This window comes from Azospirillum endophyticum, assembly GCF_016595245.1.
Lineage (GTDB): Bacteria > Pseudomonadota > Alphaproteobacteria > Azospirillales > Azospirillaceae > Azospirillum > Azospirillum endophyticum.
In genome coordinates this window covers 1-55,557 of the sequence record NZ_JAENHM010000058.1, presented here as the reverse complement: position 1 = coordinate 55,557, position 55,557 = coordinate 1, and the positions used below count along the sequence as shown (strand labels likewise).

Below are 55,557 nucleotides of genomic sequence, written 5' to 3'. Positions count from 1 at the left end.
GCGCTCGCCGTCGTCCGCGCCCTCTATTCCGGGACGATGGGAGGCCTGCAAATCCCGGCCGACCGGGCACTGCGCGGCCTGTCGCCGCGGACGGCGCTGATCCTGTCGACCGTCCTCGCGGCGGCGGGCCTGCTGATCATGGCGGCGCCATTCGGCTTTGCCGGTCTTTGCGTCGGCCTCGTCGTGGCCGGCATCGGATCGAGCATCCAGCACCCTTGCGGCTCGCTGCTCGTCACCGCCAGCTACGGCGCGGCATCCCGGCATCCGCTCGGCATCTACAATTTCTCGGGCGATCTCGGCAAAGCCGCCCTGCCGGCCCTCGTCGCCGTGCTGTTGCCGACCCTCGGCTGGCAGCCGGTGCTGGGGCTGCTGGCGGTGCTGGGGCTGGCATTGTCGGCCGCCCTGGTGCCGCTGGCGCCGGCGGCTCCCGTCGGCAGGACCGCCAAGACCGGGGCGGCTTCCGGCCAAGGCCGCGGCGGCTTCGGCATCCTGACGGCGATCGGCGGGCTCGATACGGCGACTCGCATGGGCTATCTGCTCTTCCTGCCCTTCCTCATCCATGGACAGGGCGGGGACACCGGCACGGTCGGCCTCGCCCTCGCCCTGCTGTTCATCGGCGGCGCGTTCGGCAAGGCAACCTGCAGCCGGCTCGGGGAACGGATCGGCGTCGTCGGCAGCGTCATGGTGACCGAAGCCGCCACGGCGCTGCTGATCGTGGCGACGCTGGTCACGCCGCTGACGCCGACGCTCATCCTGCTGCCGCTGCTCGGCATCGTGCTCAACGGCACCTCTTCGGTGCTGTACGGCACCGTGCCGGAGCTTTCCGACGGCGATACCGGCCGGGCCTTCGCGGTCTTCTACACCAGCGTGATCGGCTCCGGAGGCGTCGCGCCGATCCTCTACGGCGCGATCGCCGACCACAGCAGCCAGACGGTCGGCGTCCTGGCCTCGGCGGCGACCGCCGCCCTGATCGTTCCGCTCGTCCTGACGCTGAGGCCGCATCTGAGCGACTCCGGCGCGGGATCTCTCGCCACCACAAGAAGGGTCTCCCAATGAACACCGTCTCTCAGGCACCGCTGATTCTGATAACCGGTGGAGGGCGCGGCGTCGGCGCGGCGACCGCAAAGCTTGCCGCCGCGCAGGGCTACGATGTCGCGATCAGCTTCGTCGCCAACGAGTCCGCCGCCCTCGCGGTGGCGGCGGATGTGGAAGCCCTGGGGCGCCGGGCCCTGGCCGTGCGCGCCGACAGCGCGGATCCAGCGCAGGTCGCCCAGCTGTTCGCCGCGATCGACCGGGAGTTCGGCCGGATCGACGTCCTGGTCAACAACGCCGCGATGCTCGCGCGGCAGTGCCGGACCGAGGATCTCGACTTCGAGCGGATGCAGCGCGTCTTCGCGGTCAATGCGATCGGCCCGATCCTCTGCACCCAGCAGGCGGCGAAGCGCATGTCCCATCGCCATGGCGGGCCGGGCGGCGTGGTGATCAACGTCTCGTCGGCCTCGGCCCGGCTCGGCAGTCCGAACGAATATGTCGACTATGCCGCCTCCAAGGGCGCGCTCGAGACCTTCACGACCGGCTTCGCCAAGGAGGTCGCGCGGGACGGCATCCGCGTCAACTGCATCCGTCCCGGCCACATCTACACGGAGATGCATGCGAGCGGCGGGGAGCCGGGACGGGTGGATCGCGTCAAGGACTCGATCCCGATGGGACGGGGCGGCCAGCCCGAGGAGGTCGCGCGGGCGATCCTGTGGCTGGCGAGCGCCGAGGCGTCCTTCATCACCGGCACCTTCCTCGACGTCACCGGCGGCAAGTGATTGGCGGGAGCGGGAGCGGATCCTCGCTTCGGCGTCACGGCCACATGTCGGCAGGGCTGCTTGAGCAGCCAGAAAAGAAGCACATTCGCCAATAGCGAATAGGCGTTTGACAGCGTATTCGCCATCAGCGATCATGGGTGTATGAAGCTCGTGATCGAGGCAACCGCATTGAAGGTCCTGCTCCGCATGCCGAAAGGCGATGCGGATGGACTGCGGACGAAGCTGAAGACGTTCGCCGCCTCCCCCTACGATCCGCATCCCTGGGCAAAGGCGTTCGGTGGCGGGCGCGGGCGCATCCGCCATGGCGACTGGCGCGCCGTCTATCACATCGACGGGGACGCGCTGGTGATCACCGTGCTGAATGTTGGGAACCGCAAGGAGGTCTACCGATGAACGCCCTGCCCATCACGCCGATCGCGGAGACGGCGGACACCGTGACGCTGAGCCGGACCGATTACGAGGCCCTGGCCGATCTGGTCGCCGACGCGCAAGACCTTGCCGACGCCGACGCGGTGAAAGCCCGCCTCACCGCCGGCGAGACGGAGGCGTTTCCCTTCGAACTGGCCGAACGAATCCTCGACGGCGAACACCCGGTCATCGTCTTCCGCGAGCATCGCGGCTTCACGGCGCGTGGGCTTGCGGAGGCCGCGGGTGTTGCACCCTCTTATCTTTCGGAGATCGAGAACGCCCGCAAGCCCGGTAGCCTCGACGCGATGGCGAAGATCGCCGCCGCACTGCATGTCCCGCTGGACCTGCTGGTGCGCCAGTAACCAACCGTCCAGCAAAGGAGCCGTTTCCGGAGGAAGCGCCTGCATATTCGGATCGAGAGCGCGGCAGAGGCCTTGGAGAACCGCCTCGTCTTCGTCATCGGAGGTCTTCCCGCTCCGATCGGATCCAAGCCGGGATGTCCACCGGACCTGGGACGAAGCTCACTCACCCCACCGACCGTGCATTCATTCGCAGCCTTCCGCCTTCCCGGGCACGCCCCCTCGACAATTCAAGGCCGAGGAGACGCGAAGCCCCGGCGGTTCAGCGGGATGCGACGAAGCGGTCCAGCTTTCCCAGCGTCTGCTGCCCCAGTTTCTCGGCACCGAACCCCTTCGCCTCCTGGAACTCGGAAACCGTGGTGAAGACCATGCCCAGCGTCACCTTCGTCGCGCCGTCCCGGTCCTCGAACGCGGCCCAGGCGTCGGCATGTTTCGGCCCGTTCTCGCCCCAAAGAAGCGTGTAGCCTAGTCTTTCCTCGGGCAGGACCTCTCCGTACCGATGGTGGTTCGGAAAGACCGTCCCGTCCGGCGCGATCATGTCGAAGACCCAGTCGCCGCCCGCCCGCAGGTCGATCCGCGTCGTCCGGCAAGAGAACCCGTCCGGCCCCCACCATTGCGGCAGGGTCTCGGGATTCATCCACGCCCCCCAGACCAGGCTCCTGGGCGCCTGTATCACGCGCTCGAGCACCATGGTCCGCTGCGCCACGCCGGCGAGATTGTCCAGTCCGGCCCCGAAGCCCTGCCGGTAGCCGGCTTCCATGGCCTTGGCCAGCGAGGAAAGCTGCACCGTGACGACCAGCCGGCTGCGCGCGTCCGTGCCCGAGAAATCCGCCGTCACCAGCGCGGCCGATTGCGTCATGCCCTCGGACGAAACCACCTCGTAGTTCACGCTGCGCAGCGCCGGCTGCAACTCCAGCCAGCCGACCTCGCAACGGATGTCCGGCTGCCCCTCCACTTTGCAGAGCGAGACCTCGCGTCCCCCCACCCTGCTGTCGGCCTCCAGGAACTCCACCGTGACCGAGGGCGCAGGCGCGGCCCAGACCATCCGGGCGGCGGGGGCCGTCCACGCCTGCCACAGCACCGACAACGGGGCGGCCACCTCCCGCTCGAAAGTCAGCGTCGCAAAGCGGTCCTTCCTGTCGTCCGGCGCCGTGCCGGTCGAATCCGGGGTCGATGTCATTCCTTGCGCTCCTTCATGACGGTCATCACAAATGCATCCAGCCGGTCGAGCCGGGCTTCCCATAGCGCCCGCTGTTCATCCAGCCATGTCCGCACCGGCTCCAGAGCCTCCGGCACGATGGCGCAGGTCCGTGTCCGCCCCTCCTTGGAGGTGGAGATCAAGCCAGCCTCCTCCAGCACCGAAAGGTGGCGCATCACCGTGGGCAGACGCAGTCCGGTGGGACCGGCCAGGTCCGTTACCCGCGTGGGTTCCCCGGCAAGCCGGGCCAGGATCGACCGGCGGGTCGGATCGGCGAGCGCGTGGAAGAGCAGCGAGAGATCGGGATCATGCTTAGCCATATCGCTAAGTATCGCGGGGGCATCGTTCGTGCAAGCGAATACTTCGCCGGATGGCTAAGTTTCCCCGCCTGAGGCCGGTTGGTTGGAGCAGCCGCCAGGAAGTCGCTCCAAGACGTTGACGGGTGATCCGGAACAATGCCGACCATCGGGCTTGTATTCTGCCCGGCCCTCGCCCGTCCACGCCGACGAACCCGCCCTTCGATAACAAAAGACGGCAAGGAATTTCCGGCAGGCGCCCCCCTACTCTCTTCGGGTTAGGCTCTCAGAGGGATCGCCCTTGGGTTGACTGGATCTGTACGACACCATAAAGTTTCGACGCTATCCGAATATTGATGATGAACTCTGAACCGATCAAAGCCATCCATCGAGTCTTTCGTACAGCGCAAGTCATTCCGCCTACCGCCCACCAGATGAAGGATCCGACATGCGACGCCTATCCGTTGTCCTGGTCTGTCTCGCCCTTCAAGGATGCGCGGGTTCGCCCTTGTCGAATCTGGTCTCGGGCCAGCGTTATCAAACCACGTCCGACATCACCGCATCCTGGGTGGGATCGCCCGAAGACGATCTGGTTCTCTCCTGGGGCCCGCCGCAGAACAGCCACATGATGAACAACGGGTCGAAGATGATCGGCTATCAATATTCGTGGCTGACGAACGGGAGCCGCTCGGAAGAGTGGGGGTACGTTCCCGATTACGCGCTTTGCGAACAGCGCTTCCTAGTCGAAGGCGGCGTCATCACGCGCTGGTATTCTTCCGGCGATTGCCCCAAGAGGCCCAAGGGAGCCAAGCTGATCCCGGCCAGCACGCCGGTCCCCCGGCCGACCCTGTGACGTCGCAGCCCGAGGGTCCAGGCATGGGCCATGCTTTCCCGCGCTTTCGACGAAGCGCCGGAAAGGATGGCTTCATTTCCCCCGGGCCTTCCGCAGTCCGATCTGTCCGCTTCCGATCTACTCGCTTACGAAGGACCTGACGGCGTCGGCGATCAGGCCGCTCAGGGACAGGGCGTTGGACGGATGCGGCACGCCGTCGCAGGACAGCGGGCGGCCGAGCCCTTCCGCCACGAAGCGGTCGGCGACGATCTCGCCGAACAGGGCATGGACGCCGTAGACCTGCAGCGTGCCGGCCCCCAGCACCCGCGCCGCCCGGGCGCAGGAGAAGATCGTCTCGCCCGAGCTGATGACGTCGTCGACGATCACCACCGGACGGCCGTGGAGCGGTGCGTCGGGCGGCAGCGCCACCGTCACGTCGCGGTCGCCGCGCCGCTCCTTGCGGCCGACGATCCCGGTCAGCCCCAGCGGTCCGGCCACCGCCTCGACCAGCGGGGTGGATTCCTCGTCCGGCCCGACGATGACGGTGCCGGGCGCCACGCCGGCCGCCCGCAGATGCTCGACGATGGGCGCCGCCCCGCTCAGCGCGACGGAGGGGCGGCCGACGAACACCTCGTCCAGCGTGTGGGTGCGGTGCAGGTGCGGCTCGACGCAGACGAAACAGTCGAAGCAGCGGCCGAGCCAGTCGCCGACCACCGTCTGGCTGACCGGTTCGCCCGGCTTGAAGATGGCGTCCTGGCGCATGTAGGCCATGTAGGGCGCCACCAGGCAGAGGTGGGTCGCCCCCTGCCGCCGCAGGACCGAGGCGGCGAGCGTCAGTTCCACCAGCTTGTCGTTCGGCCGGTCGAGCGAGCGGTAGACGATGGCACGCTCCACCGGCTCCGGCAGGCGGACCAGGCTCTCGCCGTCCGGGAACCGGTGCAATTCGGCGATGTGGCAGGGAAGGTCCAGCGCCTGGGCCAGACGGCGCGCGGCATCGGCCGATTCCGGAAAGCCGTAGACGGCCGTGTAATTGCCCGTATCGCGGGCCATGCCCCATCTCCCTCTACCACCTTGGACGGCGGAGAGCTTGGCGCAGGCGGCATGGGCGGGTCAATGATGGCAAAAGGCCGGTGGTGATAGGCGGACAGGCCGGGGCGGCCGCCCCGCCGTATCGGCTTCACGCCTCCGGCCGCTTGTCGGCCTCCGCCTCGTCCGCTTCGGAGGCACCGGGATCGACATGGATGCTCTCGGCCTTGCGCGCCAGCCACTGGAAGGCGCCCAGCCCGACCACCAGCAGCGTGACCACGCCCAGCAGCATCACCGGATAGATGATGGCGGAAATCTCGCTGGTGCGCGCCTCGAAGACCAGGACCAGCCCTTCCAGACTGGCGGCGATGATGATCGTGGTCAGGAACTTGGTCAGGGTGCGGCGGGCCTCGTCGGCGCGGCGCAGCTCGCGTTCGCGGACGATCTCCTCCTCGTAGAGGTATTTGGCGATCTCGAACACCGCGATGGCCAGCACGATCATCCCCACCCCGTCCAGCATGGCCGCGGTCAGGACGGCGCTGTCCAGCGCCACCACCCCTTCCACCACCGTCAGGGCGGACAGCCCGATGAACAGCAGGGCGAACAGGCCGAGCGTCACCGCCGCCAGAAAATACATGCCGCGCGCCGCCGACTGGAACATCGCCCTCTCCCCTTGCCACCGAAGCTGGTCCTTGGCAGCGACAACGCGCGAGACGGCCGGTCCGCCCGGATGGCGGCACCGGATCCGTCGACGCTGCCGGGGAACCTCTTTAGAGTGGCGCCGACCTGCCGCCCTCCCCCCGGTTTCCTCTTCCATGATGCTGCCGCCAGACCCCGCCCCCTCTCCCGACGCCGGACGCAACGCCGTGGTGGCGAGCGCCGCCTATTGCGACGGCCGGCGCGTCGCCGACATGCCGATCGCCGAGGCCGGCGCCTGGGCGACGAAGGAGAACCATTTCGTCTGGATCGGCCTGTGGGAGCCGGACGAATCGCTGCTGATGGAGGTGAAGCGCCAGTTCGGCCTGCATGAGCTGGCGGTGGAGGACGCGCTGCACGCCCATCAGCGCCCGAAACTGGACGTCTATGGCGACAGCCTGTTCATGGTGCTGCGCACGGCGAAGCTCGAGAAGGGCGAGCTGATTCTCGGCGAGACCCATGTCTTCGCCGGGCGCGGCTATGTCGTCACCGTGCGGCACGGCGCATCGACCAGCTATGCGTCGGTGCGGGCGCGGGCGGAAAGCGCGCCGCATCTGCTCAAGCATGGCGAGGACTTTATCGTCTACACCATCATGGACTATGTGGTGGACTGCTACTTCCCGGTGCTGGACCAGCTGGCGACCGCGGTGGACGATTTGGACGCCCTGCTGATCGCCCGGCCGCCCAGCATGGCGGAGATCGAGTGCATCCACCAGCTGCGCCGCGACCTGGAGCGGCTGCGCCGCAACGCCTCGCCCCTGCTGGAGGTCTGCTCGCGGCTGGAGCGCTTCGACCTGCCGATGATCGACCCAGCGATCCGGCCCTATTATCGCGACGTGCAGGACCATGTGATCCGCGTCAACGAACAGATCGGATCGCTGCGCGAGGTGCTGTCCTTCGCCTTCGAAACCAGTATGATCCTGGCCTCCGCCCGGCAGAACGACGTGACGCGCAAGCTGGCCGCCTGGGCCGCCATCCTCGCCGTGCCGACGGCCGTCGCCGGCCTCTACGGCATGAACTTCGAGCATATGCCGGAGCTTCACTGGCGCTACGGCTACCCGGCGGTGCTGGCGCTGATCGCCGTGGTCTGCGCCGGGCTGTATGTCCGCTTCCGGCGGATGGGATGGCTGTGACACGATGCCCGGGCCGGACTCCCACCGGGGAGGTCGTGCTTGAACTTTGGTGACGGACATGACCGACGCGACGAACACGCTGCACGCCCTGCTGGATGCCTATCTGCGCTGCCCGGTGGAGGCGGCGCGCACGGAGCTGGAGCAGGCGCTCCGCGGCTACCAGACCGATTGGATCCGGGCCCGTGCCGGGGTCGACGCCCCTGCGCTGCCCGCGACGAAGCCCGCCCCGGCGGCGAAGCCGGCGGTCCCCAAGCCGCGCTTCCCCATCGCGTCGGCCGACCTGGGGGTCCTGAAGCGCCTGGCCGACGGCTGGCCGGGCACCACCGCCGAGGTGACGCGCTGGGCGTGGTTCGAGAATCGCGAACTGGTGGTTCTGGACCCGAACCCGGCCGGCGCGGGACCGGAAGTGCTGCGCCTCGCCCCGCTCGGCTGGGCCGCCATCGGCCGCCTGCCGCCGGACTGAGGACTCGTCAGTCCTGTCGAGAGACGCTTGAAGCCTGAACCGCTTCGCATCGGCGCTCGCCATGAGCTTCTCTCGAACGTCATTCCCGCGCAGGAGCCTGTGAAGAAATCGAACTTATATGAGAAAGCCCTGATCTGGCAGGCGTACACATCTCCCACTGGTCATCCCCGCGGAGGCGGGGAACCAGGATTTCCAACACAAGTGCTTGTAAAGGCTGGATTCCCGCCTCCGCGGGAATGACGGCCGAGAGAAGCGCACGATGCGATCCAACGCGATGTGGTTCGAACTTGGGGCTTCTCTCAGCGAGTCACCGATTTCTTCACAAACTCCTCCGCGGGGATGACGTCCGATACGGTCCTCCGAAGACCCACACCCCCTGATTGCAACAGGATCAGGTGCAGCCGCCGTCAAATCAACTGCCTTCAGTTCATCTGCGGCAGCGCGAAGATCTGGCCGGGATAGATCATGTCCGGGTTGCGGATCTGCTCGCGGTTGGCGGTGTAGATGGTGGTGTAGAGCATGCCGTCACCATAGGTGCGCCGTGCCAGCCGCCACAGGCTGTTGCCGGGCTGGACGACGATGTTGCGTCCGTCGGTCGTCGACGCCGGCATGGCGGAGACCTGGACCGGCAGTTCGGCCCGCGCCACCACCTTGCCGGCCAGCGTGACCTGGTCGGCGCGCAGGGTGTAGATCCCGGGATCGATCAATTTTTCCGGCGTCAGGCGCCAGTTGCCCTTCGGATCGCTGTGGGCGCTGCCGACCAGGATGTTGTCGAGATAGAGCTGCACCGCGCTGTTGGGCGCCGCCCGGCCGCCGAGCGCCACCCGCCCGGCGGGATCATAATCCATCGTCTCGACCGACACGCCGCCCGGCGGGGCCGGCGCGCCGTTGTCCGGGACCGGCGGAGCCTGCAGCACAGAACTGCCGCCCATGGCCGGCGACGCCCCGGCCAACCCGTCGCGCGGCATCGCCACCACGACCGGCGCGGCAGGGGACGCAGACGGGGCGGCCGCTTGGGCGGCGGTCTTCGCCGCCGGCTCCGGCACCATCACCACCACCACCTTGTCGGCGGGAACCGGAGAGTTGGCGCCCGGGCGCGTCTCGGTCAGGTTCAGCTCGCGGTTTCCGGGCGCCAGCGGCTTGTCGGGCAGCATCACCCATTCGCCGCGCTGGTCGGCCTTGGCAGACGCCACCGGGCTGCCGCCGTCGGTGACCGTCACCTCGGACCCGGGCGCGGCGCGGCCGGCCATCACCGTCGCCCCGTCCGGCGCCACCCGCACCACGTCGAAGCTGGGAGCCGCCGGCTTCGCCGGGGCCGGGGCAGATTGGGAAGCCGTGGCCTGGAATGCAGCCGGGGCGGCCGCAGGGACGGAAGCGGAGGCAGGCGCCGGAGCGGAGGCCGTTTTCGCCGGCTCCTGCGCCGGTTTGCCCGCCGGCCACAGGGCGACCGCCGCCGCTCCCCCCACCAGAGCCACGCCCAAAGCTGCGAACAACGCGTTTCGTTTCACCTGAGCACCCATCCGGCGGCCCGCCACCACGGCAGGATGGCTGACTATAGCAGAAGGATAGGTTCCAAAAGAATGGCGCCGTTGGTGCGGAGCCATCCGCCAAACGGGCTCGGTTGCCCCATCGGATCAGAATTCCGCACCAAAATCGGCGCCTGTTGCCTTGAAGGCTCACTGCTTCGCCGGCACCGTCTTCAGATAGGCGGCGATGGCGGCGCGGTCCTCGGCCGTCAGCTTGGAGGTGGTGTTGCGTACGACCTCGCCCATGGCGCCGCCGGCGACGTCGCCGTCCGGGGTCAGGCCGGCTTCCAGGAACAGCGTCAGGTCGCCGTCCGACCAGCCGCCGATCCCCTTGGGCTCGGCGCTGGTGATGCCGGGCACCTTGTCGCCGTCGGGGCCGTCGGGGTTGCCGGCGAGATAGCGGTCGGGGTCGATGCCGCCCAGCAGGCTGCGCGGGCTGTGGCATTCCGCACAATGGCCGAGCGCGTCGACCAGATAGCGCCCGCGGTTCCAGGACGCCGGCTTGGCCTGATCGTCGGGCACCGGGCCGGGGGTCAGGTACAGCCATTGCCAGGCCGGCACCAGGAAGCGCCAGGAGAAGGGCGGCGTCAGGTCGTGCGGCCTGTTCGGCGCCGCGACCGCCGGGCGGCTGAGCAGATAGGCCTTGAGATCCAGCAGGTCGCGGTCGGTCATCCGCGTATAGCTGGCATAGGGAAAGGCCGGGAACAGGTTGGCGCCGTCCGGCCGCACGCCCTCGCGCAGCGCGCGGATGAAGTCGGCGTCGCTCCAGCGGCCGATGCCGTTCACCGGGTCCGGCGTGATGTTGGGGGTGTAGAAGGTGCCGAAGGGCGTCGCCAGCGCCCGTCCGCCGGCCAGCGGCTGGCCGCCGCCCTTCTCGCCACCATCTTTTTGGTTGGTGTGGCAGCCGAGACAGCCGGCTGCGTTGAAGATATAGGCGCCCCGGCTGACGGCGTCGCCTGGCGAACCTTCCCCGGCCGAAGCTCCACCGGCGGGTGTATCGCCGGCAGCACGCGCACCGCCGCCCGCGAACGCGAGCGGCAGCAGCAGGGCCGCGGCGGTCAGGAGACGCCGCATCGGTCAGTTCTTCTTGACGCGGAAGTCCTCGTGGCAGGTGCCGCAGGTCTTGGAGGTCGCCCCCAGGGCCTGGGCGATCTGGGCGCGGTCGCCACCCTTGAGCGCGGCGTCGAGCTTCTCGGCCGCCGGCTGGACGGCGCTCCAGTACTTCTGCGTCTCGGTCCAGCTCTTCCACAGCTCCGGCTTGGCGGCGCTGTCGGCGACGCCGACGGCGGTGCCTTCGGGGAAGATCTTCTTCGGATCCATCTTGGACACCGCCAGAACGGCCTCCGCCCCCTTGGCGGCGTCCTCGGCGGTGGCGCCCTCGTTCTTCACGAACTTGGCGACGGCGCCCATGCCGCCCCCCAGCTTCTTCATGGTCTGCTGCCTGTCCTTGACCTGTTCGGCCGGATCGGCGGCGCCGGCGGCGCCGGCCGACATGCCGAACAGCGTGAACATCAGACCGGCGACGGATGCCGCCGCAAGGACATTGACGACCCGGTTGCTCATGTGGTCCCTCCCGATGATGCCGTGGCTTAAACGGTGCTTGTGCTGCTGTTGACGCACCGCCCCATCCGATATTCCATGGCATTCGCCAGATTTTTTACGGCCCCGCTCCCGATGGATGGCGGTGGCGAGAAAGGGTGACCCGCGATGAAGAGCCTGTCGTCCGTCTGCGTCTATTGCGGCGCCTCCGCCCGCGTCGCCGATGTCCACAAGGAAGCCGCCCACGCGCTGGGCGACGGGCTGGCACGGCGCGGCCTCCGCATGGTCTATGGCGGCGGCCGGGTCGGGCTGATGGGGATCGCCGCCGACGCCGCCATCGCCGCCGGCGGCGAGGTGGTCGGCATCATCCCGGAACACATCCAGTCGGCCGAGGTCGAGCACACCGGCCTGACCGAACTGCATGTCGTCGACAGCATGCACACCCGCAAGCGCATGATGGTCGAGCGGTCCGACGCCTTCGTCATCCTGCCCGGCGGCCTCGGCACGCTGGACGAGGCCTTCGAGATCCTGACCTGGAAACAGCTTCAGCTGCACGACAAGCCGATCGTCATCGCCGACGTCGACGGCTATTGGCGTCCGCTGCTGGGACTGATCGACCACATGGTCGCCCAGGGCTTCGCCCGCATCGACCGCTCCGCCCTCTACCGCGTCGCCGACCAGATCGACGGGGTGTTCGCGGCGCTGGACGCCATGCCGGCTCCCACCCAGCCGGTCCAGCCCGGCAAGCTCTGATCAAGCTCTGAAGCGGCACAAGCCCCTTCCGACGGTTATCCCCAGACTTCCCATCCTGTGGATAACTTCTGTGCACAGCTTTTGTGGAGGGTCCCCCACCCTTCGCCGAGCGTTCCCGTTATGTTTTTGCTATTGTGTCCCCCATGAGCAACCAGACCTCCTCGCTGTTCGATCTCCGCCCCTCCGCCGCGGTCAAGCCGACGGCCGAGTACCGAACGCCCCCCAACAACGAGGAGGCGGAGCAGGCGCTGCTGGGCGCGATCCTGGTCAACAACAAGGCCTATGAGAAGGTCGGCGAGTTCCTGCGGCCGGAGCATTTCTACGACCCGGCCCACCAGCGCATCTTCGCCGCCATCACCAAGATGGTCGACCGCGGCCAGATCGCCAACCCGGTCACGCTGAAGGCGCTGTTCGACAACGATCCCGAACTGGCGGTGGAGGGCGGCAGCGCCTATCTGGCCGAACTGGCCGCCAACGTGGTGACGGTGGTCAATGCCGGCGACTACGGCAAGACCATCCACGACCTGTTCATCCGCCGGCAGCTGATCGAGGTCGGCACCGACATGGTGAACGAGGCGTACCGCCACGACCTCGACATCACCGCGCTCGACCAGATCGGCGAGGCGGAGAAGCAGCTGTTCGACCTCGCCTCGACCGGCGACGTGCAGGGCGGCTTCGTGGCCTTCGGCGAGTCGGTCAAGCACGCCATCACGACGGCGGAGGCGGCCTTCCGCCGGTCCAGCCACGTCACCGGCGTCACCACCGGCCTGATCGACATCGACCGCAAGCTGGGCGGCCTGCACCCGTCGGACCTGATCATCCTCGCCGGCCGCCCGTCGATGGGCAAGACGGCGCTGGCCACCAACATCGCCTTCAACGCCGCCAAGGCGCACATGCGCTCCTCCGGCCAGGAGGGCGGCGTCGTCGGCTTCTTCTCGCTGGAAATGTCGGCGGAACAGCTCGCCACCCGTATCCTCGCCGACGAGGTGCAGGTGCCCGGCGACAAGATCCGCCGCGGCGAGATCCGCGACACCGACTTCCCGAAATTCGTCCAGGCCAGCCAGGATCTGGCACGCTGCCCCTTCTACGTCGACGACACGCCGGCCCTGTCGGTCGCCGCGGTGCGCACGCGCTGCCGCCGGCTGAAGCGGACCTCGGGCCTCAGCATGGTGGTGGTCGATTACCTCCAGCTTCTGCGCGGCTCGTCGTCGCGCGGGGCGGAGAACCGGGTGCAGGAAATCTCGGAGATCACCCGCGGCCTGAAGGCCATCGCCAAGGAGCTGGACGTGCCAGTGGTGGCGCTGTCGCAGCTGAGCCGCGCGGTGGAACTGCGCGAGGACAAGCGCCCGCAGCTGGCCGACCTGCGCGAATCGGGCTCGATCGAGCAGGACGCCGACGTGGTGATGTTCGTTTTCCGCGAACAGTATTATCTTGAGCGCGCCGAGCCTTCGCGCCGGCCCGACGAGAGCGACGACAAGTTCAACGACCGCTACCAGCGCTGGCAGCAGCGCCTGGGCGAGGTGCACAACACCGCCGAGGTGATCATCGCCAAGCAGCGTCACGGTCCGATCGGCACCGTCCGCCTCTACTTCGACGGCCAGTTCACCAAGTTCGGCGATCTCGACCAGCACCACCAGACCGACGAGTGACCAGAGTGACGACCGACCCGAGCCTGAGCGCCTGCGCCATCCTGACCGTGGATCTGGGCGCCGTCGTTGCCAACTGGACGCAGCTGCGCGACCGGGTGGCGCCGGCGGAGTGCTCTGCGGTGGTCAAGGCCGACGCCTATGGGCTGGGGGTGGCGCGCGTCGTGCCGGCCCTGGCCGCCGCCGGCTGCCGGACCTTCGTCGTCGCCCAGTTCGAGGAGGCGCTGGCCGTCCGCCGGGCGCTGGAGCCGGTCGCTCCCGACGCCCAAGCGGAGGTGCAGGTCTTCTCGCTGGGCGGGCTGCCGCCGGGCCATGAGGCGGACTTCCCCGCCAACCGCATTCTGCCGGTGCTGAACCATCTGGGCGAGATCGCGGCGTGGCGGGCCTTCGCCGCGGCGCGCGGCGAGGTTCTGCCGGCGGTGATCCACATCGACACCGGCATGAACCGGCTGGGCCTCGGCCCCGACGAGCTGGATGCGCTCGCCGGCCATCTGGAGTGGCTGGAAGGCATCGACGTCCGCTACTGGATGACACACCTCGCCTGCGCCGACGAGTTCGACAACCCGATGACCGGGGAGCAGCTGGAGCGGTTCCGCGCGGCGCTGGCCCGGCTGCCCAAGGCGAAGGCCAGCTTCGCCAATTCGTCCGGCATCTTCCACGGCAAGGACCATCATTTCGACCTTGCCCGGCCGGGCTGCGCCCTCTACGGCGTCAACCCAACGCCGCACCTGTCCAACCCGATGCGGGACACCATCCGGCTCGATGCGCGACTCTTGCAGGTGCGCAACTGCGCGGTTCCGATGACGGTCGGCTACGGCGCCGCCCACAAGGTCACCGGCCCGGCGCGGATCGCCACCATCGGCGTCGGCTATGCCGACGGCTACCTGCGCGCGCTGGGCGGCAGGGGCCACGTCTTCGTCGACGGCGTCGCCGCCCCCATCGTCGGCCGCATTTCGATGGACCTGATCACCATCGACGTCACCAGCCTGCCGGAGTCGGCGGCGCATGCCGGCCGCGTGGTCGAACTGATCGGCCCCAGCCGCCCGGTCGACCGGGTGGCGGCGGAGGGCGGCACCATCGGCTACGAGATCCTGACCTCGCTCGGCCGGCGCTATCATCGGGTCTATCAGAGTGAATGAACAAAGGCCTCGTGCGTTTCCATATCAGTCGCACGAAGCTCCGATCTTATGTCTGGTAACAGCGACCGCTCTACAGGAACCAGAATCCTGACAGTGAATACGCGCAACTTTCAGATTGAATTGACCGTCATTGTATACACGCCTTCCGAACCATCGGAAGAGGTGACTTGGAACATGAACATCCCTGTGGCCGGCGCCGTAAAGATAAGCTTCGGCTGCAACGCACCACCACTGTCGTCATCGGACGCCAATGTCTCAAGATACCCGGTGGTCGGGCCAGTCTGATGCCAATAGCCGACTTGCAGAAGTGGATTGAATGGCCGACTTGGGCCACGACCGGTGATCACGACATCGGCTTGGTAGCTCTGGCCCTTTTGCAATGGAAAGCTGGATGCAGACCATCCTTGAGAGCTTGCGGACCCCCCAGCGTGTCCATGCAATTCGATGAATGGAGTCACCGGCGGAGAAACCACAGTTGGAGGCGAAACCACCGTTGTCGGCGGAACATTTACGGATGGCTCAAGAGGCCGGTTTTCTTTCCAACCGAAAGCAATGTAGTGCTGAAGCGCTTGGGACGCATTGCCAAATGCCTTTTTTATATCCGCATTAGCTGATAGATATTTTTCTGCATCGAAAGAGTTTATGCTTCTTCCTTCACTGATACCAAATTTAATATAATGCTGCGCTGCATCGCCTTCCGTGATATTCGCGTTTAAGAGATCAAGGTTAGATGCCAGATATTCTTTTGAATCGAATGTGATCGTCCGCCCCTCACGCCATCCGTAATCGATGTAATGCTGCAAGGCCGCATTGGAATCCTGGCCGAACGCGTGTCGCAAATCGCTATAGGATGCCAAATAGGCCGCACCATCGAAGGTCGTTATGCGGCCTTCTCGAATTCCTAAAGTCGTGTAATGCGATTCGGCCTGCGCAGGCGTCATGCCAATACGCAACAAATCTTGGTTTGCCGCCAAATAGCTGCGGGCGTCGAATCCAGGAATGCTCATTGCACAATCACCCGATTCATTTTTCATTCAAAAATATTCTTTCATAAGAAAAAATCAACCGTAAATTTTGGATTCTCTTCCAGCTCAGGCCTCGCCTCGGGCATGCCCTCAAAGCTTGAAGATCGCAGATCCGTTGGACCGGCCAACCGATCTGCGCAGCTTCCTACCAATGCGAAGTCCAAGGATGACCGCGGCGCTCATCGGTGCTATGACCGCATCGCCCAAATGAGATTCACACCAAGGATGCGGGCCGACTGATGGGTTTCCTCGCCGCTACCGGCCGGGCCTTCCTGATCTTCCTGGAAGCGACCGGACGCCTTGCCCTGTTCACCGGGTCCGCCCTGTCGCACTGCGTGCGGCCGCCGCTCTATCCGCGGCAGATCCTGCGGCAGATGATCGACATCGGCTATTACTCGCTGCCGGTGGTCGGGCTGACCGCGCTGTTCACCGGCATGGTGCTGGCGTTGCAGAGCTACAGCGGCTTCTCCCGCTTCCAGGCCGAAGGCGCCATCGCCACCGTCGTCGTGCTGTCGATCACCCGCGAGCTGGGTCCGGTGCTGGCCGGGCTGATGGTGGCGGGCCGCATCGGCGCCGCCATGGCGGCGGAGATCGGCACCATGCGGGTGACCGAGCAGATCGACGCGCTGTCCACCCTGTCGACCAACCCGCACAAGTATCTGGTGGCGCCGCGGCTGATCGCCGGACTGACCATGGTGCCGCTGCTGGTCATCGTCGCCGACATCATCGGCGTGTTCGGCGGCTTCCTGGTCGGCGTCTACCGGCTGGACTTCAACGCCGCCAGCTACATCAACCGCACCTGGGAATTCCTCCAGCCGGTCGACGTGATCTCCGGCCTGGTGAAGGCGGCGATCTTCGGCTTCCTGATCGCGCTGATGGGCTGCTACCACGGCTACCACTCCAAGGGCGGCGCCCAGGGCGTCGGGGCGGCGACCACCAACGCGGTGGTGTCGGCCTCCATCATGATCCTGGTGTGGAACTACCTGATCACCGGCCTCTTCTTCTCGACCAAGTGAGCGCCATCCGATGAGCACCCCCAAGATCGCGCTCAAGAACGTCACCAAGCATTTCGGCCCGAAGAAGGTGCTGAACGGCATCGACCTGGAGGTGGCGAAGGGCGAGTCGCTGGTGGTCATCGGCGGCTCGGGCACCGGCAAGTCGGTGATGCTGAAAAGCATCCTCGGGCTGCTGACTCCGGATTCCGGCTCGATCCAGGTCGATGGGCAGGAGACGACCCGGCTGCGCTCGCGCGAGCGCGAGAAGCTGCTGCACAAGTTCGGCATGCTGTTCCAGGGCGCCGCCCTGTTCGACAGCCTGAAGGTCTGGGAGAACGTCGCCTTCGGCCTGATCCAGGGCGCCCATATGCCGCGTGCCCAGGCCAAGGAGATCGCCGTCGCCAAGCTGGGCGCCGTCGGCCTCACCCCCGACGTGGCCGAGCTGTCGCCCTCGGAGCTGTCCGGCGGCATGCAGAAGCGCGTCGGCCTCGCCCGCGCCATCGCCGACGAGCCGGAGATCATCTTCTTCGACGAGCCGACGACCGGCCTCGACCCGATCATGGCCGACGTCATCAACGAGCTGATCGTGCAGTGCGTGAAGGATCTCGGCGCCACCGCGGTCACCATCACCCACGACATGGCGTCGGCCCGCAAGATCGCCGATCGCATCGCCATGATCTACCAGGGCCGCATCATCTGGACCGGCCATGCCCGCGACATCGACGATTCGGGCAACGCCTATGTCGACCAGTTCGTCCATGGCCGGGCGGACGGGCCGATCAAGATGCAGATCAAGGCGCTCTAACGCGGAACAACCAAGGGGGCTCGCCGGTTTCCGAATGGGCTGTCGTCGCAGCCTGTTCCCCGGAGGTGGCCCCCAGTGAGTGTGCAGCCCGCGACCCTCCAGGACTTCGACATCGACGAGGTCTTCCGCCTCCTGCGGAGCGCGGTCGCCCCCTACCCCAAGGCGGCGATGTTCGAGCTGCGCGACCGCGGCTATTCCGCGCCCTTCCAGCAGCTGGTCGCCAGCCTGATTTCCGCCCGCACGCGGGACGAAACGTCGCTGGAGGTCTCCGAACGGCTGTTCGCCGTCGCATCCACCCCGGCCGCCATGGCCGCCCTGCCGGAGGAGCGGCTGGTCGCGCTGCTGTACGGCGCCACCTTCCCGGAACCGAAGGCGCGAGACATCCGCGAGCTGTCCCGCCGCATCGTCGAGGAGCTGGACGGCGAGGTGCCGGACACACCGGACGGGCTGATGCGCTTCCACGGGGTAGGGCCGAAGATCGCGGCGCTGACACTGGCCGTCGGCTTCGGCATTCCGGCGCTGGCGGTCGATATCCATGTCCACCGCGTCACCAACCGCTGGGGCTATGTGTCGGCGCGTACGCCGGAGAAGACGATGGCGGCCCTGCTGGCGGTGCTGCCGAAACGCTATTGGGTGGAGATCAACGAGCGGCTGGTGCCCTTCGGCAAATGGATCTGCACCGGCGAACGTCCGCGCTGCTCGGCCTGTCCGCTGCTGTCGATGTGTGCGCGGGTGGGGGTGACCGAGTCACGCTGACGGCTGGTCCAATTGATGCAGATCCTGGCAGGGGGCCGGTCGCCTCGCTAGAAGAGCGGCCGGATTCCCGCTTTTCAAGGCTTCGCAATGATCGTCTACGCCCTGCACTGCGCCTGCGGCCATGATTTCGACCGTTGGTTCGACAACATGGCCGATTACGATGCCAAGAAGGCCATCGGCATCCCCTGCCCGTCCTGCGGCGGCACCGAGGTCGCAAAGGCGATCATGGCGCCGCGGGTCGGCAAGTCCCAGCCGGCCCCAGTTCCTGCCTGCGGACCCGGCGGCTGCGGCGGGGGTGGCTGCCCGATGATGATGTGAGGATCCGGAGCGTGAAGGGTGCCCCCTCCCTCCCACGGCTCCGCCGTGGGTCCCTCCCTCCCCGCTTCGCAGGAGAGGGGATGATTTGCAATGCGGCGGCAGTCCCCTCTCCCTCGAAGAGGGGGAGGGTTAGGGAGGGGGACCGCGCTCAGCGCCGCCGCGCTTCCGCCGTCAGACGCGGGCCGGTGGTCAGTTCCTCGCGGCGGCGGGGGGTGCCGAAGCTGGGCTCGACGCGGGTGTCGCGCGGCCGGTCGTCGCCGGCCGGCACCCGACTGAGCGGGTCGACGCCGCGGCCGCTGCGCCACCAGGCGAAACCGATGCCGCCCAGCGTCGCGGCGATCAGGCCGGCGACACCGGCGCGCGCGGCGTTGGACTGCCAGAGCGACGGGGCGGCACCGACCGCTGCCGGCTCCTCGACCGGGGCCGGCTTGCCGTCGGGCGTGGTCGCCGACACCGCGCCGCGGGGAGCCGCCTGCGGGGCCGGGCCTTCGGACGCACCGGCCGATGCACCGGCCGACGGGCGCGGCGCGGCCTGGGTCGCCGCATTGGACGCCACGGCATTGGAGGCCGGCGCAGGTACCGACGGGCGTGCGGCCGGAGAAGCGGCGGGCGCGTTGTGGCTGGCCGAAGACGAGGATGAGGGCGAAGAGGACGACGACACCGGGGCGCCGCCGAACTGCGCCATGCCGCCGACGCTCTCGTTGCCGGATTCGACCCGGCCCGTCGGGGCGGCGCGCGGCGCCACCTCCTTGTCGTGGCGGGTCTGGCCGACCTGGCTCTTGGACAGGCTGCCCATGGTCGGCGCGGCCTTGCTCTCGCGCTCGCTCATCATCTTGGCGATGGTGGCCTGGTCCAGGTTGCCGGTGGCGGGCAGTCCGGCCGACTTCTGATAGGCGCTGAGCGCGGAGCGGGTTTCGGGCGTCATCTGGCCCTTGGCCCGGCCGCCGATGTTGTAGCCCTTGTCCTTCAGGATGGTCTGCGCCCACTGGATGTCGGCGACCGACGCCTCGGCCCTTGCGGAGCCGGGCGTCGCCATGGTCAGTGCCGACACCACCAGCGCGATCGCCGCCACCGCGGCGCCACCATGCACCCGCCGCGAAATCCCAGACATTCCCTCTTCCTTTCGTCCGTGACGCCAGACCGACTTCAGAGCCACGACACTCCCCCCAATCGGGGACCAAGGCCCCCGCGAATCGCGGGAAACCAGGATCGTGTTACCAGATTGCGTCGCATTTCCGGCGGCGATTTTTGGGCGTCTGCTTTGTCAGCCGCGCAGCGTTGCCGAAAAGGCGCGCTCCCGGAAATGGTGTGCGAAAATGGATCGGGAAGGGCCGGTCGTGGTAGCGTCAAATCGGGGGCGAAAAAGGAGCGAGACGCAAGCCATGACCGGGTCCACCGCCGCATGCCCGCGGCTTCTGACGGCCTTGCCGGCGCTGGCCTGCCTGTCCGCGCTCGCCCTGCTGTCGGGATGCAGCAGCGCGCCCACCTACCGTGAGTGGACCGCCAGCCCGGACGTGCCAACCGTCGCCTATGACGAATGCACCGAGCAGGTGGATAACGCCATGCGCTTGCGCGGCTATCCCCTGCGTCCGCTGCCGGAAACGCCGCAGTTCGGCTATCGCAAGGAGATCTTCGCGCTCTGCATGCGCCGCAAGGGCTACACGGCGGAGTGAGAGTTTGCGGGGTTTTGCGAGTCCTGCCGGGAGACGTTTGAGGTTTGAACCGCTTCGCATCGAAGCCCGCCCCGACCTTCCTCGGCCGTCATTCCCGCGAAAGCGGGAATCCAGTCGTTTCGAGCACTTGGACCGGGAGCCTGGATCCCCGCCTTCGCGGGGATGACGGCCGATAACAGCCTCTAAGCCTTAGAGCCTAGCCTCTGACGCCCTACCGTCCGGCGAAATGCAGGTAGGCCAGGGCGCCCACCAACGTGCCGATCAGGATCACCGCCAGATAGATGCGCAGCGGCAGGGCGACGGGTTCCCCGGCCTTGCGCCTGCCCGTCGGCTTGCGGGGGGTCGACGAGACGGGCTTCGGCACCGACCGGACGCTCGCACCCTTGGTCGGCCCGCCCTTGGTCGGCCCCCCCTTGGTCGGCCCCCCCTTGGTCGGATCGTGCAGCTCGATCAGCGTCCAGTTGAACTCCATCCCCTCATAGGCGGAGTCGGCGTTGTAATCGAGCTGGATCAGCCGGAAATAGGCCCGCGGGTTGATGCCGACCATCCGGTCGAAGCGCGCCTTGGCGTGGGCCAGCTCCTCCCCGACCTCCAGCGTCTTCCACCCCCTGCCGCGCGCCTTCTGGATGGCGTAGCGGGTCGGCTGGGGCGGGCGTGGGGACGGCATCGCCGCACTTTATCCGCTTGATCAGGCCAGTGGAACGGCGTTGTCGCGGATGACGGAGGCGTACCAGTCGTAGCTGGCCTTCGGGGTGCGGGCCAGCGTCTTGCGGTCGACCTGGACCAAGCCGAAATGACGGCGGTAACCCTCCGACCATTCGAAATTGTCGAGCAGCGTCCAGGCCATGTAGCCCTTGAGGTTGCAGCCCTCGTCGATCGATTTGGCGGCGGCCAGCAGATGGTCGCGCAGATAGGCGATGCGGTCGCGGTCCTCCACCCGGCCGCTCGGGCCGATGGTGTCGGGGTAATCGGCGCCGTTCTCCGTCACGTAGACCGGCGGGTTGCCATATTTCTCCTGGAGTTCCGCCAGGATCTCGCTCAGCCCGTCCGGCTCCACCGGCCAATCCATGCCGGTCTTGCGCGTGCCCTCGGGCGCCGAGCCGTAGCCGGTGCCGAACAGCCCCTGCGGGTCGGGCTGCTGGTGCATGCGGCTGTAATAGTTGACGCCGAGGAAATCGACCGGCTGCTTGATGCGCGCCAGATCGTCGGGCTTGGCGATGCGGGCGAACTCCGCCTCCAGCAGCTCCGGGAAACGGCCCTTGAACAGCGGGTCGAGGCAGGAGCGGTTCCACACCGCATCCCACATCAGCGAGGCCGGATAGTTCGAGTCGAGCCCGCCCACCGGCCAGGACGGCTGCAGCGACAGCACGGTGCCGAGCTGCCAGTTCCTGCCGCCCGCCTGGCGCAGGGCGGCCAGCGCGGTTCCCTGGGCGAGGTTCTGGTGGTGGATCGCCTTCAGGCAGGTCTCGCGGCCGGTCAGCCCCGGGGCATGCCCGCCGGTGCCGTGGCCGAAGATGGCGACCACCGACGGCTCGTTCAGCATCACCCAGTTCTTCGCCCGGTCGCCCAGCTTCGCAGTCACCGCCAGGGCGTAGTCGGTGAACCAGCCGGCGATGTCGCGGTTGGTCCAGCCGCCCCGGTCCTGCAGGGCCTGCGGCAGATCCCAATGGAACAGGCAGGGCCAGGGCTGGATGCCGCGCGCCAGCAGCGAATCGGTCAGCCGGTCGTAGAAGTCCAACCCCTTGGCGTTCACCGCCCCGCTGCCCTGCGGCATCACCCGCGGCCAAGCGATGGAGAAGCGGTAGGCCTTCATCCCGGCCCGCGCCATCAGATCCACGTCCTCGGCATAGCGGTGGTAATGGTCGCAGGCGACGTCGCCGGTGTCGCCGTTGGCGATCCGCCCATAGGAGTGGCTGTAGGTGTCCCAGACACTGGGGCCGCGCCCATCCTCGGCGACGGCGCCCTCGATCTGATAGCTGGAGGTGGAGACGCCCCATAGGAAATCGGCGGGGAAGCTCACCGACGGAACGGCGATGCCGGGGGCGGCCTGGACGGCCTTGCGCCCCAGCGCCGCGACGACGCCGGTGCCGGCCGCGGTGACCGCGGTCGCCTTCAGGGCCGTCTTCAGGAAAGTCCGCCGCAGCATCGCCTGGATCTCCGCATCTTCCGCCGGTTCCGCCGCCGACAGCGACGACGGTGCTCCGCCGCCGCGCACTCTATGCAGTCCAACGGCTTTGGCAACCGGGGGATTACCCGGAGCGGCAATTCCAACGGATACGCCGCAGCCGAACAGATAGGGCGAGCGTCGCCATAGGCGCAGGCCGGCCGCTGGGATATAGTGGATCCATGCAACAGCTTTTCCCCATCCTGATGGTCATGGCGATGCTGGCGGTCGTCGGCTCGCTGTTCGTCGGCCTCTTCTTCATGGCCCGCGGCGGCCGGGGCGATCCGCGCCGTTCCAACAAGGCGATGCGGCTGCGGGTGATGCTGCAGGGCGCGGCCCTGCTGCTGTTCGTTCTCGCCATCCTGACCCGAGGCTGACGGTTCCCATGGTGAAGCTGACCAAGATCTACACGCGCGGCGGCGACGCCGGCGAAACCTCGCTCGGCGACGGCAGCCGGGTGCCCAAGCACGACCGCCGCGTCGCCGCCTACGGCACGGTGGACGAGGCGAATGCCGTCATCGGCATGGCGCGCCTGCATATGCGGGACTGGCCGCAGGCCGACGCGATGCTGGGGCGCATCCAGAACGACCTGTTCGATCTGGGCGCCGACCTCTGCACGCCGGAGGAGGAGGCCCCGAAATACCCGCCGCTGCGCATCGTCCAGGCCCAGGTCGACCGGCTCGAGGCGGAGATCGACGCGATGAACGCCGATCTGGCGCCGCTGACCTCCTTCATCCTGCCCGGCGGCTCGCCTGCCGCGGCGCATCTGCATCTGTCCCGCACCGTGGTGCGCCGGGCGGAACGGTTGATGACCGATCTGGCCCGGCATGAGCCGGTGACCGCGGCGGCACTGAAATACGTCAACCGGCTGTCGGATCACCTGTTCGTGCTGAGCCGGGTGGTGAACCGAAACGGGGCGGACGACGTGCTGTGGGTCCCCGGCGCCAACCGCTGACTCGGCCGGCCGGGCTGCCCGCCGACGGCCACGCGGACCGCGGCGAAGAGGCCGGCAAGCGACGCCGTCCGCGCGTCCGGCGCGTCATTGACAGTGGTATTGCCAGATCCTATGGTCCGTTCGCAACCACAGCAATTTTCGCGGTGTTCGCCGTAACAGGCGCGCGCTCAGCAGCCAGGGTGAGTTATGAAAGTCCTCGTCCCCGTTAAGCGAGTGGTCGACTACAACGTGAAGATCCGCGTCAAGGCGGATGGCAGCGGCGTCGAGACCGCCAACGTGAAGATGAGCATGAATCCCTTCGACGAGATCGCCGTCGAAGAAGCCGTGCGCCTCAAGGAAGCCGGCAAGGCGACCGAGATCGTCGTGGTCTCGGTCGGCCCGGCCCAGGCCCAGGAGACCCTGCGCACCGCGCTCGCCATGGGCGCCGACCGCGCCATCCTGGTGCAGGCCGAGGGGACGACCGAGCCGCTGGCCGTCGCCAAGGTCCTCAAGGCCCTGGTCGAGAAGGAGGCCCCCGGCCTCGTCATTCTCGGCAAGCAGGCGATCGACGACGACTGCAACCAGACCGGCCAGATGCTGGCGGCCCTGCTCGGCTGGGGCCAGGGCACCTTCGCCTCGAAACTCGTCGCCGGCGACGGCAAGGTCGCCGTCACCCGCGAGATCGACGGCGGGCTGGAGACGGTGGAGCTCAAGCTGCCGGCGGTGGTCACCGCCGACCTGCGCCTCAACGAGCCGCGCTATGCCAGCCTGCCCAACATCATGAAGGCGAAGAAGAAGCCGCTGGAGACCGTCACGCCCGATGCGCTCGGCGTCGACGTGAGGCCGCGGCTGAAGACGCTGAAGGTGACGGAGCCGCCGAAGCGCCAGGCCGGCATCAAGGTGCCGGACGTCGCCACGCTGGTGGACAAGCTCAAGACCGAAGCGCGCGTGATCTGAGGGGATGATCTGACCATGGCCAACATTCTCGTCATCGCCGACCACGACGGCGCCTCGCTGAAGCCCGCCACGCTGAACGCCGTCACCGCCGCTTCCAAAATCGGCGGCGACATCCACATCCTGGTCGCCGGCAAGGGCGCTCAAGGCCCCGCCGAGGCCGCCTCCAAGGTGGCGGGCGTCGCCAAGGTGCTGCTGGCCGACGATGCCGCTTACGAGCACCAGTTGCCGGAGGACGTCGCCCCGCTGGTGGTATCGACCGTCAAGGGCGGTGGCTACGGCCATGTCCTGGCCGGCGCCACCTCGGTCGGCAAGAACCTCCTGCCGCGCGTCGCGGCGCTGCTGGACGTCGCCGCCATCTCCGACATCACCGCGGTGCAGTCGGCCGATACCTTCGAGCGGCCGATCTATGCCGGCAACGCCATCGCCACCGTGCAGTCATCCGACGCGGTAAAGGTCGTCACCGTCCGCACCACCGCCTTCGAGACCGCCGCCGCCGAAGGTGGTTCGGCATCGGTCGAGCAGGTCGCGGGCGCCGGTGCGGCCGGGCTGTCGAGCTTCGTCTCGGCCGAGCTGACCAAGTCGGAGCGTCCGGAACTGACCGCCGCCCGCGTGGTGGTGTCGGGCGGACGCGGCATGCAGTCGGGCGAGAATTTCCCGCTGCTGGAGGCGCTGGCAGACAAGCTGGGCGCCGCGGTGGGCGCCAGCCGCGCCGCCGTGGACGCGGGGTTCGTGCCGAACGATTACCAGGTCGGGCAAACCGGCAAGATCGTGGCGCCGGAGCTGTACATCGCCGTCGGCATCTCAGGTGCGATCCAGCACCTCGCCGGCATGAAGGACAGCAAGGTCATCGTCGCGATCAACAAGGATGAGGAAGCGCCCATCTTCCAGGTCGCCGATTACGGCCTCGTCGCGGACCTGTTCAAGGCCGTGCCGGAGCTGACGGCCGAACTGGAAAAGGCGCGCTGATCCGGACCGCCGCGGCGGGTGCCGGCCGGAACCGGTGCCAGCCGCGGCGGACCATTTTACCCACATCCTGCGCGAGACAGCCCCCATGACCACGATCAAGAAGATTGGCATCATCGGCGCCGGCCAGATGGGCAGTGGTATTGCCCAGGTCTGCGCCCAGGCCGGCTATGATGTCGTCCTGTCCGACATCAGTGACGCGGCCCTGGAGAAGGCGCTCGCCAACATCGGTCGGAACTACGACCGGCAAATCCAGAAGGGCAAGCTGGAGGAGCAGGCGAAGACCGCCGCCCTTGGCCGGATCACGACCGGCACCGACCTGTCGGCGTTCGGCGAGTCCGATCTGGTGATCGAGGCCGCGACCGAGAACGAGGCGCTGAAGCGCGACCTGCTGAAGAAGCTGGTCCCGCACCTGAAGCCGGAGGCGCTGATCGCGACGAACACCTCGTCGATCTCGATCACCCGTCTGGCTGCGGCGACCGACCGTCCGGCCAAGTTCATGGGCATGCACTTCATGAACCCGGTGCCGCTGATGCAGCTGGTCGAGTTGATCCGCGGCATCGCGACCGACGAGCCGACCTTCGAGGCCATCAAGGAACTGACGCTGGCCATCGGCAAGACCGCCGCGGTGGCCGAGGATTTCCCGGCCTTCATCGTCAACCGCATCCTGCTGCCGATGATCAACGAAGCCGTCTACACCCTCTACGAGGGCGTCGGCGGCGTCGAGGCGATCGACACCGCGCTGAAGCTGGGCGCCAACCACCCGATGGGTCCGCTGGAACTGGCCGACTTCATCGGGCTGGATACCTGCCTGGCGGTGATGCAGGTGCTGTACGAGGGGCTGGCCGACAGCAAGTACCGCCCCTGCCCGCTGCTGGTGAAGTATGTCGAGGCCGGCTGGATCGGCAAGAAATACGGACGCGGCTTCTACGACTACTCGCAGACGCCGCCGGTGCCGACGCGCTGAGGAGTTTTCGTCGGGGAGGGGCTGGCTGGCGAATGCCCCCACCTATCCTCCCCCGCTGGGCGGGGGAGGGACTGCCGCCACTTTCCCGCATCAGCACCAATCCCCTCCCCCGCCCAGCGGGGGAGGGTTAGGGTGGGGGTCTAACGCCTCCGTAAAGACGCGCTCCCCCTCACTTCGGCAGCGCGTAGGCCATCACCGAATCGCCCCCCTTGGTCCCGAGCGAGCCGTGCCCGCCGGCGACCACCAGAACATATTGCCGGCCGTCCTCTCCCTGGTAGGTCATCGGCGTTGCCTGACCGCCGGCCGGAAGCCGGCTTTCCCACAGCTGCCGGCCGTTGGACACGTCGTAAGCCCGCACATAATCGTCGATGGTGCCGGACAGGAAGGCGACGCCGCCCGCGGTCATGACCGGGCCGCCCAGGTTGGGCACGCCCATGCGGAAGGGCAGCGGCACCGGCGCGGCATCGCGGGTGGTGCCATTCTTGTGCTTCCAGACGATTTTGCCGGTCGTCAGGTCGGCGGCGGCGACATAGCCCCAGGGCGGCGCCTGGCAGGGGAGGCCCAGGACGGAGACGAAGGGGGCGAGCTTCACCGCATAGGGGGCTCCGAAATTCTCGTTCAACGCCGGCAGGCTGAACTGCGGCCGCTCCCCGCCCTGGACATAGAGGTCCGTGTCGTTCCGGCGCGGCACCAGCTGGGACACGAAGGCGAGATAGGTGGGCGTGGTGAAGGCGACCTGCCGCTGCGGGTCGACCGCGACGCTGCCCCAGTTGAACACGCCGAAATTGCCGGGATAGACCAGCGAACCCTGCAACGACGGCGGGGTGAAACGGCCGTCATAGCGCAGGCGCTTCAGCGCGATGCGGCAGGCGAGCTGGTCGAACATCGTCGCCCCCCACATGTCCGCTCCGCCCAGCGGCGGCGGGTCGTAGGAGAGGGCTGAAACCGGCTGGGTCGGGGCGCTGTGGTCGCCCTCGGCCGCCCCCTGCGGCGCCGGCTTTTCGGTCACCGGCAGCATCGGCTGGCCGGTGCGGCGGTCCAGCACGAACAGCTCGCCCTGCTTGGTCGGCTGGACCAGCGCCGGGACGGTCCGGCCGTCGACGGTCAGGTCGACCAGGCTGGGCTGCGCCGGCACGTCATAGTCCCACAGGTCGTGATGCACGGTCTGGAAAACCCAGCGCACTTGGCCCGTCGCCAGGTCGAGCGCCACGACGGAGGAGGAGAAACGCTCCACCTCCGGGCTGCGGTTGCCGCCGAACTGGTCGGGCGGCTGGTTGCCCAGCGGCAGATAGACCATGCCCAGCGCTTCGTCCACGCTGGCGATCGACCAGCTGTTGGGCGAATTGACGGTGTAGGTCTGGCCGCCGGAGATGGGCGCGGTCTGGTCCGGCCTGGCCGAATCCCAATTCCACACCAGATGGCCGTCGTTCACGTCGAAGGCGCGGACGACGCCCGACTGTTCCTTGGTCGAGACGTTGTCCAGCACCGTGCCGCCGACGATGACGAGGCTCGCCGTCACCACCGGCGGGGATGTCGAATAATAGGCGCCGGGCCGGACATTCGGCATGTTGGCCCACAGGTTGATCTGGCCGTTCTCGCCGAAGCCGGTGCAGGCCGACCCGTCCTCCGGGTTCAGCGCGACCAGACGGCCGTCGGCGGTCGGCATGAACAGCTTGGCGGCACAGGCGTCGCCGGCCGCAGGAGCGGCGGACTGCTGCGCCGGGTGGTAGGACAGGCCGCGGCAGGTCAGGTGCTGCAACGCCAGTTGCTTGGGGTCGATCTGCAGGTCGCGGCGCCAGACCTCCTTGCCGCTGGTCGCGTCCAGCGCGATGACATGCTGGTGGGGCGAGCAGAGGAACAGGCGGTTGCCGATCTTCAGCGGCGTCACCTCGAAGGTGGTCTCCTTGGGGTCGCCGGGCTGGCCGCGCAGGTCGCCGGTCTCGTAGGTCCAGGCGACCTGGAGCCTGTCGGCATTCTCCGGCGTGATGCCGGTCAGCGGCGAGTAGCGCTGGCCGAAGCCGGTGCGGCCATAGGCCTGCCACTCGCCGTCCGGGATCGACGGAGCGGAACCGCCAGCCGGAGTCGCGGCCGACGCGGTCTGCGGGCGCGCTGGAGCCGCGCCGTCGATCCGGTGCGGGTCGGTGAACCAGGAGGCGGCGGCGACCAGCAGCACGATGACCAGCGAGGCGGTCAGCGGGATGCCGGCACCGCGGAAGGCGCCGACGGGATAGACCCCCGGCGCCCGATGGCCGGCGACCGGCTCGCGCTCGCCCAGGCGGCGGGTGATCCAGGGAAGCAGCAGCAGGAAGCCGACCACCGCGATCACGTCGCCGCGCGCCGACAGCGGCCACCAGTCCAGCCCGACCTCCCACAAGGCCCAGATCAGCGTGCCGATCACCAGCAGGGCATAGACCGACAGCGCCGCCGGCGACCGTTTCGCCAGAAGCAGGGCGGTCGCCAGGAACAGCAGGCCGGCGACGGCGTAATACCAGGACCCGCCCAGCAGGACCAGCCACAGACCGCCGCCCAGCGCCCCGAGCCCGAGGATCGCCAGCAGGACGACCATCGCCCAGAGGGCGGGGCCCGCCGTCCGGAGGGCAACTCCGGTTTCAGACTGATTCATGGCACGCACCTCGACCGAAAGCCTTTCGGACCGAACAGCCGGGCACGGTCAAGGTTGCGGCATTCCCGGACGGTTACCGCCATTCACCGTGCAAGGCTGGCCTTCGGGTGAAACATCGGAACGGGCACGCCACGACTTTTGTTGAAGGGCGAAGAACCCGAAATCTGGAAAATGGAGGCCGCGATGCATCGCCATCCCTGGAGCGAGGAGTTCGTGAAGATGAGCCTGGAGCCCCGCTATCGCGGCGTCGGCCCGCGCAACTACCGCCGCTCCGACCAGCGCATCCTGGAGGACATCAACGAGCGCCTGACCGACGACCACCATATCGACGCTTCGGACATCGGCGTGACGGTGGAAGGGGGAGAGGTCACGCTGTCCGGGACCGTCGCCGACCGTGGCGCCCGCCGCCGGGCCGAGGACATCGCCGAAGGCGTGTCGGGCGTCGGCCATGTGCAGAACGACCTGCGCGTCGCCGACCGGACCGCGCCGGGCCGGACGACGTCGGTGGGCATCGGCGAGCGGGTGGAACCGGCAGCCCCGCAGGGCGAGGGCAGCGTGACCGGTCCCGGCGCCCCGGCGCGGGACGCCATGGTGGCCGCGCTCGACAACAGCTCGATGGTGCTGGGCAAGCAGCCGCTGCCGGAGGACGACACCCTGCGCCGCGGTGACGCACTGGCCGGCACCGGCGGGCGCGACCGGCGCTAGAGCAAAGGCTCGGGCGGGGGGCGCCGGCCCCCTGCACCGGGTGCGCTGCTGCCCTGCACCGGTGTCCGGATTGCCTGAGAGGGTGCTTAACCCTTGGTTAACCGGCGGGGACCATTGTCCCGCGGCTGATCGAGTATCCCCTCTCAAGCCTTCTGGAACAGAGCATCTGCCATCATGGGCAACAAGACCATCAAGCTTTCCAACAAGGGCGGCTACCGCGACGTCGACCTTGACCAACTGCCGCGCAACGTCCGCGCCGCGGTGACCGACCTGTCGACCAAGAATCCGGTCGCCGACATCATCGTCGACCAGTCCGGCATGCTGTACCGCATCCACCTGTCGGCCCCTGCCAACATGTATGTGGACGTCCTGGCCGTCGCCTGACACGGCGCCGCGGCGTTCGGCCACAGAGTTCAAAAGTCCGGAAGGGCGGCTCGGCAAGCTATTGCAGCCGCCCTTCGTCGTTCCGGCCCTCCAGCCGGGCCAGGGCGCGGTTCAGCAGCCGGGGCGGCAGCATCGCCACCGCCCCCTCCCGCACCGCGCGCACGTCTTCCAGGTCGAGCCCGGTCGCCACCGCCAGTTGACGGTCGTCCAGCTCGCGGTCTTCCGCCAGGAGCGTGATCCATCCCGCCAGCGTGCGGGCCTGGACCAGTTCGGTCCGGTCGTTGAACCACAGGCCGCCGCTTGGCCGGCCAATCGGCGTCGCGTTCTCGAAGGGCATGTCGGAATCGAACGACGTCATCGACGCACCTCCCCTTAAGCAGTTTATTTCGCACCCGCAGCAAATGCCTGCCGTCACTCCCTTGTCTTCGTTCACCTTCATTTACGAAGTCTGCAAGACGATTCCAGAGGGAGGTACGCATTATTCGGCACTCCCAACAATCCTCCCCTTGTCTTTTTGCGTTGCGGGATGTCCGGAAGGCGGAGGCGGGGCTCCTTTCCGGGATTCTTTGAAACTGTCTTCACCGGCCGGGGGCTAGGGCGGAGCGGTGGCTTCGGCGTATAACCGGTGCCGTCGTCCTGTTTTCCCAGTGCATTCCGGAACCGCCGATGTCCGATTCCCCGCAGTCCGACTCCCCGCTGTCCGGGCCGCTCCTGCTCGACCGCATCGACGCGCTGGCGGCGATCAGCGCCGAGGACGGGCGGCTGTCGCGCCTCTACCTGACGCCGGAACACCGCCGCGCCAACGACCTCGTCGCCGCCTGGATGCGCGAGGCGGGGATGAGCGTGCGGGAGGATGCGGTCGGCAACATCATCGGCCGCTATGACGGCGACCGGCCGGGCCTGCCGGCGCTGCTGATCGGTTCCCACCTCGACACCGTGCGCGACGCCGGGCGCTATGACGGCATGCTGGGGGTGCTGAGCGGCATCGCCGTGGTCGACGGCCTGAAGCGACGCGGCCGGCGCCTGCCCTTCGCCGTCGAGGTGATCGGCTTCGGCGACGAGGAGGGCACGCGGTTCCAGTCGACCCTGATCGGCAGCCGCGCCATCGCCGGCACCTTCGATCCCGCCGTGCTGGAGACGCGCGACGCCGCCGGCACGCGGCTGGCCGACGCCATGACGGCGTTCGGATTGGACCCCACCGCCTGGGCCGGCGCCGCCTACCGGCCCGAGGACGTGCTGGCCTATGCCGAGCTGCACATCGAACAGGGGCCGGTGCTGGAGGCGCTGGGCCGCCCCGTCGGCGTCGTCACCGCCATCGCCGGCGCCACCCGGCTGGCGGTGACGGTGGAAGGGATGGCCGGCCATGCCGGCACCGTGCCGATGACCCTGCGCCGCGACGCCCTGGCGGCAGCCGCCGACATGATCCTGGCCGTCGAACAGCTCTGCTCCGGCCAGGACAGGCTGGTCGGCACCGTCGGCCGGATCGAGGCGTCGCCCGGCGCCACCAACGTCATCCCCGGCAAGGTCCGCTTCACCATCGACCTGCGCGCCGACCGCGACCCGTTGCGGCTGGAGCGGGTCGGCGCCGTCCGTGCCCGGCTGGAGGCGATCGCCGATGCCCGCGGCGTCGCCATCGGCTTCGAGACCCTGCACGAAAGCCCGGCCGTCGCCTGCCACCCGGCGCTGATGGCGCAGTTCGCCGCCGCCGCGGCGGCCGAGGGGCTGGACGCGCCGGAACTGCCGAGCGGCGCCGGCCACGACGCCATGGCGGTGGCGGCGCTGACCGACATCGCCATGCTGTTCGTGCGCTGCGAACGCGGCATCTCGCACAATCCGGCCGAACGGATCACCGCCGCCGACGCCGAGGCCGGCGTCCGCGTGCTCGCCCGCTTCGTCGAGACTTTCCAGCCTGCCCACCATCCCGTGACGGACCGCCTGCCATGACCGACCTGTCCCCTTCCCTCGCCGCCACCCTGGCCACCACGCTGGATGAGGCGGTGGACGCCCGCTTCGACGAGGAGGTCCGTTTCCTGGCGGAGCTGGTGAAGGTGCCGTCCGACAACCCGCCCGGCGACTGCGCCCCCCATGCCGTCCGCGCCGCCGGACTGCTGGAGGGGATGGGCTTCGCGGTGGAGCGTCATCCGGTGCCGGCCGAGCTGGTGCGGGCCAACGGCATGGTCAGCGCCACCAATCTGGTGATCCGCCACCGTTTCGGCGATGGGCCTACCGTGGCGCTGAACGCCCATGGCGACGTGGTGCCGCCCGGCGAAGGCTGGTCGAGCGATCCCTATGGCGCGGAGATCCGCGACGGCGTGATGTATGGCCGCGGCGTCGCGGTGTCGAAATCCGATTTCGCCACCTACGCCTTCGCGCTTCAGGCGCTGATCGCCTCCCAGGCGCCGCTGAAGGGAACGGTCGAGCTGCACCTGACCTACGACGAGGAGGCCGGCGGCGAGATCGGGCCGAAATGGCTGCTGGAGCAGGGCATTTCCAAGCCGGACTACGCGGTGTCGGCCAGCTTCGCCTATTCGGTGGTGACCGGGCACAATGGCTGCCTGCACCTGGAGGTCCAGGTCGACGGCAAGTCCGCCCATGCCGCCCGCCCCGACACCGGCCATGATGCGCTGGAGGCGGCGACCGGCATCCTGGCGGCCCTCTACGCCCACCGGCCGGAACTGGCGAAGCGCCGCTCCGCTGTCGCCGGCATCACCAGCCCGTCGCTGACCGTCGGGTTGATCCAAGGCGGCATCAACACCAACGTGGTCCCCGACCGCGTCACCTTGCGCCTCGACCGCCGCATGATCCCGGAAGAGAACCCGGCGGAGGTCGAGGCCGAGTTGCACGCCTTGATCGAAGGGGCCGCCGCAGGCCGTGAGGGCATCCGCGTCACCATCCGCCGCATCCTGCTGGCCCGCCCCTTCCGCTCGGTCGGCGACGCGCCGCGGCTGGCGGCGCTGTTCGCCGGCCAGGCGCAGGAGGTCCTGGGCGTGCCCGTCGGCCAGACCGGCATCCCGCTCTACACCGACGCCCGCCATTATTCGGAGGCCGGCATCCCGACCATCCTCTATGGCGCCGGCCCGCGCGACCTGCTGGAAGCGAACGGCCACCGCGCCGACGAGAAGCTGGTGCTGGAAGACCTGCGCAAGGCGACCCAGGTGGTGGCGCGGTCCCTGGCGGAACTGCTGGGGTAAGGAGGGGGAACTGGACAAACCCAGGCAGCACCTCTGCTTTTTTTGGGGGTGCTTTTTTGGGGGTGCGATCCGGGTTGGAGTCCGTAAGTCACACTCTCTATCCACGAATGTCACCCGCCCTTGCGGGCGAGGTAGCTGCGCAGCGAGGCCGGGACGATCATCCGGTGCATCGGCTTGACCACCAGCATGTAAGCCCTGCCGAGCCGATTCTTCGTCCTGACCACCGTGGTGACCGCCGCCCAGTCGCCGTTCGCGTCGGATGGGAGCTTGCGCACCGACAGCCAGACGTCCAGATGCCTGTCGCGGTCGCAGACGACCACCTCGTCCTCCCGGCTTTCGACCAGCGTGAAGATGCCGATCCTGTCGCCGGGCAGATAGGAACCGGGCGGTTTGGCGGGATCGATGGCGCCGAGCGCGCCGAGATCCTTCAGCCCGAGCAACCGGACCGCCTTGTTCCTCAGCCACATCATCCGCTCGATCCAGGGCGGGCTGGCGGCCAGCACCTCGATCAGGAGTTCCAGCGCCGACAGCCGTGGATCGGGCACGGGGAATCGGTAGGAATCGTGGAAATCCGCCGTCGGAAGATGCGGATACAGCGCGCAGCCGGCCGGAACGTCCGAAAGCTCAATCCGGTGCATCGGAATGGTCTCCGCAGGACATGGGTCTCCCGCCGACGTTCCGCCGCCGACGGGGCCCGTGTCAATCCGACTCCCGTGCTCTTCCCGGATGTGCTCCCTACCCCACCCGCTCGCCGGACGGCAGGCCCCCGGGCAAGCCCAGGCTCCAGCCGGTCAGTTCCGATGAGTCGGGGTCCGTCTGCGCGGCGGCGTCCAGGCCGGCCAGATGGCGGTCGACCAGATGGTTCAGCCGGTCGCGGGCCTCCCACACCGTCAGGCTGTGGTCGGAGCGGTCGAGATAGACCACCTCGATGCCGGGCAGGCCCTCCAGCGCCCGGCCGCCCTCGCCCAGATGCAGGTAGAATTCGGCCAGCGTCATGTCGTCGCTGCTGTAGACCACCAGCACCCGCCGGCCCTCCGCCGACAGACGGCGGAACATGCGCAGCGCCTGGCGGGTCAGGCCGGTGCGGATCAGCAGCTTGCGGAAGAATCGGCCGGCCAGACGCTTGGCGAGCCCGGTGACCCGGGACCGCTTGCGGAAGCTGGCGCGCAGCCGGGCCGGCTTCAGCGCCTCCAGCAGATATTCCTTGGTGGAGCGGAAGGCGACCGTCCGCATCAGCTCCGACACGGCGATGCCACCGCCCATCTCGAACCGGCCGGGATTCAGCACGATCTGCCCGACCACGCGGTCGTCGCCCAAGCCGGCATGCAGGGCGGGCGTGCCGCCGGCGCACAGGCCGATGACGACGATGCGCTCGTGCCCCTGCTCCTCCAGCCAGTTCAGCGCGGCTCGCACGTCGCCGATCACCTCCTTGTTGTAGAGCAGGTTGTCGGGGAAGCCGGGGCGGTCGGGGCTGTCGCCGATGCCGGCGGCGTCGATCCTGAGAGAGGTGTAGCCGCGCGCCGCCAGCCGCCGCGCCTGCACCACGGTGGCGCGACCGGAGCCGACATGGTGGGTGGCACCGCTGTTCAGGAACAGGATGGCCGGCCGGTTGCCGGCCGGGTCGGCGAGGACCGGGGTGCAATAGATGCCGAACAGCTCCGGCGCGGCGCCGAAGAAGATCGGCCGTTCGACCGCGGTCGGCATCATCAGGCCGGCCGGCCGGTCCGGCGGCGGGGCCGCCCCGCGGGCGACTTCGCCGGCGGCGATCCAGCGCACGACCGGCTCCAGAACCGCGGCCGCTTGGGCGCCCTGGGGCTGCTGGATCAGCTCCATCACGCCGCTGACGCCCATCGGCTCGGCTTCCGCCCCGATGGCCCGCCAGCGCGCCGCCAGCTTCACCGGCGCCTTGGCCTCCGGCCGGTCGGCGATCAGGATGCGCGGCGCCGGCAGGGCCGGCCGGTCGCAGGGATCGAGACCGCCCAGCGTCAGCGCCGTCTCCGGCGTCAGCGGCATGCCGATCACATTCAGCCAGGACGCGCGTTCCGGCGGCTCCGGGTTGCAGACCGGGCGCAGCACCATGGCCGACAGGGTCTGGAGTTCGCGCACCGCCTTGCGGCCGGAGGTGATCGGCGCCAGCAGGACCAGCGTATCGACGCCCTGCCCCTCCTCCGCCAGTTCCTGCGCCGCCGCGGTGGCGAGCAGCGCCCCCATGCGGTAGCCGACCAGGGTCAGCTCGGTGACGCCGGTGTCCTCGCGCAGACGGCGGACCGCCGCCTTGACGCCGTCCAGCCAGGCGCGCACCCGGTCCGGCTCGCCATCGTCCCCGGCCGAATCACCGGATCCGGGATGGTCGTAACGCAACGTCGGCAAACCGGCCGCAGCCAATTTTTCGGCGAAGCTCTTCCAGGCGCGGTGCGCGCAGAGCTCCTCGTAGCCGTAGGGGCCGCACAGGACCACCCCGCGCAGGCCCTGCGCCGGGTGCAGCCATCCGAAACAACCCTCGAACACCACCGGTGTCGGCTTCATGCGTTCCCCCTGTAGCGGACGGGCGCCAGCGCGTTCAGCGCATGGACCTCGCCGTTCGGCACCAATCGTCCGGCCGATGCCGTCCCGTCCGTAAACCCATCCCCCGAAGCGGCCCGCGGTCGCAGGCGGACGATCCGCTCGACGCCGGGAGGCAGATGGAACCAGGCGTCTTCCGCCTGGAACCGCTCGTCCTCCACATGCACCGAACAGGCGAACCGCCCTGTCGCCAGCCGCAAGGCCCAGTCTTCCCCTTGACGCTCCGCCACCGCCGTCAGGCCCAGATCCGCACGCGGCAGCGAGCGTCCCTTGGGGAAATAATGAGACTCGTCAATTGGTTCCGCGCCCCTTTCGGCCAGCAGCAACTGCGCCGTCACCACATCGTGCGAGATAGGCCCAAACCTGTAGGCGTAGGTCGTGTCAAAAAAGCGGTCGGACAACTCTGCCGCGGCCAGCGTGATCGCCGTCCTCGCCGGCAGCGTCACCACCCGCTCCGCCTTCAGCACCGGCACCGACCCGTCGCGCCCGCCCTCACGCCAAGCCGTCAGCCGCAGCAGCGCCTCCACCGGCCGGGCGCTGTCGTTGACCAGATGCACGGCCAACCCGTTGACGCCCTCGTCGGTCAGGATCACCCGCAGCGGGCGGAAGGCACGCTTCAGGGCGTACAAGGCCGGCTTCGGGGTGCCGTCGGCGGCGACCACGCCCCAGCCGGCGCCCCAACCCCCACTGGGCCAGGGGTCGCGCCACTGCCAGACCAGACCGCCGGCACAGGTCGACCCGGCGCGCCGCCACTCGTCGAACACCGCCTGCATCACCTCGCCGGTCACCGCACGCGACAACCTGCGGTAGCGGTCGGGATCCTCGTAGCGCAGGCGGCGCGGATCGACGGCGTAGAGCGTCTCCAGATAATGCTCGCGCACATCCTCGAAGTCCCAGGAAGCGCCGGGGTCGCGCGGCACCCGCGCCTTCCAGTGCGGATGATGGAGCGCCGGGACGCCCGGCGGATCGTCCTCCGGGAGGTTGGCGAAGGCGAGGCATTCGCTGGCGAAGCGGATTCCGGCCCGCCGGGCGTCCTCCAGCGGCTTCATGTAGGCGCCGACCCCGTAGTAATGGGTCACACCGGCATTGGCGATGAAGGGCAGCGGCCCGCCGCTGGGGGAATTCGGAACTTGGATCAAGTCGGGGCGGCGGGCGGTCGCCTCCTCCGCGATCACCGCGCCCAACGCCGGCTGGCTCCAGGAGGCGCGGGGAAGCCCCAGCATGGCCGCCTGCTGTTCCATCTCGCTGCCGCCGCAGAGAACGGCCAGCGAGGGAGAGGCCTGGGTGCGGTCGAGCAGCTGCGCGATCTCCGCCCGCACGCCGTCGAGGAAGGCGGCGTCGGTCGGATAGTCGAAATTGGCGAACATGGCGTCCTGCCAGACCAGGATGCCCAGCTCGTCGCACAGCTCGAAGAAGGCGTCGCCCTCGTACAGCATGGTGCCGCCGACGCGGACCATGTTGGCGCCGGCCTCGCGCATCCGGCGCAGTTCGGGCTCATAGGTGGCGCGGTCCGAGGACAGCCCGACCAGATCGACCGGGACCCAGCAGCCGCCGCGGCAGAACACGCGCACGCCGTTGACCAGCAGCGCGAAGCCGTCGCCGTCCGGCCCGCGGTCGACCGCCAGCGAGCGGAAGCCGACGCGGCCGAGATCGACCTCGACGGCACCGATCCGCACGGTCACGCCGTGCAGGACCGGCTCGCCGTGGGTGTGCGGCCACCAGGGCTCCACGCCCGGCAGGGTCAGGTCGGCCTGGAAACCGTCGACGCCGTCGAAGGCCAGCGGCACCGTCCGGCCGGCGACCTCGACCGACCCAACGGTGCCGGCCGCCGCGCCCTCCACCGTCAGGCGCAGCGAGAGGTGGCCGTCCCGCCCGTCATAGCCGCTGCGCAGGTCGGCGGCGAGCACGCGGCAGGGGCCGGTCTCCTCCACCAGCTCCACCGGGCGGAAGGGACCGACGGCGTGGATCGGCGGGCACCAGCCCGGCATATGGCCCAGCAGGGTAGTGCGGACGAAGCGCAGCCCCGCCGGCTCGGCCAGCTTGGGCCGCCAGCGGGCGCGGCCCTTCCTGGCCGCCAGCACCGGATGCAGGGCGTGGAAGCGGATGGACAGCTCCGCTTCGCCGTTCAGCGTCACCGGCACCTCATGGGCCAGATACATGCTGTCGGAGGTCAGGATGCGCTCGCCGTCCAGCCGCACCTCCGCGATGGTGGCGAGGCCGTGGAAGCGCAGGAGGCGCGGGCCATGGCCGGTCAGGCGGGTGCGGTAGACGAAATCCTTGTCGTGCAGCGGGGCCGGGTCCTCGGACGACCACAGGCCGGCTGCCTGGAGGGCCTGGGCCACGGTGCCGGGCACCGGCGCGGGGACGCCCTCGCGTACGACTCCCTCTCCCGCCCCGGGAGAGGGAGGGGACCCACGAAGTGGGGAGGGTGAGGGGTGATCCAAAAATCCCGAAGCGCATGGCTCCGTGCCCGCCCCCTCACCCTTCCCATGCTGCGCATGGGCCCCTTCCCTCTCCCGGGGCGGGAGAGGGCGATTATCGCCGGGTGTCAGGGCAGTCAGCGACCATCCTCGATCCAGGAGGGTCCGCCGCTGTCCCGTAACGGATCGGATGCGGGCCATCGCCGCTTACCCGTACCGGCGGGTCAGAGCGCCCAGGACGGTGTCGTAGCCCCGCTCCAGCCGGTCGAAGCTGTCGGTCAGGTCGGGCGCCTTGCGCCGGGCCACGGTGCGGGCCAGCTGGAACTGCATGGCCTTGGCGCCTTCGGCGATCGACCGGCAGGCCTCCACCGCGTCCGCCGGGCCGTCGAGCCAGCGGAGATGGGCGCCCAGCAGCTCGAAATTGGCGCCGAGCTGGCGCAGCAGGTTGAAGGCGTAGAGGTGGAAATACTCCATCGGCCGGGCCAGCAGCCGGTCGAGATGCTCCGGGAAGGCGGCGCGGTAGGCCGCCACCGGGTTGCCGGCCGGCCGGCGGGCGAGATGGCGGCGCAGCAGCTCCAGCGACGCGGCGACCAGCGCCCCGCCTTCCAGCGGCGGCGTTCCCGGCTTCACGAACTCGACATAGGGGAAGAGCGGCCCGGCTGCCGCGGCGGCCACGCCCTCGTAATCGGCACCGTCGAGCCGGTAGAAGCCGGCATTGTGGAAATAGTCCATGGTCCGGGCGGCCGGGTCGATGCGGACGATGCCGACCGTGGTCTTCACATGGGTGGTGCCGTAGGAGGTGCCGCGGGTGTCGGGAAGGTGGAAGCCGTCGACCTCCACCAGCACCAGCCCGCCGCCCCCAAGATCATCGGCCGGACTCCGCCGCAGCTGCTCCGCCACATGGGCCTCGACGCTGTCGTAGATCGCCAGCTCTTGCACGCGCAGGCCGTACAGAGTCTCCAGATCTTCCAGCGGCACCTTGAAGAAGGTGAACTGGTCGCCCTCGAAATCCTGGGTGACGGTGAAGCCGAGCATCGCCCGCGGCTCCAGTCCGCGGGCATGCAGCGCCTCGATCCACAGATCGACGTAGCAGTTGGTCTCCGGCCAGATCCTTTCTTCCTGGCCGCCCTGGTGCAGGGGATGGCGGTCGTAGCCGTCGGGCTGGCGCGGCGTCCACATGGTGCCGGTTACCCCCACAGGACCTTGCGGACCGCCCCCGGCCACTGCGCGGTGTCGAAGCCGTGGTGGCGGAACAGCGCCAGCGCCACCCGCTCCATGCCGAAGCCGACGCAGGCGGTGTGGGCAACGCCGCCATCGGCGGTGTGGATGTCCCACAGATGGCCGAAATGGTCCTGGTGGTAGTTGAAGCTGAGGCAGGCGGTCGGCTTCTCGGTGCTGGTGATCGGGATCAGCAGCTCGAACTTCAGCTTCTGCTCGCGCTGGCTGTTCGACAGCATGGTGCCGGCCCGGCCGAAGAAGGGATCGTTGGCGACGTCGACGTCGAGCGGCACGTCGAGCGCCCCCATCATCTCGCGGCCGCGCTCCAGCCACAGCTCGCGGAACTCCACCACCTGATCGGGGGTGCCGATGCGGATGTACTCGCGCATGCGGAACAGCTGCATGCGGGCGGGGTCGATCGACGGCTCGTGGCGGAAGCAGTAGGAGAAGACGTCGATCAGCTTACCCTCACCGGGCAGCAGGCCGCGCCGGGCGATGGTCGGATAAACCGGATAGCAGGCGGCCGGCGTCATCACCACGTCGGTCGCGACCTGATCCTCGGTCCAGTCCTGCCCCTCCTCCAGCCGGCGCAGCAGGGTGCGGTGCGCCTTCTCGTCGCCGCCGAAGCTGTGGATGGTGCCGGCGAGATGGGGAAAGCTCTTCAGATATTCGCTTTCCTCGAAATACCGGCGGTTCAGGGCCGGCGGGAAGCGCATCACCTCCGCCCCGTCCTGGCCGCCCCAGCGGGTGACCAGCGCGTCGAAACGCTCCACCACATCCTCGAAGACGCCGCTGCGGCCATAGAGGCCGTCCACCCCGGTGGGGATCAGCAGCCCGGACTCCACCAGCTCGTCGCGATAGGCGGCCTGGGCGGCCGTGATGTCGACCATGTTCATTCGAAAGGCCCCAACCCGTCCCGCTGGACGAGAAGCTGAGTGGAGATATGCGACATGATGCGGTCGTTGCCGATCATCAGCGCGGCGGAATGGGCGTCGCGCAGGTGGCGGCCCAGGCTGTAGGGGGTGTCGTTGCGGTAGCCGGCCAGCCCGCAGGTGCGGATCGCCGCCTCCACGATCTCGCGTACCAGTTCCGAGGTGGTGACCTTCAGCGTGCCCATGGCGGTGGCGAAGGACAGGCCGGTCAGCTGCTCGGGCGAGCCGCAGGCCAGCTCGTACTGGCGGATGGCGGTGAGGATGACCGCCTTCATCTGCTGGAGCTTGGCCGTCGCCTCGGCCAGCCGCACGGCCGAGGCCGGGGTGGTGCCGGGCTTGCGCTTGGCTTCGGAACGGACGAAGGCACGGGCGCGGCTGACCGCGTCGGCGGCGATGCCGAGCCAGGTGCTGCTCCACAGGATGTGGGTCACCGGCAGCATGGTCTGGGCCGACAGGTCGGCGTAGGGCAAGGGCAGGATCTGGTCGATGACGCCGGCCGCCTCCAGCCGGTAGCCGTCGGAGCAGGTGCCGCGCATGCCCATCGCGTCCCAGAGCGAGGTCTTCTCCAGCCGGTAATCGTCCTTGGTCACCACCGCCAGCACCTGATCGGACGAGGGTGCGTCGGGGTTGCGCCGCGCGGTGACCAGGATCACGTCGGACTGGTCGCCGTAGGAGATGACGGAGGCGTTCTTCGCCAGGGTGAAGCGGCCGCCCTCGGCCTCCGGATCCGTCGTGACGGCGCAGACGCTGTTGCGGATGTCGCCGCCGGTCTCCTTCTCCGTCGTGGCGGAGCCGAGCAGGAGCTGGTCGGCGGCGATGCGCGCCATCAGGTCGCGGTGCCAGCCGTTGGTGCCATGGTTGACCAGACAGGCAACCTGGATCTGGTGCATGGCATAGATCATGCCGGTGGCGGCGCAGCCGCGGGCCAGGGCGTGGCAGGCCGCCGCCACGTCGAACAGCGAGGCGCCGCCGCCGCCGAGCTCCGCCGGCACCATGACGCCCAGCAGCCGTTCCTCGCGCAGGGCGTCGAAGGCTTCGACGGGGAACCGGCCGTCGCGGTCGACGGCTTCGGCATGGCGCGCGGCGATTTCCGCACCGACGGCGCGCGCGCGGGCCGCGACGTTGACCGGTGCCGGGGCCGAGACCGGCGCCAGACCGATCAGGGCGGCCGGGGCCGCGTTCACGCCGCGCCCCCGTCGACCAGGCCGCGCACCGCGTCGCGGATGGCGGCGATGCTCTCGAAGGTGCGGCGGTTCAGCAGCTTTTCCGGAAACTCGACGTCGAACTCCTCCTCCAGCCCCAGCATCAGGCCGACGCAGCCGTGCGAGGTGAGGCCGGCGGAATAGAGGTCGTCGTCGATGGCGAGCGTCCCGGCATCGACCGCCAAGCCACCGCATTCCGCCAGGACGGAGCGGATGCCGGCGACCATGCCGTCATCGGTTCCGCCGGCGGCTCCACCGGCTGCGGAAGCCTGGAGGCCGGCGGCCCCGGCGCTCAGGGAACCCTGGAAGGACTGATTGGCGTAAGGCGGGCTGGCATCCTGCGGCATTCTCGAATTCCCTCGGGCAAACTTGCTGATCCCAAGCTAGACACGCCACCCCGGTGCTTCCACTCGGCATCGGTATGGCCGCGGCGCTATCCAAGTGATCGCTTTTTCGCCGGTGGGGGTAAGCATAGGGATAGGATCGGTCGATGGCCGCGATGCCTTTGGTGCTGCCTGCTATGGCCATGATCGACACGCATAGGCCTGGGCTTGGCGGTTCGGAAGCAAGGCTTTGGGGGCCAGGATGCGGAGCCTGTCCGGCCGAGCCGCCGGCCGGTCCCCTGCTTTCCCGCATATGAAATTTTTCCACCGTTCCGGAGTAACTCTTCCGTATAGCGGAAGCCGTTGTGCTATCTTTTCGCTGCTGCGGAAAAGGGATTGACGAGACGTCCTCCGGTCGAAAAACATGCAAGAGCCGGTGTGACCGATCGTCGCAAGCACCCCATGCAGCTTGCATTGTCATGATTGCGCACAATGCAGGCTTGCAGTCGACGGAAGCCGCCGGCGCCCGGGCCATTCCTGTGCCGGACGACCAGCGAACTCAGCCGCCCTCAAGGGAAACAGATGCCATGACCACCGTCGCACCCGCCATCCCGCAGCTTGGCGCCGCTCCGTCCGGTGGCCCTTCCGGCCCGGGTGCCGGGCGCCGTCTCGGCGTTCGGGCCAAGCTGATGCTGGCCTTCGCCGGCATGGCGGCGATGACGGTGGCGGCGAGCGCCGTCGGCCTGATGTCCTTCTCCGCGGTCGAGCGGCCGATGGAGCAGATCGCCGACACCAGCCTGCCGGAAATGGGGCTGGCAACCCGGCTGGCTGGCGAAAGCGGCGCCATCGCCTCGGCCGCCCCGATGCTGGACAGCGCCGGCAGCCAGGAGGAGCGGGAAGCTCTCAGGACGGAAGCGCAGGCGCGTGCCCGCGGCTTCCTGTCGCTGTTGGACGAGCTGGCCGCCCGCCGGCCGCAGGACCCGCTGCTGGCGGACGTGCGCGAGACCGGCAACGCGCTGATCGCCACGCTGGACCGGATCAACGACGGCGTGGCGAAACGCCTGTCGGTGCACGACCGCCGCGAGGCCGCCTCCGCCCGCCTCGCCCAGAGCTATGACGGTTTCCTCAAGACCCTGGCGCCGCTGGTCGAGGGGTCCGGCCAGGCCCTGCAGGAGAAGGGCATGGCGCTCGACGGCGGCACCGACCGCGAGATGGGGGCCCTGTCCGACGCGGTGCGCTCGATGATCGCGCTCTACGACCTGCGCGGCGCCGTCGCCCGCTCGCTCGACGCCATGAACCGCGCCGGCACGGCGCAGGACGCCAAGGCCGTCGGCGATCTGCAGCAGACCTATCTGGAGGCCTCGTCCCAGGTGCCGGGCGCGCTCGGCACGCTCGGCAACCGTCTGCCCGCCGACACCGGGGGGAAGATCGAGACGCTGCTGCTGTTCGGCTATGGCAAGGACAATGTGTTCGACCTGCGCCGCGCCGCCCTGGACGGCACCGGCGGACCGGCGGCGGACCGGCAGCTGGCCGAACGGCTGGACGCCGCCCGGACCCAGGCCGCCCAACTGATCGACAGCCTGTCGGTACCGCTGCGCAAGGTGCAGAGCGACATCAAGCGCGCCAATTTCGACATCCGCTCCCAGGTGCAGGAGGCGGTGCAGGATCTGCTCGGCCGCGGGCTGGAGCAGTTCCGCACCAACCTGGAGCTGTCGACCTACGGCACCGCCCTGACCGGCGCCCTGAACGAGGCGGCGCAGGCCCCCGATGCCGCCCGGCTCGACCTGCTGGAGAAGCGCTTCGCCACCGCGTCCTCGTCGCTCTTCGAGCGCATCGGCACGTTGCGCGGGCAGGCCGGCGACAATGCCGCCGGCACCGAGGTGCTGGCCGCCCTGGTGAAGGCGCTGATCGGCTTCGGCCGCGGCGAGGAAGGGGTCATCGCGCTCCGCCGCGGCGAACTGGCGGCGATGGCCGAAACCGAGCGGATGCTCGCCGAGAGCCGCCAGTTGGCCCAGCGCTTCGCCGCCACCGTGGATCGCGAGATCGCGGCGATGCGGGACGAGGCGAAGACGGCGGTCGCCGGCACCGGGGACACCATCGCCGCCGGCCGCAAGATGCTGATCCTGTTCGCCGCCGGCAGCCTGATCGGCGCGGTGGCGCTGGCTTGGCTGGTGGTCGGCCGCCACATCGTCGCCCGGCTGAGTGCGCTGTCGGACTCCATGCGGGCGATCGCCGAGGGCCGGCTGGATGCGCCGATCCCCGCCGCCGGCGCCGACGAGATCGGTGACATGACCCGCGCCCTGACGATCTTCCGCGACACCGCCAACGAGGCCAAGGCCGCCAACGCGCGGGCCGAGGTGGAGCGCGGCCGGGCCGCGGGCGAGCGCCGCCGCGCCATGGTCGAGATGGCCGGGAATTTCGAGACCAGCGTCCGCGGCGTGCTGGACCGCGTCGCCCAGGCGGCCGGCGAGATGCAGGACATGGCCGAACGCATGACCAGCAGCGCCGGCCTCACCGCCGGCGAGGCGACCACCGCCGCCGGCAGCTCCCAGCAGGCGGAAGGCAACGTCAAGGCGGTCGCCGCCGCGACGGAGGAGCTGTCGGCCTCGATCCAGGAGATCGGCACCCAGGTCCATGCCTCCAGCCAGATCGCCCGCAAGGCCGCCGACGAGGCCGAGCGCACCGACCGCACGGTGGAAGGGCTGGCCCAGACCGCCGGCCGCATCGGCGAGGTGGTCGGGCTGATCCAGTCGATCGCCGGCCAGACCAACCTGCTGGCGCTGAACGCCACCATCGAGGCGGCGCGGGCGGGCGAGGCCGGAAAAGGCTTCGCCGTCGTGGCGTCGGAGGTGAAGGGCCTCGCCACCCAGACCGCGAAGGCGACGGAGGACATCTCCGCCCAGATCGCCGCGATGCAGTCGGTGACGCAGGAGGCGGTCGACGCCATCCGCTCCATCGCCGGCACCATCCGCGAGGTGAACGAGATCGCCGCCACCATCGCCGCCGCGGTGGAGCAGCAGAGCGCCGCCACCCGCGAGATCGCCCGCAACGTCGGCGAGGCGGCGGACAGCACCCAGCATGTCCGCGGCAACATCGATTCCGTCGCCAACGCGGCGCGGGAGTCGGGAGAATCGGCCAACCGCGTGCTGTCGGCGTCCTCCACCGTGCAGGAGCAGCTGCGGACGCTGGCCGGTCAGGTCGACGTGCTGGTGGGCGAGATGCGGGCGGCTTGAGGCCGGGGCTTCGGGAGACGGGCTACGGCCCGTCCGCCAGTTCCCGCAGGGCGGCCGTGTCGCAGCGGAAGCGGTTGGGCCGCAGTTCCTCCAGCAGGCCCTGCCGTTTCAGCTCGGCCACGACGCGGCTGGCGGTCTCGGTGGTGATGCCCAGCACGGCGCCGACATCCTCCCGCCCGAAGAAATCGCATTCGCCCCGGTCGTCGACCAGGGTCAGGAACAGCCGGGCGACCCGCGCCCGGGCGCTGCCGGTGCCGAGTTCGACCAGGAAGGCGTCGGCCCGCTCCACCGCAAGATGCCAGCGCCGCATCAACTGCCGGTGCAGATGCCGGGTCTCATCCGACAGGCGCTGGATCACCGCGCGGGGGATCCGGCAGGTCAGGACGGGATGGATGGCGATGGCGGTGTGGCGGTAAGGCTCGCCCAGCGCCGCCTCCAGCCCGGCGGTGTCCCCGGTGCGCAACAGCCGGACGATGCGCTGGCCGCCGTTGGGCAGATACTGCACCAGCTTCACCAGCCCGCTGCGCACCGTGAAGAGGGCCGCCGGCTCGTCGCCGACATGGTAGAGCGCCGCCCCCGGCGCCACCGTCATCTCGTCGATCGGCAGATGGATCAGGTTGAAATCGGGTTCCGTCAGGTCGGCGAACAGCGCCGAGTCCCGGATGCCGCACCCCCGGCAGTTCGCCAGCCCCCGCCATGCCGCGTCGATGCCGGTCTTCTTCACGCTCATGTCCATGATTGGCGGGGCGATTTTTGGGGGGCGGCGATGTTGTGACTACGAACGGTGTCCGCCGCGCAGTGTGGCAGCTTTTCGGAAGGGTTCCAAGATTTCGGAAAACCCCTTAAGCCGCGCTTTCCGCCACCGGCCGGACTTCCCGTCCCTCCTCGCGCAGGGTGACGGCGCCGTTGGTGCGCTCCAGGACCAGCCGGCGGCTGTGATGGGCGCCCAGCGCCGCGTGATGGCCGATGGTCAGCAGGGTGGCATGCGGCAGCTCGCGTTCCATCAGGCTCAGCAGCTCCTCCTCCGCCGGGGGGTCGAGGCTGTCGGTGGCGTCCTCCAGGAAGATCCAGTCGGGGCGGCGGATCAGCAGCCGGGCGAAGCCCAGCCGCTGGCGCTCGGGCACCGACAGCACCTCGTCCCAATGGTCGGGGTCGTCCAGCCGGCCGACCAGATCGGGAAGCCCGACGCCGGCCAGCGCGTCGGCCGCCTGGCCGTCGCCGACCGAAGAGGCTGCACCGGGATAGGCCAGCACCGCGCGCAGGCTGGCATGCGGCAGGTAGGGACGTTCGGGCATGAAGAAGACCCGGGTGTGGGCCGGCAGGGTGATCTGCCCGCGGCCCCAGGGCCAGACGCCGGCTACGGCGCGGAACAGGCGGATGGTCGCCGTGGCGTCGCCGCCGATCAGCACGCGGTCGCCCGGCCGCACCTCCAGGTCGAAGGGGTGGACGACGGCGGTGCCGTTCGGCTCGTCGATGCCGACGCCGCGGAAGGTCAGCGTGGCGTGTTCGTCGGCGCGCACCAGCTGGATGTGGCCGTCCGGCACGTTGCAGACATCGCGGTCCAGCCGCACCAGCGCGTCGTGCAGGTTCAGCACCCGCTCCACCGACGCCCGCCATTCGGCGACGCGCGGCAGGTTGTCGATGGGCCAGGACAAGGCGCCGACCGTCTGCTGGAAGGCCTGCGCCGTCTGCATCAGCACGCCCAGCGTGATCGTGCCGGCGATGTAGCGGGGGGCGGCGACCAGGATCGGGAAGGCGGCGGACAGCACGGAATAGCTGGCGCTGAACACCATCATGTGGCTGAGCGCGCGGGTCTGGCCGGTCCAGCCCCGCACCACCCCGCCGAACAGCCCGGAGAGATGCCCGCGCTCCGCCGATTCGCCGTGCAGCAGGGCGATGGTCTGGCCGTTCTCGCGGATACGCGCCAAGGCGAAGCGGAAATCGGCCTCGTAGCCCTGGCGCCGGTTGACCGCCGTGACCAGCGGCTGGCCGATCAGCATGGCGATGGTGGTGCCCATCGCGGCATAGAGCAGCGCCACGAACAGCAGATGGCCCGGCACCGACAGCTCGGTGCCCAGCAGCGTGACCGACAGGGTGCCGGACAGCATCCACAGGATGTTGGTGAAGCTGATCAGCAGAAGCGCGCAGTAGGTCAGCGAATGGCCGAGGTCGATCGCCATCTCGGCGGTGATGCGGATGTCCTCGGCGATGCGGCCGTCGGGGTTGTCGTGCTCGCCCGGCATGTAGGCGATCTGGTGGTGGCGGCCGCGGCGCAGCCAGTCCTCCAGCAGCTTGCGGGTCAGCCAGTCGCGCCAGCCCATCTGCAGGCGGCGCTTCACCCGCAGATGCAGCACGACGATGACGATGTTGTAGAGGATGATCAGCCCGACCAGACCGATCATGGTCAGGAAGCGGTCCATGGAGCGCTGTTCGAGCGCGTCGAACAGCCGCTCGCTCCACAGGTTGATCAGGACGGGGACCGAAACCTGCCCGACCGTCAGCACGAACAGGGCGACGGTCAGCGCCCAAACCGTCACCCGCGACCGCCCGTGCCAGTAGCCGCCCGCGAGAGCCAGGAAACGGCGGGCGAAGCCGGGCGTGCCGCCGCCGGATGCGTCGACGTCCCGGTCGCCAGCCTTGTCGCCCTTTTTACCGCCGCCTGTCTTGCCGGTCATGCCGCCCATCCCGGGGCTTGCGCCCTCGATCCCTCACCATCCGTATAACTGACGAATAGGGTGTGACAGGCCGAAAGTACAGGGGCAGGGGTGAAGAAAGGCTCAAAGCCTCCCCGTCCTCACCACCTCGGCGAGGAAGCGGTAGCTGTCCTTGGGCGTGCGTTCCAGCGTGTCGTAATCGACGCGCACGATGCCGAAGCGCTTCGACAGGCCGAAAGCCCATTCGAAATTGTCCAGCAGGCTCCAGCACAGATAGCCCGTGACGTTGCAGCCCTCGGCCAGCGCGCTTGCCACCGATTCCAGATGCTCGCGGTAGAACAGCACCCGCTCGGCATCGTGGATCTGGCCGTCCGGCGTCACCACGTCGTCATAGGCACAGCCATTCTCGGCGATGAAGACGGCGGGGTTGGCATAATCGGTGCGGAGTTCGGTCAGCAGGTCGTACAGCCCCTCCGGCTGCACCGGCCACGCCATGCCGGTCCAGCGCCGGCACTGCGCCTCGCCCCAGCCGACAGCGAAGGGCCGCCCCTCCTCATGCTTCATCGTCATGCGGGAGTAGTAATTGATGCCCAGCAGGTCGATGGGATAACGGATCGCCTCCTCGTCGCCGGGCAGGACGAACTCCGCCATCTGCTCGGCCAGCAGCGCCGGGATTTGTCCGCGCGTCAGGCCGTCCAGCGCCACCCGGTTCCATACCGCGTCCCAGCGGGCGGCGGCGGCCACATCCTCCGGCCGGTCGCTGTCGGGAACGGCGGGTTGCAGATTGAGGACGGTGCCCAGCGTCAGGCCGGACCGCTCCGCCGCGATGGCGCGCAGCGCCGCCCCCTGCGCCAGATTCTGGTGGTGCAGGGCGCGCAGGATGCCCTGTTCGCCCAGCCGGTGCCCGGGGGCATGCTCGCCCACGCCATAGCCGAAAATGGCGACCACGTTCGGCTCGTTCAGCATCATCCAGGTCTTGACCCGGTCGGCCAGCCGGGCGGTGACGATGCGGGCGTAATCGGCGAAGGGGCCGACGATCTCCCGCCCCTGCCAGCCGCCGGCATCCTCCAGCGGCTGCGGCAGGTCCCAATGGTAGAGGCAGGCCATCGGCGTGATCCCCGCCTCCAGCAGCGCATCGACCAGCCGGTCGTAGAAATCGAGGCCGCGCGTCTCCACCGCCCCGGTTCCCGCCGGCAGGATGCGCGGCCAGGCGATGGAGAAGCGGTAGCTGTCGAAGCCCGCCGCCTTCATCAGCGCGATGTCTTCCGCGTAGCGGTGGTAATGGTCGCAGGCGACGGCGGCGCTGCTGCCGTCCATGATGCGGCCCTGGGCGGTGAAGCTGTCCCACACGCAAGGCCCGCGCCCGTCGGCATCCAGCGCTCCTTCGATCTGGTAGGAGGCGGTGGAGGCGCCCCAGCGGAAATCCGGCGGGAAGCTCAGCGGCTTGGCATCGTCGGCCAGGGACACGGGCTGGCTGAAGCTGTCCATTCTTATCCTCCCACGGGGATGGTCCGGTTTCCCAGCATGCCGCAGCCGGCAGCGCTCCGCCATGGGACAAGCGGGCGCGGCGGTGGATGCAGGCGGACGGCGGACGGGGAAGGCCCGCCGGCAGTCCGCGCGCCGAGACAGAGCGGACTGGATGGAAAGGCGGCGCGCATGGCAGGTTCATCCCAGATATGGGATTGGAGCCCTCAGGGCGTTGCCGCGAAAAGGGACACTCGACGATGGCCGACTTCGACCTGGAGCGGAACGGGCAGCCCGGCACGCCGGAGGGCTCGAACACCGCGGTCCGCTGGGGCCTGCTGCTCTCCGTCGCCTTGCATGCCGGTGCCGTCGCGCTGCTCGTGACAGGCGCCGAACCGCCCGTGTACCATGCCCCCGCATCCCCGATCGACGTCACCTTCATCGAGCCCGGACCGGCTTCGGCCCCCGCGCCCGAACCGTCGGAAGCTCCGGCTTCGGCTTCGGCGGCGGCGTTGCCGGCGCAAGACGACGACAGGGTCGCGGAAACGCCGCCACAATCTGCCGACGGGCCGACCGCCGACACGCCTCCCCCTCCGCCGACCTCTCAGCCGGCCCCGGACGCCGCCGAGCCCGCTCGGCAGCCCGTCGCCGCGCCGCCACCGCCCGCCCCGGCGCCCGCCCCCGCGCATCGGCCACCACCCACCAAGCCGGCAGAGGCAAAGCCGGCGCATGCCGCTCGACCGTCCCCGCCGCCCCTGCCGTCCGATTCGGCGGCCGCGTCGCCGCTGGACTCGTTGCCCAACGCCTATGCGGGGCTGATCAAGACCCGGATCGCCCTCGCCATGATCTACCCGGAAAAGCCCGGACGGGACCGGCGGCAGGCGCTCGTCGTGGTGCGCTTCCACATCATGGCCGACGGCAGCGTCACGAACCTAGCGGTCGTCCGGAGCTCCGGCCGCGACATCCTCGACCGTGCGGCGGAGGACACGATCCGGCACTCCACCCCGTTTCCTCCCATCCCCGCCACCGTCGGCAGCCGATGGATCGATATGACGGTGACCATGAAATACTGAGGCCGGGGGCGGTGCACCGGGCAAAGCCGTCTATCGGCTGGACTCCGCAGCCGGTCAGGCCGTGGCGGTGATGACGTGTGCCTAACGATGCCGACCTCACGGTGGAAACTGGGCCGCGCCGCGCCGTCGGCTCTCCGCCCGGAGCCGCGCGGCGACCTCCCGCACCGGTTCGTCCCAGCAGCCCGGGGCAGTCTGCCGGTGAAGCGTGGCGACCGGATACCAGGGGCTGTCGCCCTGCTCCAGCAGCCAGCGCCAGTCGGGCGCGAAGGGCAGCAGGAGCGACACCGGCACCCCCATCGCCCCGGCCAGATGGGCGACGGCGGTGTCGACGCTGACCAGCCTCTCCAGCCCTCGAAGGATCGCCATGGTATCGTCGAAATCGGCGATCTCCGGCCCGAAATTGATCAAGGGCGCCCTGCCGAAATAGCGCCCGATCTCCATCGCCGCCGGACCGATCTGCAGCGACACGAAGGCAACCTCGTCCAGATCCAGGAGCGGCGCCAGCCGATGCAGGTCCAGGGAGCGGTTGTGATCGTTGCCATGGGTCGGCCGCCCGGCCCAGACCAGGCCGATGCGGCGGTACCTCCGGGGAACCAGTTGATCCAGGCGCCGTTTCCACCAGGCGGCCAGTTCGGGATCCGCATCGAGATACGGCGTCGCGGACGGAATGGTCTCCAGGGTCGTGCCGAACAGCCGCGGAAGTCCCGACAGGGCGCACCAGGCCTGGAAGTCCGGCAGGCTGCCCCAATCCTCATGGATGCGGTGCTCGTCGACAAGCTGCCGCAGAATCGGAACCATCTCCGCGCTGGCCGCAACGATCAGGTCCGGGCCGAGGGCTTCGACCAGGGGCAGGTAGCGTGCGAACTGGATCACGTCGCCGAACCCCTGGTCGGCGACGAGAAGCAGCCGGCCGCCATCCGGCAGCGGCCGGCCATCCCATTGCGGAGGCGGGGCGGTGCCGCGCGCCTCCAGCAGGTGAGGCGGAAGCGGCGGCGGGGCGCCGGGCAGGCGGAAGCGCCATTCATACTCGTCCCAGCCTTCTTCGAAGCGGCCCGACAGAAGCAGGGCCTCCGCCAGTTCGAAGTGGGGGCCGGGCATTTGCGGCGCCAGCCGCAGAGCGCACCGGCTGCAGGCGACCGACCGCCCGATCTCGAGACGGTCGTAGGAGGTGATCGCGAGATTGTGGAGGGCGTTGACATCGCCGGGCTCGATGGCTGCGGCAAGGCGCCCATGCCGGGTGGCCTCGTCCAACCGGCCGGCGCGCCGGAATTCCTCGCCCAGGCCGCTATGGGCGGTCGCGTTGCCCGGCTGCAGCCGAACGGTGCGCCCGAACCACCGGATGGCACCGTCCGGCCGCCCGGCCAGATGGGCAGCCAGCCCGGCAAGGCAGAGCGCCTCGGCAGCGGCCGGTTCCAGGGCGATCGCATGGCGGAGAGCCGGCTCGGCACCGGCGGGCCTGCCCTCGTTCAACGCCACGCCGGCTCGGCTCAGAAGGTCCCGCAGCGCGGTTGTCATGGGGGGCGGGGTCATGCCGATCCGGGCCGTCCTAGATTTCATAGCCGAGCGTGCGGATGGCAGGTTCCATCAACGCCAGCACCGGTTCGAGATGCCGCAGGTAGGCGCGGTAGCGGTACAGGGAGCGGCTGTGCAGCTTCTCCGTGACTTGTGCGTAGCTGGCGGTACGGGCATAGCGCCTGTTCTCTTCGAAGCGCAGGCAACGCCGGTTGAAGCCGACGTCCAGGAAGGCCAGGAGCCGGCGGACGTTGGGTTCGAGCCGGCCGACGAGATCCTCGTAGCGCAGCGGAAGATAGCGCAGCGGCATCTGCTGCCGGTAATGGGCGACGAGCTCGATCATGCGGAGGCAATGGCGCGCCGCCGTCTCCAGCTCGGTCGCGCACTGGAAGCCGTGCGTCAGGTCCTGCGACATCATCGAGACCAGAACGTCGAGAGGGTGGCGCAGGACATGGACCACCGGGGCGCCCGGAAACATCAGCGCGATCAGCCCCAGATGCATCTCGTTGAAGGGCATCTTGTCGGTGAACAGCCGGTGGCCGGCGTCGATCGGCACCAGCTTGCGGGCTTGGCGCAGATACTCGTCGCGCAGACAGTCCAGCCCATCCTGCTGGTCGCCCATCCAAAGCTCCGAAAGGGCCTCCGGATAGGCCAGCGGGCTGCCGAGCATGCGCGGCAGCGCGACGGTGAGCTGCGAAAGCACCGGCAGCTCGTCGCCGGCGGCGATCGCCGGGTGGGAGGACAGGATCTGCTCGACCAGCGTGGTCCCCGACCGGGGGGCTCCGACGATGAAGACCGGCTGCGCTCCCAGCGGGCGCGTTTCCGGCTGCGGCAGCCGACGCAACCGCGGCGCGATGAAGAAGCGGGCAAGGCGCGTGGTGAGGTCCGCGGCCTCCGCTTCGGCATACTGCTTGCCCGCTTCCCGGATCAGGGCCTTCCCCTGGAGCATGGCGGCGAAGGCTTCATCCGGACGCCCCTGACGATCCAGGATGCGCGCCTTTTCGAGCAACTCGTCCGACGTCGGGCCGGAGGGGCGGAGGGCGGCGGCGTCCAGCACGGCGAGCGCAGCCTCCGGCGCCCCTTGCCGGGCCAGCAATGCGGCTTCGAAAGCAGCGGTGGGACGGTCGGGGTCAAGCCGCTTCCCGCGCGCCAGGAAGCGGGAGGCATCCTCCAGGGCGCGGCCGGCCTCCTCCGTTCTCGCCCAGCCCAGCCATGTCAGATGGATGGAGGGAGCCAGGACGACCGACTGCCGGTAGAGGGCGCGCGCTTCGTCGATGCGGCTCTGGAGCTTCAGGTTCCAGGCCAGATTGGCCAGCGTGATGCCGTCCGGTTCGGCGAGTTCCAGCGCCTGGCGGTAGTGGAATTCGCCGATATGCGGGCAATGGCCGGTCGTCAGGACCATCGCCAGAAGCGCATGGGAGGTGGCGTTGTCGGGGGCGAGGCGGACGGCGTTGCGGGCCTGGACCTCAGCCTCGGGCAGACGGCCCGATTGCAGGAGCAGCCCGGCGAGTTGCTGCACCGCCGCCAGATCGTCCGGCGTCAGGCGCAGGATGCGGGCAAGCAGGACGACCGCCGCGTCGGTCTTCCCGGATGCCTGCAGAAGCTGGGCGAGCAGGGCCAGCGCGCCGGCATGGCCGGGCGCGGCCTCGAGGATGGCTCCGCACGCCTTGCGCGCGGAGCCGGTATCGCCGTCCTGCAGCGCCGCGGCGGCACGTTCGGCCTCGGCCGAGATCCACTCCGGCGCCGGGTCCGGCAGGTCGACCTCCGAAAGGTCGCAGCACCGGCTTGCACGCAAGCCGCTTCCGCAGCCACAGAGATCCTCGGGGTTGGTCAGCAAGGGCGGACGGTCCTGGAGCAATCGCGGTCTCTTGTGGCGAAGTCCGCCACGGTTGACGTAGCGCAGCGGCGACGATGGGGAATTGGGCCGGGCAATGCAAGCCGTACACACCGATAGAGCGCCAGCGTTCCTTCATTCGTCCAAGTTTGACCCATCCGCCGCTTCATCGATAGGCGGCGCGTGAAATAAATCTTCGACATAACTCGTCACAATTCAGAACAACATGTCGCATTGCAACAGATGAATCGATTCTAACCAGAGGCCAAGACGCATATGAACGATCTTGGGCACTTTTTCTCACAGCCTACCGATAAAGTTTTGAAGTAATTCTCAAGGGAGGCTCAAGGAAAGTTGCGAAAATACCGCTATCGGGTAAGAATTTCTCCCTTTAGTAGTGCAATCGACGCCTCTGCGAGCAAATTGTTTTGCAGGTAAGTCGATGCGCAAGCCCCTGACTAGTCGCAAGCCCAGCCGTACCCGCCCTGGAGTTGCAGGCCATCTGCCCGTCATGGTGTCGGCGCCGCTCGCGCTTGGCGTGTCGCTGGTCGGTTCGGCGGCCGATGCCCAGCAGATCATTTCGACCCGCACCACGACCACTCTTTATACGACGCAAAGCAATATCCTGATCACCAACACGGGCGCGATCAGCGACGACGGACCCGGGTCGGCGAACGAGCTCTATACCGGCATAGGCATCCGATCTCCGCTGGGATGGACATTCACCAACAACGGGACCATCAAGGTATCGGGTGAGTTCCATGTCTATCCGCAAGGCTCGGGCGTCTACAGCACCTACACCGGCACCCTGACGAACACCGGGCTCATCAGTGCGCTGAATGCCTCTTCCGGTGTCTACAGCGGAAATTCGTCAGGCGTGAGCTTCATGCCGATCACGAATTTGGGAACCATCATCGCCGACTACAGGGCGATCTTCGCCAAGCACAACGCCTCCATCGTGAACGGGTCGGCGAGCGACCGGTCGGCGCTCATCCGGAACTACCGGACGCCGAGCGCCAGCCATGCCGCCATCGATATCGGCGGGGGTTCCGCCGCCGCCAACACGATCGTCAATTACGGGACGATCATCGGCACGGCGGATGCCATCGCCACGACCGGCGCCACGACCATCACGAACTACGGCATGATCCAGGCCGGAACAGGCTACAACGCCGTCAATTTCCGAAGCGGATCGAGCAACATCCTGGCCCTCAAGGACGGCAGCCAGATCACCGGCAACCTGCGGTCCGCCGTCACCGGCAGCAACGCCGTGACGCTGGAGGGGAGCGGCACGCTCAGCGGAACCATCTCCGGCTTCGCATCCCTCACCATGAGTGGAACCGACTGGTCGCTCAACGGCGCGGGCACCATCACCGACACCGCAGTGCAAAGCGGCATCCTACGCTTCACCGGAACGCTGGCCAGCGCGGTGGCCGTGAACAACGGCGGCACGCTGGTCAGCACCGGAACCGTGAACGGCGCCCTGAACGCGGCGAGCGGCGCCACGGTGGTTCCGACCTCGGCCGGCGCGCCGGGCACGCTGACGGTCAGCGGCGCCTACACCCAGTCGAACGGCGCCACCCTGGCCATCCACACCACCCCGACGGACAGCAGCAAGCTGGCGGTCGGCGGGGCCGCCAGCCTGGACGGCACGCTCGCGGTCGTGTCCAGCGGAAGCGGATACGCGCTGCCCATCCAACACACCATCCTCACCGCCGCCAGCATCACCGGCGCCTTCGCCTCGGTCACCGAAAGCGACCCCACCCTCACGCCGACCCTCACCTATGACAGCGCCAACAACAGGGTCCTCCTGACGCTGACGTCCCCGCCGCCTCCCCCTCC

Annotated in this window: 51 protein-coding genes and 1 pseudogene (1 of these 52 only partly in view); 27 read left to right on the top strand and 25 right to left on the bottom strand. The window is 68.8% G+C overall.

Annotation, left to right across the window (positions count from 1 at the left end; all coding sequences use genetic code 11):
* From JHL17_RS18770 to JHL17_RS18755, 4 genes are all read left to right on the top strand, one after another.
* Positions 1-1,056, top strand: partial view of an MFS transporter gene (locus JHL17_RS18770; protein ID WP_200195343.1) — the 3' portion only. Its footprint begins 141 nt before the window's first position; 1,056 of the gene's 1,197 nt are visible here — the last part of the coding sequence; its start codon lies off the left edge, out of view; it ends in the stop codon at positions 1,054-1,056.
* A complete protein-coding gene (locus JHL17_RS18765) occupies positions 1,053-1,814 on the top strand; it encodes an SDR family oxidoreductase (RefSeq protein ID WP_200195342.1) in 762 nt (253 codons plus the stop codon). The genes JHL17_RS18770 and JHL17_RS18765 overlap by 4 nt, the downstream gene beginning before the upstream one ends.
* 141 nt (positions 1,815-1,955) lie before the next feature.
* Positions 1,956-2,207 carry a type II toxin-antitoxin system RelE family toxin gene (locus JHL17_RS18760; RefSeq protein WP_200195341.1) on the top strand — a complete coding sequence of 84 codons (252 nt, stop codon included), beginning with the start codon at positions 1,956-1,958 and terminating at the stop codon, positions 2,205-2,207.
* A complete protein-coding gene (locus tag JHL17_RS18755; RefSeq protein WP_200195340.1) occupies positions 2,204-2,584 on the top strand; it encodes a helix-turn-helix domain-containing protein in 381 nt (126 codons plus the stop codon). The genes JHL17_RS18760 and JHL17_RS18755 overlap by 4 nt, the downstream gene beginning before the upstream one ends.
* 259 nt (positions 2,585-2,843) lie before the next feature.
* On the opposite strand, the gene JHL17_RS18750 is transcribed toward JHL17_RS18755, so the two are convergent.
* Both JHL17_RS18750 and JHL17_RS18745 read right to left on the bottom strand, forming a co-directional pair.
* Positions 2,844-3,761, bottom strand: a complete 918-nt coding sequence (locus JHL17_RS18750; protein WP_200195338.1) for an SRPBCC family protein — start codon at positions 3,759-3,761, stop codon at positions 2,844-2,846.
* A complete protein-coding gene (locus JHL17_RS18745) occupies positions 3,758-4,099 on the bottom strand; it encodes an ArsR/SmtB family transcription factor (RefSeq protein WP_200195337.1) in 342 nt (113 codons plus the stop codon). The genes JHL17_RS18750 and JHL17_RS18745 overlap by 4 nt, the downstream gene beginning before the upstream one ends.
* Before the next feature lie 484 nt (positions 4,100-4,583).
* On the opposite strand from JHL17_RS18745, the gene JHL17_RS18740 reads away from it, so the two are divergent.
* Positions 4,584-4,928, top strand: a complete 345-nt coding sequence (locus tag JHL17_RS18740) for a hypothetical protein (RefSeq protein WP_200195336.1) — start codon at positions 4,584-4,586, stop codon at positions 4,926-4,928.
* A gap of 117 nt (positions 4,929-5,045) precedes the next feature.
* Here the strand turns inward: JHL17_RS18740 and prs are convergent, their stop codons facing one another.
* Together prs and JHL17_RS18730 are read right to left on the bottom strand one after the other, a co-directional pair.
* Positions 5,046-5,957: a ribose-phosphate diphosphokinase gene (gene prs, locus JHL17_RS18735; protein ID WP_200195335.1), complete on the bottom strand. Its 912-nt coding sequence runs from the start codon at positions 5,955-5,957 to the stop codon at positions 5,046-5,048.
* Positions 5,958-6,084: 127 nt separating this feature from the next.
* Positions 6,085-6,594 (bottom strand): hypothetical protein, encoded by a 510-nt coding sequence (locus JHL17_RS18730; RefSeq protein WP_200195334.1) that lies wholly within the window; start codon positions 6,592-6,594, stop codon positions 6,085-6,087.
* Between the two features lie 154 nt (positions 6,595-6,748).
* Between JHL17_RS18730 and corA the strand changes: the two genes are divergently transcribed.
* The gene (gene corA / locus JHL17_RS18725; protein ID WP_247893653.1) at positions 6,749-7,762 is read left to right on the top strand and encodes a magnesium/cobalt transporter CorA; all 1,014 of its coding nucleotides are present in this window, start codon (positions 6,749-6,751) and stop codon (positions 7,760-7,762) included.
* A 58-nt stretch (positions 7,763-7,820) separates the two neighbouring features.
* Positions 7,821-8,225 carry a hypothetical protein gene (locus tag JHL17_RS18720; RefSeq protein WP_200195333.1) on the top strand — a complete coding sequence of 135 codons (405 nt, stop codon included), beginning with the start codon at positions 7,821-7,823 and terminating at the stop codon, positions 8,223-8,225.
* 422 nt (positions 8,226-8,647) lie between these two features.
* Here the strand turns inward: JHL17_RS18720 and JHL17_RS18715 are convergent, their stop codons facing one another.
* From JHL17_RS18715 to JHL17_RS18705, 3 genes are all read right to left on the bottom strand, one after another.
* Complete coding sequence (locus JHL17_RS18715; protein ID WP_247893652.1) at positions 8,648-9,718, bottom strand: LysM peptidoglycan-binding domain-containing protein; 1,071 nt, start codon at positions 9,716-9,718, stop codon at positions 8,648-8,650.
* A gap of 183 nt (positions 9,719-9,901) precedes the next feature.
* On the bottom strand, positions 9,902-10,825 hold the full coding sequence (locus JHL17_RS18710) for a cytochrome c (RefSeq protein WP_200195331.1): 924 nt from the start codon (positions 10,823-10,825) through the stop codon (positions 9,902-9,904).
* Between the two features lie 3 nt (positions 10,826-10,828).
* Complete coding sequence (locus tag JHL17_RS18705; RefSeq protein ID WP_200195330.1) at positions 10,829-11,314, bottom strand: c-type cytochrome; 486 nt, start codon at positions 11,312-11,314, stop codon at positions 10,829-10,831.
* A 144-nt stretch (positions 11,315-11,458) separates the two neighbouring features.
* On the opposite strand from JHL17_RS18705, the gene JHL17_RS18700 reads away from it, so the two are divergent.
* The 3 genes from JHL17_RS18700 (at position 11,459) to alr (ending at position 14,828) form a co-directional block, all read left to right on the top strand.
* Complete coding sequence (locus tag JHL17_RS18700) at positions 11,459-12,043, top strand: LOG family protein (RefSeq protein ID WP_200195329.1); 585 nt, start codon at positions 11,459-11,461, stop codon at positions 12,041-12,043.
* 143 nt (positions 12,044-12,186) lie between these two features.
* Entirely contained in the window at positions 12,187-13,692 is a 1,506-nt protein-coding gene (locus tag JHL17_RS18695) for a replicative DNA helicase (protein ID WP_200195328.1), read from the top strand.
* Positions 13,689-14,828 carry an alanine racemase gene (alr, locus tag JHL17_RS18690; protein WP_425599634.1) on the top strand — a complete coding sequence of 380 codons (1,140 nt, stop codon included), beginning with the start codon at positions 13,689-13,691 and terminating at the stop codon, positions 14,826-14,828. The genes JHL17_RS18695 and alr overlap by 4 nt, the downstream gene beginning before the upstream one ends.
* A 110-nt stretch (positions 14,829-14,938) precedes the next feature.
* Here alr and JHL17_RS18685 read toward each other — a convergent pair whose 3' ends face one another.
* Positions 14,939-15,862, bottom strand: coding sequence for a hypothetical protein (locus tag JHL17_RS18685; RefSeq protein WP_200195325.1), 924 nt, complete (start codon positions 15,860-15,862; stop codon positions 14,939-14,941).
* A gap of 230 nt (positions 15,863-16,092) precedes the next feature.
* On the opposite strand from JHL17_RS18685, the gene JHL17_RS18680 reads away from it, so the two are divergent.
* The 4 genes from JHL17_RS18680 to JHL17_RS18665 all read left to right on the top strand — a co-directional run bounded on the left by JHL17_RS18680 (position 16,093) and on the right by JHL17_RS18665 (position 18,727).
* Positions 16,093-16,869 (top strand): MlaE family ABC transporter permease, encoded by a 777-nt coding sequence (locus tag JHL17_RS18680; RefSeq protein ID WP_149231975.1) that lies wholly within the window; start codon positions 16,093-16,095, stop codon positions 16,867-16,869.
* A 10-nt stretch (positions 16,870-16,879) separates the two neighbouring features.
* Positions 16,880-17,653, top strand: coding sequence for an ABC transporter ATP-binding protein (locus tag JHL17_RS18675; protein ID WP_200195323.1), 774 nt, complete (start codon positions 16,880-16,882; stop codon positions 17,651-17,653).
* Between the two features lie 75 nt (positions 17,654-17,728).
* The gene (locus tag JHL17_RS18670) at positions 17,729-18,409 is read left to right on the top strand and encodes an endonuclease III domain-containing protein (RefSeq protein WP_345773839.1); all 681 of its coding nucleotides are present in this window, start codon (positions 17,729-17,731) and stop codon (positions 18,407-18,409) included.
* Positions 18,410-18,496: 87 nt separating this feature from the next.
* Positions 18,497-18,727 (top strand): DUF1178 family protein, encoded by a 231-nt coding sequence (locus JHL17_RS18665; protein ID WP_200195321.1) that lies wholly within the window; start codon positions 18,497-18,499, stop codon positions 18,725-18,727.
* A 148-nt stretch (positions 18,728-18,875) separates the two neighbouring features.
* Here the strand turns inward: JHL17_RS18665 and JHL17_RS18660 are convergent, their stop codons facing one another.
* Positions 18,876-19,838, bottom strand: coding sequence for a peptidoglycan-binding domain-containing protein (locus tag JHL17_RS18660; RefSeq protein WP_200195319.1), 963 nt, complete (start codon positions 19,836-19,838; stop codon positions 18,876-18,878).
* 271 nt (positions 19,839-20,109) lie between these two features.
* On the opposite strand from JHL17_RS18660, the gene JHL17_RS18655 reads away from it, so the two are divergent.
* Complete coding sequence (locus tag JHL17_RS18655) at positions 20,110-20,400, top strand: hypothetical protein (protein ID WP_200195318.1); 291 nt, start codon at positions 20,110-20,112, stop codon at positions 20,398-20,400.
* 211 nt (positions 20,401-20,611) lie between these two features.
* On the opposite strand, the gene JHL17_RS18650 is transcribed toward JHL17_RS18655, so the two are convergent.
* Both JHL17_RS18650 and JHL17_RS18645 read right to left on the bottom strand, forming a co-directional pair.
* A complete protein-coding gene (locus JHL17_RS18650; RefSeq protein ID WP_200195317.1) occupies positions 20,612-21,067 on the bottom strand; it encodes a hypothetical protein in 456 nt (151 codons plus the stop codon).
* A 21-nt stretch (positions 21,068-21,088) separates the two neighbouring features.
* Entirely contained in the window at positions 21,089-22,546 is a 1,458-nt protein-coding gene (locus JHL17_RS18645) for a GH1 family beta-glucosidase (RefSeq protein ID WP_200195910.1), read from the bottom strand.
* Between the two features lie 200 nt (positions 22,547-22,746).
* On the opposite strand from JHL17_RS18645, the gene JHL17_RS18640 reads away from it, so the two are divergent.
* The 5 genes from JHL17_RS18640 (at position 22,747) to JHL17_RS18620 (ending at position 26,385) form a co-directional block, all read left to right on the top strand.
* Complete coding sequence (locus tag JHL17_RS18640; RefSeq protein WP_200195315.1) at positions 22,747-22,941, top strand: twin transmembrane helix small protein; 195 nt, start codon at positions 22,747-22,749, stop codon at positions 22,939-22,941.
* Between the two features lie 8 nt (positions 22,942-22,949).
* On the top strand, positions 22,950-23,519 hold the full coding sequence (locus JHL17_RS18635; RefSeq protein WP_200195313.1) for a cob(I)yrinic acid a,c-diamide adenosyltransferase: 570 nt from the start codon (positions 22,950-22,952) through the stop codon (positions 23,517-23,519).
* A 186-nt stretch (positions 23,520-23,705) separates the two neighbouring features.
* On the top strand, positions 23,706-24,455 hold the full coding sequence (locus JHL17_RS18630; protein ID WP_200195311.1) for an electron transfer flavoprotein subunit beta/FixA family protein: 750 nt from the start codon (positions 23,706-23,708) through the stop codon (positions 24,453-24,455).
* Between the two features lie 15 nt (positions 24,456-24,470).
* A complete protein-coding gene (locus JHL17_RS18625) occupies positions 24,471-25,421 on the top strand; it encodes an electron transfer flavoprotein subunit alpha/FixB family protein (RefSeq protein WP_200195309.1) in 951 nt (316 codons plus the stop codon).
* 85 nt (positions 25,422-25,506) lie between these two features.
* A complete protein-coding gene (locus JHL17_RS18620; protein ID WP_200195307.1) occupies positions 25,507-26,385 on the top strand; it encodes a 3-hydroxybutyryl-CoA dehydrogenase in 879 nt (292 codons plus the stop codon).
* A gap of 169 nt (positions 26,386-26,554) precedes the next feature.
* On the opposite strand, the gene JHL17_RS18615 is transcribed toward JHL17_RS18620, so the two are convergent.
* Complete coding sequence (locus JHL17_RS18615) at positions 26,555-29,008, bottom strand: membrane-bound PQQ-dependent dehydrogenase, glucose/quinate/shikimate family (protein WP_282189332.1); 2,454 nt, start codon at positions 29,006-29,008, stop codon at positions 26,555-26,557.
* Between the two features lie 183 nt (positions 29,009-29,191).
* Between JHL17_RS18615 and JHL17_RS18610 the strand changes: the two genes are divergently transcribed.
* Positions 29,192-29,713 (top strand): BON domain-containing protein, encoded by a 522-nt coding sequence (locus JHL17_RS18610; RefSeq protein WP_247893651.1) that lies wholly within the window; start codon positions 29,192-29,194, stop codon positions 29,711-29,713.
* A 174-nt stretch (positions 29,714-29,887) separates the two neighbouring features.
* The gene (locus tag JHL17_RS18605) at positions 29,888-30,097 is read left to right on the top strand and encodes a hypothetical protein (RefSeq protein WP_200195303.1); all 210 of its coding nucleotides are present in this window, start codon (positions 29,888-29,890) and stop codon (positions 30,095-30,097) included.
* A gap of 58 nt (positions 30,098-30,155) precedes the next feature.
* On the opposite strand, the gene JHL17_RS18600 is transcribed toward JHL17_RS18605, so the two are convergent.
* Entirely contained in the window at positions 30,156-30,455 is a 300-nt protein-coding gene (locus JHL17_RS18600) for a hypothetical protein (RefSeq protein ID WP_200195302.1), read from the bottom strand.
* A 308-nt stretch (positions 30,456-30,763) separates the two neighbouring features.
* On the opposite strand from JHL17_RS18600, the gene JHL17_RS18595 reads away from it, so the two are divergent.
* Both JHL17_RS18595 and JHL17_RS18590 read left to right on the top strand, forming a co-directional pair.
* Positions 30,764-32,041: an allantoate amidohydrolase gene (locus JHL17_RS18595; RefSeq protein WP_200195301.1), complete on the top strand. Its 1,278-nt coding sequence runs from the start codon at positions 30,764-30,766 to the stop codon at positions 32,039-32,041.
* A complete protein-coding gene (locus tag JHL17_RS18590; RefSeq protein WP_200195299.1) occupies positions 32,038-33,288 on the top strand; it encodes a M20/M25/M40 family metallo-hydrolase in 1,251 nt (416 codons plus the stop codon). Before JHL17_RS18595 ends, JHL17_RS18590 begins: the two co-directional genes overlap by 4 nt.
* 110 nt (positions 33,289-33,398) lie before the next feature.
* Here JHL17_RS18590 and JHL17_RS18585 read toward each other — a convergent pair whose 3' ends face one another.
* The 7 genes from JHL17_RS18585 to JHL17_RS18555 form a co-directional block, all read right to left on the bottom strand.
* Complete coding sequence (locus tag JHL17_RS18585) at positions 33,399-33,926, bottom strand: DUF2867 domain-containing protein (RefSeq protein ID WP_200195297.1); 528 nt, start codon at positions 33,924-33,926, stop codon at positions 33,399-33,401.
* Between the two features lie 97 nt (positions 33,927-34,023).
* Entirely contained in the window at positions 34,024-35,814 is a 1,791-nt protein-coding gene (locus JHL17_RS18580) for an alpha/beta fold hydrolase (protein ID WP_200195295.1), read from the bottom strand.
* Positions 35,811-38,471 (bottom strand): glycoside hydrolase family 2 protein, encoded by a 2,661-nt coding sequence (locus tag JHL17_RS18575; protein WP_425599633.1) that lies wholly within the window; start codon positions 38,469-38,471, stop codon positions 35,811-35,813. Before JHL17_RS18575 ends, JHL17_RS18580 begins: the two co-directional genes overlap by 4 nt.
* Positions 38,472-38,477: 6 nt before the next feature.
* On the bottom strand, positions 38,478-39,449 hold the full coding sequence (locus JHL17_RS18570; RefSeq protein ID WP_200195293.1) for a DUF1839 family protein: 972 nt from the start codon (positions 39,447-39,449) through the stop codon (positions 38,478-38,480).
* A gap of 8 nt (positions 39,450-39,457) precedes the next feature.
* Positions 39,458-40,378, bottom strand: coding sequence for an amino acid--[acyl-carrier-protein] ligase (locus tag JHL17_RS18565; RefSeq protein WP_247893650.1), 921 nt, complete (start codon positions 40,376-40,378; stop codon positions 39,458-39,460).
* 2 nt (positions 40,379-40,380) lie between these two features.
* Entirely contained in the window at positions 40,381-41,604 is a 1,224-nt protein-coding gene (locus JHL17_RS18560; RefSeq protein WP_345773837.1) for an acyl-CoA dehydrogenase family protein, read from the bottom strand.
* On the bottom strand, positions 41,601-41,969 hold the full coding sequence (locus JHL17_RS18555) for an acyl carrier protein (protein WP_282189331.1): 369 nt from the start codon (positions 41,967-41,969) through the stop codon (positions 41,601-41,603). The genes JHL17_RS18560 and JHL17_RS18555 overlap by 4 nt, the downstream gene beginning before the upstream one ends.
* Before the next feature lie 563 nt (positions 41,970-42,532).
* Here JHL17_RS18555 and JHL17_RS18550 point away from each other — a divergent pair.
* The gene (locus JHL17_RS18550) at positions 42,533-45,178 is read left to right on the top strand and encodes a methyl-accepting chemotaxis protein (RefSeq protein ID WP_200195289.1); all 2,646 of its coding nucleotides are present in this window, start codon (positions 42,533-42,535) and stop codon (positions 45,176-45,178) included.
* A gap of 22 nt (positions 45,179-45,200) precedes the next feature.
* On the opposite strand, the gene JHL17_RS18545 is transcribed toward JHL17_RS18550, so the two are convergent.
* The 3 genes from JHL17_RS18545 to JHL17_RS18535 form a co-directional block, all read right to left on the bottom strand.
* Positions 45,201-45,914 carry a Crp/Fnr family transcriptional regulator gene (locus JHL17_RS18545; RefSeq protein WP_200195287.1) on the bottom strand — a complete coding sequence of 238 codons (714 nt, stop codon included), beginning with the start codon at positions 45,912-45,914 and terminating at the stop codon, positions 45,201-45,203.
* A 106-nt stretch (positions 45,915-46,020) separates the two neighbouring features.
* Positions 46,021-47,853: an ABC transporter ATP-binding protein/permease gene (locus tag JHL17_RS18540; RefSeq protein WP_247893649.1), complete on the bottom strand. Its 1,833-nt coding sequence runs from the start codon at positions 47,851-47,853 to the stop codon at positions 46,021-46,023.
* Between the two features lie 102 nt (positions 47,854-47,955).
* Positions 47,956-49,320, bottom strand: a complete 1,365-nt coding sequence (locus JHL17_RS18535) for a GH1 family beta-glucosidase (protein ID WP_200195283.1) — start codon at positions 49,318-49,320, stop codon at positions 47,956-47,958.
* Between the two features lie 236 nt (positions 49,321-49,556).
* On the opposite strand from JHL17_RS18535, the gene JHL17_RS18530 reads away from it, so the two are divergent.
* On the top strand, positions 49,557-50,369 hold the full coding sequence (locus JHL17_RS18530) for an energy transducer TonB family protein (RefSeq protein WP_200195281.1): 813 nt from the start codon (positions 49,557-49,559) through the stop codon (positions 50,367-50,369).
* A 96-nt stretch (positions 50,370-50,465) separates the two neighbouring features.
* Here JHL17_RS18530 and JHL17_RS18525 read toward each other — a convergent pair whose 3' ends face one another.
* Together JHL17_RS18525 and JHL17_RS18520 are read right to left on the bottom strand one after the other, a co-directional pair.
* Complete coding sequence (locus JHL17_RS18525) at positions 50,466-51,884, bottom strand: tetratricopeptide repeat protein (protein WP_200195279.1); 1,419 nt, start codon at positions 51,882-51,884, stop codon at positions 50,466-50,468.
* Positions 51,885-51,915: 31 nt separating this feature from the next.
* Positions 51,916-53,718 (bottom strand): tetratricopeptide repeat-containing sulfotransferase family protein, encoded by a 1,803-nt coding sequence (locus JHL17_RS18520; protein WP_247893648.1) that lies wholly within the window; start codon positions 53,716-53,718, stop codon positions 51,916-51,918.
* A gap of 439 nt (positions 53,719-54,157) precedes the next feature.
* Between JHL17_RS18520 and JHL17_RS18515 the strand changes: the two are divergent.
* Positions 54,158-55,557 (top strand): annotated as a pseudogene (locus tag JHL17_RS18515) (autotransporter domain-containing protein); the annotation flags it as partial.

Excerpts from the sequence above, each read along its gene's own strand:
- JHL17_RS18580 (WP_200195295.1), bottom strand. The coding sequence starts at position 35,814 with ATGAAGCCGACACCGGTGGTGTTCGAGGGTTGTTTCGGATGGCTGCAC.
- JHL17_RS18695 (WP_200195328.1), top strand. The coding sequence starts at position 12,187 with ATGAGCAACCAGACCTCCTCGCTGTTCGATCTCCGCCCCTCCGCCGCG.
- JHL17_RS18650 (WP_200195317.1), bottom strand. The coding sequence starts at position 21,067 with ATGCCGTCCCCACGCCCGCCCCAGCCGACCCGCTACGCCATCCAGAAG.
- JHL17_RS18550 (WP_200195289.1), top strand. The coding sequence starts at position 42,533 with ATGACCACCGTCGCACCCGCCATCCCGCAGCTTGGCGCCGCTCCGTCC.
- JHL17_RS18615 (WP_282189332.1), bottom strand. The coding sequence starts at position 29,008 with ATGAATCAGTCTGAAACCGGAGTTGCCCTCCGGACGGCGGGCCCCGCC.
- JHL17_RS18575 (WP_425599633.1), bottom strand. The coding sequence starts at position 38,471 with ATGGCCCGCATCCGATCCGTTACGGGACAGCGGCGGACCCTCCTGGAT.
- JHL17_RS18525 (WP_200195279.1), bottom strand. The coding sequence starts at position 51,884 with ATGACAACCGCGCTGCGGGACCTTCTGAGCCGAGCCGGCGTGGCGTTG.
- JHL17_RS18710 (WP_200195331.1), bottom strand. The coding sequence starts at position 10,825 with ATGCGGCGTCTCCTGACCGCCGCGGCCCTGCTGCTGCCGCTCGCGTTC.
- JHL17_RS18565 (WP_247893650.1), bottom strand. The coding sequence starts at position 40,378 with ATGGTCGACATCACGGCCGCCCAGGCCGCCTATCGCGACGAGCTGGTG.
- JHL17_RS18700 (WP_200195329.1), top strand. The coding sequence starts at position 11,459 with ATGAAGAGCCTGTCGTCCGTCTGCGTCTATTGCGGCGCCTCCGCCCGC.
- JHL17_RS18755 (WP_200195340.1), top strand. The coding sequence starts at position 2,204 with ATGAACGCCCTGCCCATCACGCCGATCGCGGAGACGGCGGACACCGTG.
- JHL17_RS18680 (WP_149231975.1), top strand. The coding sequence starts at position 16,093 with ATGGGTTTCCTCGCCGCTACCGGCCGGGCCTTCCTGATCTTCCTGGAA.
- JHL17_RS18620 (WP_200195307.1), top strand. The coding sequence starts at position 25,507 with ATGACCACGATCAAGAAGATTGGCATCATCGGCGCCGGCCAGATGGGC.
- JHL17_RS18610 (WP_247893651.1), top strand. The coding sequence starts at position 29,192 with ATGCATCGCCATCCCTGGAGCGAGGAGTTCGTGAAGATGAGCCTGGAG.
- JHL17_RS18640 (WP_200195315.1), top strand. The coding sequence starts at position 22,747 with ATGCAACAGCTTTTCCCCATCCTGATGGTCATGGCGATGCTGGCGGTC.
- JHL17_RS18545 (WP_200195287.1), bottom strand. The coding sequence starts at position 45,914 with ATGGACATGAGCGTGAAGAAGACCGGCATCGACGCGGCATGGCGGGGG.
- JHL17_RS18540 (WP_247893649.1), bottom strand. The coding sequence starts at position 47,853 with ATGACCGGCAAGACAGGCGGCGGTAAAAAGGGCGACAAGGCTGGCGAC.
- JHL17_RS18765 (WP_200195342.1), top strand. The coding sequence starts at position 1,053 with ATGAACACCGTCTCTCAGGCACCGCTGATTCTGATAACCGGTGGAGGG.
- JHL17_RS18645 (WP_200195910.1), bottom strand. The coding sequence starts at position 22,546 with ATGCTGCGGCGGACTTTCCTGAAGACGGCCCTGAAGGCGACCGCGGTC.
- JHL17_RS18750 (WP_200195338.1), bottom strand. The coding sequence starts at position 3,761 with ATGACATCGACCCCGGATTCGACCGGCACGGCGCCGGACGACAGGAAG.
- JHL17_RS18665 (WP_200195321.1), top strand. The coding sequence starts at position 18,497 with ATGATCGTCTACGCCCTGCACTGCGCCTGCGGCCATGATTTCGACCGT.
- JHL17_RS18760 (WP_200195341.1), top strand. The coding sequence starts at position 1,956 with ATGAAGCTCGTGATCGAGGCAACCGCATTGAAGGTCCTGCTCCGCATG.
- JHL17_RS18585 (WP_200195297.1), bottom strand. The coding sequence starts at position 33,926 with ATGCACCGGATTGAGCTTTCGGACGTTCCGGCCGGCTGCGCGCTGTAT.
- JHL17_RS18605 (WP_200195303.1), top strand. The coding sequence starts at position 29,888 with ATGGGCAACAAGACCATCAAGCTTTCCAACAAGGGCGGCTACCGCGAC.
- corA (WP_247893653.1), top strand. The coding sequence starts at position 6,749 with ATGATGCTGCCGCCAGACCCCGCCCCCTCTCCCGACGCCGGACGCAAC.
- JHL17_RS18730 (WP_200195334.1), bottom strand. The coding sequence starts at position 6,594 with ATGTTCCAGTCGGCGGCGCGCGGCATGTATTTTCTGGCGGCGGTGACG.
- JHL17_RS18655 (WP_200195318.1), top strand. The coding sequence starts at position 20,110 with ATGACCGGGTCCACCGCCGCATGCCCGCGGCTTCTGACGGCCTTGCCG.
- JHL17_RS18570 (WP_200195293.1), bottom strand. The coding sequence starts at position 39,449 with ATGTGGACGCCGCGCCAGCCCGACGGCTACGACCGCCATCCCCTGCAC.
- JHL17_RS18705 (WP_200195330.1), bottom strand. The coding sequence starts at position 11,314 with ATGAGCAACCGGGTCGTCAATGTCCTTGCGGCGGCATCCGTCGCCGGT.
- JHL17_RS18745 (WP_200195337.1), bottom strand. The coding sequence starts at position 4,099 with ATGGCTAAGCATGATCCCGATCTCTCGCTGCTCTTCCACGCGCTCGCC.
- JHL17_RS18595 (WP_200195301.1), top strand. The coding sequence starts at position 30,764 with ATGTCCGATTCCCCGCAGTCCGACTCCCCGCTGTCCGGGCCGCTCCTG.
- JHL17_RS18630 (WP_200195311.1), top strand. The coding sequence starts at position 23,706 with ATGAAAGTCCTCGTCCCCGTTAAGCGAGTGGTCGACTACAACGTGAAG.
- JHL17_RS18555 (WP_282189331.1), bottom strand. The coding sequence starts at position 41,969 with ATGCCGCAGGATGCCAGCCCGCCTTACGCCAATCAGTCCTTCCAGGGT.
- JHL17_RS18535 (WP_200195283.1), bottom strand. The coding sequence starts at position 49,320 with ATGGACAGCTTCAGCCAGCCCGTGTCCCTGGCCGACGATGCCAAGCCG.
- JHL17_RS18530 (WP_200195281.1), top strand. The coding sequence starts at position 49,557 with ATGGCCGACTTCGACCTGGAGCGGAACGGGCAGCCCGGCACGCCGGAG.
- JHL17_RS18600 (WP_200195302.1), bottom strand. The coding sequence starts at position 30,455 with ATGACGTCGTTCGATTCCGACATGCCCTTCGAGAACGCGACGCCGATT.
- prs (WP_200195335.1), bottom strand. The coding sequence starts at position 5,957 with ATGGCCCGCGATACGGGCAATTACACGGCCGTCTACGGCTTTCCGGAA.
- JHL17_RS18635 (WP_200195313.1), top strand. The coding sequence starts at position 22,950 with ATGGTGAAGCTGACCAAGATCTACACGCGCGGCGGCGACGCCGGCGAA.
- JHL17_RS18720 (WP_200195333.1), top strand. The coding sequence starts at position 7,821 with ATGACCGACGCGACGAACACGCTGCACGCCCTGCTGGATGCCTATCTG.
- JHL17_RS18625 (WP_200195309.1), top strand. The coding sequence starts at position 24,471 with ATGGCCAACATTCTCGTCATCGCCGACCACGACGGCGCCTCGCTGAAG.
- JHL17_RS18685 (WP_200195325.1), bottom strand. The coding sequence starts at position 15,862 with ATGAAAAATGAATCGGGTGATTGTGCAATGAGCATTCCTGGATTCGAC.
- JHL17_RS18660 (WP_200195319.1), bottom strand. The coding sequence starts at position 19,838 with ATGTCTGGGATTTCGCGGCGGGTGCATGGTGGCGCCGCGGTGGCGGCG.
- JHL17_RS18590 (WP_200195299.1), top strand. The coding sequence starts at position 32,038 with ATGACCGACCTGTCCCCTTCCCTCGCCGCCACCCTGGCCACCACGCTG.
- JHL17_RS18675 (WP_200195323.1), top strand. The coding sequence starts at position 16,880 with ATGAGCACCCCCAAGATCGCGCTCAAGAACGTCACCAAGCATTTCGGC.